Source organism: Micromonospora sp. TSRI0369 (assembly GCF_001905625.1).
GTDB classification, from domain to species: Bacteria; Actinomycetota; Actinomycetes; order Mycobacteriales; family Micromonosporaceae; genus Micromonospora; species Micromonospora echinospora_A.
In genome coordinates, this window is the sequence record NZ_LIVU01000006.1 from 457,614 (window position 1) to 514,467 (window position 56,854).

50 protein-coding genes, 3 tRNA genes and 2 pseudogenes (2 of these 55 only partly in view) are annotated in these 56,854 nt (G+C 72.6%); 19 read left to right on the plus strand and 36 right to left on the minus strand.

The features are described 5' to 3' along the window. Both AMK25_RS22850 and AMK25_RS22855 read left to right on the plus strand, forming a co-directional pair. Nucleotides 1-584, plus strand: the 3' end of a protein-coding gene (locus tag AMK25_RS22850; protein ID WP_443189922.1) for an RNA degradosome polyphosphate kinase. The gene continues 1,714 nt to the left of window position 1, outside the view; only the last 584 of its 2,298 coding nucleotides appear in the window; its start codon lies beyond the left edge, outside the window; it ends in the stop codon at nt 582-584. Between the two features lie 7 nt (nt 585-591). Then, a complete protein-coding gene (locus AMK25_RS22855; RefSeq protein WP_073830414.1) occupies nt 592-1,506 on the plus strand; it encodes an NUDIX hydrolase in 915 nt (304 codons plus the stop codon). Between the two features lie 21 nt (nt 1,507-1,527). Here AMK25_RS22855 and AMK25_RS22860 read toward each other — a convergent pair whose 3' ends face one another. The 4 genes from AMK25_RS22860 to leuC form a co-directional block, all read right to left on the minus strand. Then, nucleotides 1,528-3,462 carry an endonuclease/exonuclease/phosphatase family protein gene (locus AMK25_RS22860; RefSeq protein ID WP_073830415.1) on the minus strand — a complete coding sequence of 645 codons (1,935 nt, stop codon included), beginning with the start codon at nt 3,460-3,462 and terminating at the stop codon, nt 1,528-1,530. 134 nt (nt 3,463-3,596) lie between these two features. After that, complete coding sequence (locus tag AMK25_RS22865; RefSeq protein ID WP_073830416.1) at nt 3,597-4,202, minus strand: HU family DNA-binding protein; 606 nt, start codon at nt 4,200-4,202, stop codon at nt 3,597-3,599. Nucleotides 4,203-4,361: 159 nt separating this feature from the next. Continuing rightward, complete coding sequence (leuD, locus tag AMK25_RS22870; protein ID WP_073830417.1) at nt 4,362-4,949, minus strand: 3-isopropylmalate dehydratase small subunit; 588 nt, start codon at nt 4,947-4,949, stop codon at nt 4,362-4,364. Between the two features lie 15 nt (nt 4,950-4,964). Next, nucleotides 4,965-6,407 carry a 3-isopropylmalate dehydratase large subunit gene (leuC, locus tag AMK25_RS22875; RefSeq protein WP_073830418.1) on the minus strand — a complete coding sequence of 481 codons (1,443 nt, stop codon included), beginning with the start codon at nt 6,405-6,407 and terminating at the stop codon, nt 4,965-4,967. 49 nt (nt 6,408-6,456) lie between these two features. On the opposite strand from leuC, the gene AMK25_RS22880 reads away from it, so the two are divergent. After that, nucleotides 6,457-7,143, plus strand: a complete 687-nt coding sequence (locus tag AMK25_RS22880) for an IclR family transcriptional regulator (RefSeq protein WP_013284529.1) — start codon at nt 6,457-6,459, stop codon at nt 7,141-7,143. Between the two features lie 163 nt (nt 7,144-7,306). On the opposite strand, the gene AMK25_RS22885 is transcribed toward AMK25_RS22880, so the two are convergent. The 4 genes from AMK25_RS22885 to AMK25_RS22900 form a co-directional block, all read right to left on the minus strand. After that, a tRNA-Glu gene (locus tag AMK25_RS22885) sits at nt 7,307-7,379 on the minus strand. Between the two features lie 163 nt (nt 7,380-7,542). Then, nucleotides 7,543-7,615 (minus strand) — tRNA-Glu (locus AMK25_RS22890). A 76-nt stretch (nt 7,616-7,691) separates the two neighbouring features. Then, nucleotides 7,692-7,763 (minus strand) — tRNA-Gln (locus AMK25_RS22895). Between the two features lie 107 nt (nt 7,764-7,870). Beyond that, nucleotides 7,871-8,674 carry a fumarylacetoacetate hydrolase family protein gene (locus AMK25_RS22900; protein WP_013284528.1) on the minus strand — a complete coding sequence of 268 codons (804 nt, stop codon included), beginning with the start codon at nt 8,672-8,674 and terminating at the stop codon, nt 7,871-7,873. 211 nt (nt 8,675-8,885) lie between these two features. On the opposite strand from AMK25_RS22900, the gene AMK25_RS22905 reads away from it, so the two are divergent. From AMK25_RS22905 to AMK25_RS22915, 3 genes and pseudogenes are all read left to right on the plus strand, one after another. Continuing rightward, nucleotides 8,886-10,331, plus strand: a complete 1,446-nt coding sequence (locus tag AMK25_RS22905) for a hypothetical protein (protein WP_073830419.1) — start codon at nt 8,886-8,888, stop codon at nt 10,329-10,331. Between the two features lie 34 nt (nt 10,332-10,365). Next, nucleotides 10,366-10,872 (plus strand): annotated as a pseudogene (locus tag AMK25_RS22910) (3-methyladenine DNA glycosylase); the annotation flags it as partial. Nucleotides 10,873-10,880: 8 nt separating this feature from the next. Then, nucleotides 10,881-11,849 (plus strand): hypothetical protein, encoded by a 969-nt coding sequence (locus tag AMK25_RS22915; RefSeq protein WP_064447012.1) that lies wholly within the window; start codon nt 10,881-10,883, stop codon nt 11,847-11,849. 171 nt (nt 11,850-12,020) lie between these two features. On the opposite strand, the gene AMK25_RS22920 is transcribed toward AMK25_RS22915, so the two are convergent. Continuing rightward, nucleotides 12,021-13,415, minus strand: coding sequence for a recombinase family protein (locus AMK25_RS22920; RefSeq protein ID WP_073830420.1), 1,395 nt, complete (start codon nt 13,413-13,415; stop codon nt 12,021-12,023). A 40-nt stretch (nt 13,416-13,455) separates the two neighbouring features. On the opposite strand from AMK25_RS22920, the pseudogene AMK25_RS22925 reads away from it, so the two are divergent. Beyond that, nucleotides 13,456-13,734, plus strand: a pseudogene (locus AMK25_RS22925) (3-methyladenine DNA glycosylase); the annotation flags it as partial. Between the two features lie 43 nt (nt 13,735-13,777). Here AMK25_RS22925 and AMK25_RS22930 read toward each other — a convergent pair. The 9 genes from AMK25_RS22930 to AMK25_RS22970 form a co-directional block, all read right to left on the minus strand. Beyond that, entirely contained in the window at nt 13,778-14,899 is a 1,122-nt protein-coding gene (locus AMK25_RS22930; RefSeq protein ID WP_073830421.1) for a cellulose binding domain-containing protein, read from the minus strand. Between the two features lie 87 nt (nt 14,900-14,986). Further along, a complete protein-coding gene (locus AMK25_RS22935; RefSeq protein ID WP_073830422.1) occupies nt 14,987-15,559 on the minus strand; it encodes a GNAT family N-acetyltransferase in 573 nt (190 codons plus the stop codon). A 49-nt stretch (nt 15,560-15,608) separates the two neighbouring features. Beyond that, nucleotides 15,609-16,034, minus strand: a complete 426-nt coding sequence (gene arfB / locus AMK25_RS22940; protein WP_073830423.1) for an alternative ribosome rescue aminoacyl-tRNA hydrolase ArfB — start codon at nt 16,032-16,034, stop codon at nt 15,609-15,611. A gap of 9 nt (nt 16,035-16,043) precedes the next feature. Then, on the minus strand, nt 16,044-16,340 hold the full coding sequence (locus tag AMK25_RS22945; RefSeq protein WP_073830424.1) for a hypothetical protein: 297 nt from the start codon (nt 16,338-16,340) through the stop codon (nt 16,044-16,046). Between the two features lie 153 nt (nt 16,341-16,493). Next, nucleotides 16,494-17,354, minus strand: a complete 861-nt coding sequence (locus tag AMK25_RS22950) for a S1C family serine protease (RefSeq protein WP_073830425.1) — start codon at nt 17,352-17,354, stop codon at nt 16,494-16,496. A 45-nt stretch (nt 17,355-17,399) separates the two neighbouring features. Continuing rightward, nucleotides 17,400-18,359, minus strand: coding sequence for a VWA domain-containing protein (locus AMK25_RS22955; protein ID WP_073830426.1), 960 nt, complete (start codon nt 18,357-18,359; stop codon nt 17,400-17,402). Continuing rightward, nucleotides 18,356-19,372 carry a DUF58 domain-containing protein gene (locus tag AMK25_RS22960; RefSeq protein WP_073830427.1) on the minus strand — a complete coding sequence of 339 codons (1,017 nt, stop codon included), beginning with the start codon at nt 19,370-19,372 and terminating at the stop codon, nt 18,356-18,358. The genes AMK25_RS22955 and AMK25_RS22960 overlap by 4 nt, the downstream gene beginning before the upstream one ends. Further along, nucleotides 19,369-20,418: an AAA family ATPase gene (locus tag AMK25_RS22965; RefSeq protein WP_073830428.1), complete on the minus strand. Its 1,050-nt coding sequence runs from the start codon at nt 20,416-20,418 to the stop codon at nt 19,369-19,371. The genes AMK25_RS22960 and AMK25_RS22965 overlap by 4 nt, the downstream gene beginning before the upstream one ends. A gap of 192 nt (nt 20,419-20,610) precedes the next feature. Then, a complete protein-coding gene (locus AMK25_RS22970; RefSeq protein ID WP_073830429.1) occupies nt 20,611-21,132 on the minus strand; it encodes a hypothetical protein in 522 nt (173 codons plus the stop codon). 280 nt (nt 21,133-21,412) lie between these two features. On the opposite strand from AMK25_RS22970, the gene AMK25_RS22975 reads away from it, so the two are divergent. Next, nucleotides 21,413-22,405 carry an endonuclease/exonuclease/phosphatase family protein gene (locus AMK25_RS22975; RefSeq protein ID WP_073830430.1) on the plus strand — a complete coding sequence of 331 codons (993 nt, stop codon included), beginning with the start codon at nt 21,413-21,415 and terminating at the stop codon, nt 22,403-22,405. 1 nt (nt 22,406) lies between these two features. On the opposite strand, the gene cimA is transcribed toward AMK25_RS22975, so the two are convergent. Continuing rightward, nucleotides 22,407-24,005, minus strand: a complete 1,599-nt coding sequence (gene cimA, locus AMK25_RS22980) for a citramalate synthase (RefSeq protein WP_073830431.1) — start codon at nt 24,003-24,005, stop codon at nt 22,407-22,409. A 319-nt stretch (nt 24,006-24,324) separates the two neighbouring features. Between cimA and AMK25_RS22985 the strand changes: the two genes are divergently transcribed. From AMK25_RS22985 to AMK25_RS23000, 4 genes are all read left to right on the plus strand, one after another. Beyond that, the gene (locus AMK25_RS22985; protein WP_069087635.1) at nt 24,325-24,885 is read left to right on the plus strand and encodes a peroxiredoxin; all 561 of its coding nucleotides are present in this window, start codon (nt 24,325-24,327) and stop codon (nt 24,883-24,885) included. A gap of 1 nt (nt 24,886) precedes the next feature. Continuing rightward, nucleotides 24,887-25,417 carry a carboxymuconolactone decarboxylase family protein gene (locus AMK25_RS22990; RefSeq protein WP_073830432.1) on the plus strand — a complete coding sequence of 177 codons (531 nt, stop codon included), beginning with the start codon at nt 24,887-24,889 and terminating at the stop codon, nt 25,415-25,417. Between the two features lie 193 nt (nt 25,418-25,610). Continuing rightward, nucleotides 25,611-26,075, plus strand: a complete 465-nt coding sequence (locus AMK25_RS22995; RefSeq protein WP_030500871.1) for a hypothetical protein — start codon at nt 25,611-25,613, stop codon at nt 26,073-26,075. Nucleotides 26,076-26,125: 50 nt separating this feature from the next. Further along, nucleotides 26,126-26,866, plus strand: a complete 741-nt coding sequence (locus AMK25_RS23000; protein WP_073830507.1) for a tyrosine-protein phosphatase — start codon at nt 26,126-26,128, stop codon at nt 26,864-26,866. A gap of 56 nt (nt 26,867-26,922) precedes the next feature. On the opposite strand, the gene AMK25_RS23005 is transcribed toward AMK25_RS23000, so the two are convergent. Together AMK25_RS23005 and AMK25_RS23010 are read right to left on the minus strand one after the other, a co-directional pair. Beyond that, a complete protein-coding gene (locus AMK25_RS23005) occupies nt 26,923-28,017 on the minus strand; it encodes a branched-chain amino acid aminotransferase (RefSeq protein WP_073830433.1) in 1,095 nt (364 codons plus the stop codon). Nucleotides 28,018-28,210: 193 nt separating this feature from the next. Next, complete coding sequence (locus AMK25_RS23010; protein ID WP_030500874.1) at nt 28,211-29,242, minus strand: 3-isopropylmalate dehydrogenase; 1,032 nt, start codon at nt 29,240-29,242, stop codon at nt 28,211-28,213. Between the two features lie 220 nt (nt 29,243-29,462). On the opposite strand from AMK25_RS23010, the gene AMK25_RS23015 reads away from it, so the two are divergent. Next, the gene (locus tag AMK25_RS23015) at nt 29,463-30,335 is read left to right on the plus strand and encodes an FAD:protein FMN transferase (protein ID WP_073830434.1); all 873 of its coding nucleotides are present in this window, start codon (nt 29,463-29,465) and stop codon (nt 30,333-30,335) included. Between the two features lie 295 nt (nt 30,336-30,630). Then, nucleotides 30,631-30,984 carry a hypothetical protein gene (locus AMK25_RS23020; RefSeq protein WP_192900199.1) on the plus strand — a complete coding sequence of 118 codons (354 nt, stop codon included), beginning with the start codon at nt 30,631-30,633 and terminating at the stop codon, nt 30,982-30,984. A 61-nt stretch (nt 30,985-31,045) separates the two neighbouring features. On the opposite strand, the gene serA is transcribed toward AMK25_RS23020, so the two are convergent. Then, on the minus strand, nt 31,046-32,644 hold the full coding sequence (gene serA / locus AMK25_RS23025; RefSeq protein ID WP_073830436.1) for a phosphoglycerate dehydrogenase: 1,599 nt from the start codon (nt 32,642-32,644) through the stop codon (nt 31,046-31,048). 262 nt (nt 32,645-32,906) lie between these two features. Here serA and AMK25_RS23030 point away from each other — a divergent pair, with 262 nt between their 5' ends. Further along, the gene (locus AMK25_RS23030) at nt 32,907-34,589 is read left to right on the plus strand and encodes a tetratricopeptide repeat protein (RefSeq protein ID WP_073830437.1); all 1,683 of its coding nucleotides are present in this window, start codon (nt 32,907-32,909) and stop codon (nt 34,587-34,589) included. Nucleotides 34,590-34,673: 84 nt separating this feature from the next. Here AMK25_RS23030 and ilvC read toward each other — a convergent pair whose 3' ends face one another. The 4 genes from ilvC to AMK25_RS23050 all read right to left on the minus strand — a co-directional run bounded on the left by ilvC (nt 34,674) and on the right by AMK25_RS23050 (nt 40,785). After that, nucleotides 34,674-35,687, minus strand: coding sequence for a ketol-acid reductoisomerase (gene ilvC, locus AMK25_RS23035; protein WP_073830438.1), 1,014 nt, complete (start codon nt 35,685-35,687; stop codon nt 34,674-34,676). A gap of 59 nt (nt 35,688-35,746) precedes the next feature. Beyond that, a complete protein-coding gene (gene ilvN / locus AMK25_RS23040; RefSeq protein WP_073830439.1) occupies nt 35,747-36,262 on the minus strand; it encodes an acetolactate synthase small subunit in 516 nt (171 codons plus the stop codon). Then, nucleotides 36,262-38,157 (minus strand): acetolactate synthase large subunit, encoded by a 1,896-nt coding sequence (locus AMK25_RS23045; protein ID WP_073830440.1) that lies wholly within the window; start codon nt 38,155-38,157, stop codon nt 36,262-36,264. Before AMK25_RS23045 ends, ilvN begins: the two co-directional genes overlap by 1 nt. Nucleotides 38,158-38,337: 180 nt before the next feature. Continuing rightward, a complete protein-coding gene (locus AMK25_RS23050; protein WP_073830441.1) occupies nt 38,338-40,785 on the minus strand; it encodes a putative bifunctional diguanylate cyclase/phosphodiesterase in 2,448 nt (815 codons plus the stop codon). Nucleotides 40,786-40,895: 110 nt separating this feature from the next. Between AMK25_RS23050 and ilvD the strand changes: the two genes are divergently transcribed. Then, nucleotides 40,896-42,743, plus strand: coding sequence for a dihydroxy-acid dehydratase (gene ilvD, locus AMK25_RS23055; RefSeq protein ID WP_073830442.1), 1,848 nt, complete (start codon nt 40,896-40,898; stop codon nt 42,741-42,743). Between the two features lie 82 nt (nt 42,744-42,825). Continuing rightward, a complete protein-coding gene (locus tag AMK25_RS23060; RefSeq protein ID WP_241826450.1) occupies nt 42,826-43,548 on the plus strand; it encodes a hypothetical protein in 723 nt (240 codons plus the stop codon). A 104-nt stretch (nt 43,549-43,652) separates the two neighbouring features. Here AMK25_RS23060 and AMK25_RS32470 read toward each other — a convergent pair whose 3' ends face one another. The 3 genes from AMK25_RS32470 to AMK25_RS23070 all read right to left on the minus strand — a co-directional run bounded on the left by AMK25_RS32470 (nt 43,653) and on the right by AMK25_RS23070 (nt 46,483). Further along, nucleotides 43,653-43,826 (minus strand): hypothetical protein, encoded by a 174-nt coding sequence (locus AMK25_RS32470; protein WP_198937632.1) that lies wholly within the window; start codon nt 43,824-43,826, stop codon nt 43,653-43,655. 244 nt (nt 43,827-44,070) lie between these two features. Then, nucleotides 44,071-45,465, minus strand: coding sequence for a stress response protein (locus tag AMK25_RS23065; protein ID WP_073830509.1), 1,395 nt, complete (start codon nt 45,463-45,465; stop codon nt 44,071-44,073). Between the two features lie 313 nt (nt 45,466-45,778). Beyond that, on the minus strand, nt 45,779-46,483 hold the full coding sequence (locus AMK25_RS23070) for a TetR/AcrR family transcriptional regulator C-terminal domain-containing protein (protein WP_083664799.1): 705 nt from the start codon (nt 46,481-46,483) through the stop codon (nt 45,779-45,781). A gap of 87 nt (nt 46,484-46,570) precedes the next feature. On the opposite strand from AMK25_RS23070, the gene AMK25_RS23075 reads away from it, so the two are divergent. Then, entirely contained in the window at nt 46,571-47,266 is a 696-nt protein-coding gene (locus AMK25_RS23075; RefSeq protein WP_073830444.1) for a DUF4386 domain-containing protein, read from the plus strand. On the opposite strand, the gene AMK25_RS23080 is transcribed toward AMK25_RS23075, so the two are convergent. The 6 genes from AMK25_RS23080 to AMK25_RS23105 form a co-directional block, all read right to left on the minus strand. After that, the gene (locus AMK25_RS23080; protein ID WP_073830445.1) at nt 47,263-48,954 is read right to left on the minus strand and encodes a SulP family inorganic anion transporter; all 1,692 of its coding nucleotides are present in this window, start codon (nt 48,952-48,954) and stop codon (nt 47,263-47,265) included. The genes AMK25_RS23075 and AMK25_RS23080 overlap by 4 nt on opposite strands. Then, entirely contained in the window at nt 48,951-49,289 is a 339-nt protein-coding gene (locus AMK25_RS23085) for an ArsR/SmtB family transcription factor (RefSeq protein ID WP_013284484.1), read from the minus strand. Before AMK25_RS23085 ends, AMK25_RS23080 begins: the two co-directional genes overlap by 4 nt. Nucleotides 49,290-49,364: 75 nt before the next feature. After that, nucleotides 49,365-51,812, minus strand: a complete 2,448-nt coding sequence (locus AMK25_RS23090) for a glycoside hydrolase family 2 protein (protein ID WP_073830446.1) — start codon at nt 51,810-51,812, stop codon at nt 49,365-49,367. Next, nucleotides 51,809-52,669 carry a carbohydrate ABC transporter permease gene (locus AMK25_RS23095; protein ID WP_073830447.1) on the minus strand — a complete coding sequence of 287 codons (861 nt, stop codon included), beginning with the start codon at nt 52,667-52,669 and terminating at the stop codon, nt 51,809-51,811. Before AMK25_RS23095 ends, AMK25_RS23090 begins: the two co-directional genes overlap by 4 nt. Next, on the minus strand, nt 52,666-53,667 hold the full coding sequence (locus AMK25_RS23100) for a carbohydrate ABC transporter permease (protein ID WP_073830448.1): 1,002 nt from the start codon (nt 53,665-53,667) through the stop codon (nt 52,666-52,668). The genes AMK25_RS23095 and AMK25_RS23100 overlap by 4 nt, the downstream gene beginning before the upstream one ends. 70 nt (nt 53,668-53,737) lie before the next feature. After that, a complete protein-coding gene (locus AMK25_RS23105; RefSeq protein ID WP_073830449.1) occupies nt 53,738-55,021 on the minus strand; it encodes an ABC transporter substrate-binding protein in 1,284 nt (427 codons plus the stop codon). 363 nt (nt 55,022-55,384) lie between these two features. On the opposite strand from AMK25_RS23105, the gene AMK25_RS23110 reads away from it, so the two are divergent. Beyond that, nucleotides 55,385-56,407 (plus strand): LacI family DNA-binding transcriptional regulator, encoded by a 1,023-nt coding sequence (locus AMK25_RS23110; protein WP_073830450.1) that lies wholly within the window; start codon nt 55,385-55,387, stop codon nt 56,405-56,407. Between the two features lie 11 nt (nt 56,408-56,418). Here AMK25_RS23110 and AMK25_RS23115 read toward each other — a convergent pair whose 3' ends face one another. Beyond that, a protein-coding gene (locus tag AMK25_RS23115; protein ID WP_073830451.1) for an EAL domain-containing protein crosses the window boundary here: on the minus strand, nt 56,419-56,854 show its 3' portion. Its footprint extends 2,000 nt past the window's final position; the window shows 436 of its 2,436 coding nt (coding positions 2,001-2,436); its start codon lies beyond the right edge, outside the window; its stop codon occupies nt 56,419-56,421.

The following is a 56,854-nucleotide window of genomic DNA, read 5'->3' on the forward strand; positions in this document are numbered from 1 at the left end:
ACAGCCGGCAGACCGCGTACCGGCGGCTGCTGGTGGCGCCGCAGGGCATCCGCAGTGGCCTGATCGAGCGGATCGACAGGGAGATCGAGCACGTCCGGCTGGGCATGCCGGGGCTGGTGCAGTTCAAGGTGAACTCGCTGGTCGACGAGGAGATCACCGACGCGCTCTACCGGGCGTCGCGGGCCGGCGTGCACGTGGACCTGCTGATCCGGGGCATGTGCACGCTGCGGCCGGGCGTGCCGGGGCTGTCGGAGAACATCCGGGTCCGCTCGATCCTCGGCCGGTTCCTGGAGCACTCCCGGATCTTCCGGTTCGGCAACGACGGCGACGCCGAGTTCTGGATGGGCTCGGCCGACCTGATGCACCGCAACCTGGACCGCCGGGTCGAGGCGCTGGTGCAGGTGAGCGACCCGGTGGCCCGCGCCGAGCTGGACCACGTCCTCACCGCCGCGTTCGATCCCGACGTGGACGCGTTCGAGCTGGCCGCCGACGGCACCTGGCACCGGCGTACCGGCGACGGCGACGCGCCGCTGACCCACCTGCAGGACCTGTTGCTGCGCCGGGTCGGCGGCCGGGCGGACTGAGCGGGCCGTGGGGCGTGCCGGGCGGGCATACGGTGAGCGGGTGAGCGACGACGAGCCGGTGCGGATCCGGGCCGCGGGTGGCGTGGTGTGGCGCCCGGGCCCGGCCGGCGTCGAGGTCTGCCTGGTGCACCGCCCCCGGTACGGCGACTGGTCGCTGCCGAAGGGCAAGCTGGATCGCGGCGAGCATCCGCTGGTCGCAGCCGTCCGTGAGGTGGCCGAGGAGAGCGACGTACGGGCGGTGCCGCAGGTGCGCCTGCCCACTGTCCGCTACCGCAGCGAGGGTCACGCCAAGGCGGTCGACTACTGGTCGATGCGGGCGGCCGGCGCCGGCGGCTTCCAGCCCGGCACCGAGGTCGACGACGTGGCCTGGTTCCCGGTCGACGAGGCGGTACGCCGGGTCAGCTACCCGCACGACGCCGAGGTGATCGCCGCGTTCGCGGCGCTGCCGCAGGTCACCGCGACCGTGCTGCTGGTGCGGCACGCCAGCGCCGGCAAGCGCGGCACCTGGACCGGCCCGGACCACGGGCGTCCGCTGGACGACGACGGGCAGGCCCGGGCGCGGGCGCTGGTCCCGCTCGTGGCCCTGGTCCGCCCGCACCGCCTGTTCTCCGCCTCGGCGCGCCGCTGCGTGCAGACGCTGGGCCCGGCCGCGGCCCGGCTGGACCTGCCGATCGAGGTGTGTGGCGACTTCGACGAGCCGGCGCCGGGCCAGCAGGTCGAGGAGTGCGCGCTGGCCGCCGCGGCCCGGCTGACCGCGCTGGCGCAGACCGCCGGGGCGGTGGCGGTGTGCAGCCAGGGCAAGGTGATCCCGGGCGCGCTGGAACGGCTCGCCGGCCGGGCGGACGACTTCGCCACCGCCAAGGGAAGCGGCTGGCTCCTGCCCTTCGCCGGCGACCGTCTGGTCCTCGCCGACCGGCTGTGAGGCAGACCGCGGGCCGGCCGGTCAGGGCAGCGTGACGGTGAGCGTCACCGGGAGGTGGTCGCTGGCCTCGGTACGCGGCGCGCGTACCTCGGTGGCGGTCAGGCCCGGCGAGACGAAGACGTGGTCGATCTGGGTGCGCGGGTCGTCGGCCGGGCTGGTCCGCAGTGGCCGGGCCGGGGCCAGCGCGTCCACCAGCCCGGCGCGTGTGAACTCGGCGAACGCCGGGTCGGCCGGCTCGGTGTTGAGGTCGCCACCGAGCACCAGTGGACGGCCGGCGGCGTACCGGCCGGCGAACGCGGCCACCTCGCGGGCCTGCTCGACCGGGTCCCGGCCGGGTGGCGGTTGCAGATGCGTGGCCACCACTGCCAGCTCGCGACCACCGAGGTCGAGCGTGACGCCGAGGGCCTGCGCACCGGTCGGCGCGCCGTGCGCGGTCAGCCGCCGGGTCTGCCCGGAACGCACCGGGAAGCGGCTCAGCACCGCGTCACCCCAGACCGGGTCGGCGGCGGGCGCGAAGACGTACGGCATCTCCAGCCGCCGGGCCAGCGACCCCAGCGTGTCGTGACCGCCGTTGAGCCACCAGCCCCGGTCGACCTCACTGAGCAGCACGATGTCCGCGCCGCGCAGTTCCCGGGCCAGCGCGTCGAGGTCCAGCCGGCCGTCCAGGCCGAACCCCATCCGGATGTTGTACGCGGCCACCCGTACCGCCGCCGGCGCGGTCGTCGGCCGGGCCTGCGCGGGCGGTACGTGCAGCGCGGCGCCCAGCCCGGCCAGCGCGGTCAGGCCGGCCAGGACGGTGACCCGGACCGGGGCGGGCAGCGCCGGGTCAGCCTGGCGGGGTGCGCCGGCCGCCACCACGGCGACCAGGACGGCCGTGGCGACCGGGGCCCACCAGTTGGGGTACCCCACGTCGTAGGCGGCGTAGTAGGCCACCGTGGCCACCGCGAAGACGAGCATCCCGAGCGCGGCCGCCCGCCCGCGCCGCGCACCCGCCCGCCCGCCGTCGTCGTCGGTTCCGGCGGCCCGGTCGTCGCCGGCTGCCGCGTCGGTCAACGCCAGGCAGCCGCCGAGACCGGCGGCGGTGAGCAGGTACGCCGGAACGAGAAGCCCGGTCACGAACAGCACCGATCCGGCGAACAGCATTGCCGGCCACAGCACCCGGGCCGGACGCGCCGGCACCCGGAACAGCGCCGACGCCAGGAACAGCAGGACCGCCAGCGCGCCCGGCACTGCTGCGCCGCCGGGGCGGGCGAGCCCGGGAAAGTCGGGCGATCCGGTGCCGGCGGCGGCGCTCCAGAGCGCCGGGGCGAGCGCCACCTGACCGGCCAGCACGAGTGCCGGCCCGCACAGCAGCCAGGCCCGGCGTCCCGGCGTACGGGTGCGCCCGCTGGTCGCGGCGGCCACGCCCTCGTCCGCGCCCGCCGGGGACAGCTCTCCGGCCCCCGTGGTCCGCTCCGCCGTGGACGCGGCCAGGAACGCCAGCACCAGCAGGGCGCTCAGGGTCCAGGCCGGGACGCCGCCGCGCCACACCAGGTCCTCGGTGCCGAGCAGGGCGTGCCCGACCGCGTTCCCGGCCAGGCCCAACGCCAGCCCGGTCACCGGCCGGGGCACGGAGGCGGCGGTGGCGGTGAGCCAGACCAGTCCGGCGAGCAGCCCGGCGCAGGCCAGCCAGAGCTGTGCCGGACCACCGGGTTGCGCGGTGAGCGCCAGCCGCGCCGCCGCCAGCACACCCGCCGCGACGAGGCCGACCGGGCGGGCGCCGATCCGGCGTACGAGCGCGGGCGCGGCGAGGGCGAGCAGGAACCAGCCGAGCGCGAACGCGCCGAGCAGCTCGGCTGGCGTCTCGGCGGCCCGCCCGAAGAGGGTGATGACCGACGGGAGCCAGACCCGCAGCACGTCCAGCAGGACCGCGATGCCCAGCGCGAGCGCCAGGGTGGAGAGGTGACGGTGCCGCACGGGGCGCCTCTTCTCGTGACCGACGGGGGTTTTCGGCACGGCGATTCTGCGGTGCGCGGCGGCGGGCGGTCAACGCGTACCCATGCGAAAGGGCGCCCACCGCGAACGGTGGGCGCCCTTCGTGGGCCGTCCGGTCAGCGCCGGCTGGCGGCCTTCTTGGCCGGTGCCTTCTTCGCGGGCGCCTTCTTGGCCGCGGTCGTCTTCTTGGCCGTGGCGGACTTCGCCGCGGTCGTCTTCTTGGCGGCGGTGGTCTTCTTCGCCGCGGTGGACTTCGCCGCGGTCGTCTTCTTCGCCGCCGTGGTCTTGGTCGCGGCCGCCTTCTTCGCCGGGGCGGCCTTCTTGGTAGCGGTGGTCTTGGTGGCCTTCGCCGCCGTGGTCTTCTTCGCGGCGGCAGTGGTCTTCGCCGCCGTGGTCTTCTTGGCGGCGCCGGTGGTCTTCTTCGCGGCGGCGGTGTCCTTCGGCACCTTGCCGCTGGCCACCATCTCCTTGAAGCCCGCGCCGGCGCGGAACGTCGGGACGGAGGTCTTCTTGACCTTCACCGCCTCTCCGGTCCGCGGGTTGCGCGCTGTTCGGGCTCCCCGGACACGCTTCTCGAACGCTCCGAAACCGGTGATCGCCACCTTCTCGCCCTTGGTGACCGCCGCCTGGACCTCAGCGAGAACCGCGTCGAGCGCGGCCGTCGCCGTCTTCCGGTCCCCCAGGCGAACGGCGAGCGCCTCGATGAGCTCGGCCTTGTTCACGACTTCCTCCCGATTGTGCAACTGACTCGACGCGAGCCATTCTGCGCGCACGTTATGCCCTGTGCTGCCTGGACACAAACATTCGGTGGAAAAAAGCCCTTGTGTCGTAACGGATTCGCCCCCACCGGGCACACCGGTGGGGGCGAATTCGGGCCGGAGTCAGGCTACCGAGGGCAGGAACGACGGCCGGGACGCCTCGTACGAGGAGATCTCCGCCTCGTGCCGGAGGGTGAGTCCAATGTCGTCCAAGCCCTCCATCAGCCGCCAACGGCTGTGGTCGTCCAGCGGGAACGCCCAGGTGGCGTCACCGGCGTGGACCTGGCGGGCGGCGAGGTCGACAGTGATCGGCGTGGTCGGCTCGGATTCCACGAGATCCCACAGTTCTTCCACGGCTTTCAATTCCAGCTCGACCGGAAGGAGACCTTCCTTGAGCGCGTTGCCGCGGAAGATGTCGCCGAAGCGGGGCGAGATGACGGCCCGGAAGCCCCAGTCCCGCAGCGCCCAGACGGCGTGCTCCCGGGATGATCCGGTGCCGAACTCGGGGCCGGCGATCAGAATCGACGCACCCGAATGGACGGGATCGTTGAGGACGAATGACGGGTCCTCCCGCCACGCGTTGAACAGACCGTCGGCGAATCCGGTCCGGGTCACCCGCTTGAGGTACACGGCGGGGATGATCTGGTCGGTGTCCACGTTGGACCGGCGCAGCGGCACGGCCGTGCCGGTGTGGGTGGTGAACTTGTCCATCTCTCGGCTGCCCTTCTACAGGTCGGCGGGGGCGGCCAGCCGGCCGACCACGGCGGTGGCGGCGGCGACCGGCGGGGACACCAGGTGGGTACGCCCGCCCCGGCCCTGGCGGCCCTCGAAGTTGCGGTTGGAGGTCGAGGCGGACCGCTCACCCGGCTTCAACGTGTCCGGGTTCATGCCCAGGCACATGGAGCAGCCGGCGAAACGCCACTCGGCGCCGGCGTCGGTGAACACCTTGTCCAGCCCCTCCGCCTCGGCCGCCTCGCGGACCGCGGCCGAGCCGGGCACCACCAGCATGCGTACGCCGTCGGCGACCTGGTGGCCGCGCAGCACGTCGGCGGCGGCCCGCAGGTCCTCCAGGCGGCCGTTGGTGCAGGAGCCGACGAAGACCACGTCCACGGCCAGGTCACGCATCGGCGCGCCGGGGGTGAGGTCCATGTACTCCAGCGCGCGCCGGGCGGCGACCCGCTCCGGCTCGGTGACGAACTCCTCCGGGTCCGGCACCGTCGCGCCCAGCGGCACGCCCTGCCCGGGGTTGGTGCCCCAGGTGACGAACGGCGTGATCCGGCTCGCGTCGAGCGTGACCTCTGTGTCGAACGTCGCGCCGTCGTCGGTGGGCAGCGTGCGCCAGTACTCCAGCGCCGCGTCCCAGTCGTCGCCCTGGGGCGCGTTCGGCCGCCCCTTCAGGTACGCGAACGTGGTCTCGTCCGGCGCGATCATGCCGGCCTTGGCACCCCACTCGATGGACATGTTGGCGATGGTCATCCGCCCCTCCATGGAGAGGTTGCGGATCGCCTCGCCCCGGTACTCGACGATGTGACCGCGACCGCCACCGGTGCCGACCTGCGCGATCAGCGCGAGCACCAGGTCCTTGGCGGTGACGCCGGGCGCCAGCTCGCCGACCACGTTCACCGCCATGGTCTTCGGCCGGGCCTGCGGCAGCGTCTGCGTGGCCAGCACGTGTTCGACCTCACTGGTGCCGATGCCGAACGCGAGCGCGCCGAACGCGCCGTGGGTGGCGGTGTGCGAGTCGCCACAGACGATCGTCATGCCGGGCTGGGTGAGGCCGAGCTGCGGGCCGATGACGTGCACGATGCCCTGGTTCTCGTCGCCCAGCGCGTGCAGGCGGACGCCGAACTCGGCACAGTTGCGACGCAGCGTCTCGATCTGGGTGCGGGAGGTGGGGTCCGCGATCGTGAGCAGGTCGCCGCGCCGGAGGCGGAACGCCGGGTCGTCGTACCCGGTCGGGGTGTTGTGGTCCTCCGTCGCGATCGTCAGGTCGGTACGGCGGACCCCGCGCCCGGCAAGACGCAGCCCGTCGAACGCCTGCGGGCTGGTCACCTCGTGCAGCAGGTGCAGGTCGATGAAGAGCAGGTCCGGCTCCCCGTCGGCGGAGCGGACCACGTGTGCGTCCCAGACCTTCTCGGCCAGGGTCCTCGGTTGAGTGACTCCCACCATCTGGACATCCTAAATTCTGGGAGGTAAATTTCGGCTTGTGGGACACAGTATGAGCGGTGTCGGCGTTCTCGACAAGGCGGTGGTCATCCTGGCCGCCTGTGTCGACGGCGCCAGCCTGGCCGAACTCGTTGAACGCACCAAGCTGCCCCGGGCCACCGCGCACCGGCTGGCACAGGCGCTGGAGATCCACCGGATGCTCGTCCGGGACACCCAGGGCCGGTGGCGCCCGGGGCCACGCCTGGGCGAGCTGGCGAACGCGGCCCCGGACGTGCTCCTGACCGCCGCCGAGCCGCTGCTCGCCGCGCTACGGGACGCCACCGGCGAAAGCGCCCAGCTCTACCTGCGGCGCGCCGACGAACGGATCTGCGTGGCCGCCGCCGAGCGCGCCAGCGGCCTGCGGGACACCGTCCCGGTCGGCTCGGTGCTGCCGATGACCGCCGGGTCGGCGGCGCAGATCCTGCTCGCCTGGGAGCCGCCGGAGGCGGTGATGCCGCTGCTCCCCCGCTCCAAGTTCACCGGCCGCACGCTGGCCGAGGTGCGGCGGCGCGGCTGGGCCCAGAGCGTCGCGGAGCGGGAGGCGGGTGTGGCGAGCGTCTCGGCGCCGATCCGGGACCGCACCGGTCGGGTGATCGCCGCGATCAGCATCTCCGGCCCGATCGAGCGCCTCGGCCGCCGTCCCGGCGAACGCCACGCCATGGCCGTCGTCCGAGCCGGCCAGCGCCTCTCCGGCCTCTGACCCACCCACCCCCACCCCACCCCTCGCGTTGATCATGAAGTTAGCGGCATTTTTGATCTCCCAGACTGCCGCTAACTTCATGATCAACGGGGCAGGGCAACCCGGGCGGGGTGGGGAACGCGAACGGCCCGCCTCGCGGAGCGAGACGGGCCGTCGGTGGACGTAGCCCCGACCGGATTCGAACCGGCGCTACCGCCTTGAGAGGGCGGCGTCCTGGGCCGCTAGACGACGGGGCCAGGCACTTTTCCTGCTTCGCCGCCCTGCCGGGTGGCGTGGCAGTAGTCTAGCGGCATCGCGTCCGGCACCGCGCCGCGGGGGTACACCCTCACCGCACGCGGAAAGCGCGTGGCCGGACAGCAGAAAGCCCGCCCCGGGAAACGGGACGGGCTGACAGTGCTGTAGCCCCGACCGGATTCGAACCGGCGCTACCGCCTTGAGAGGGCGGCGTCCTGGGCCGCTAGACGACGGGGCCAGAACCTTCATTGCACTCCGCCAGCGTGAACTGCCGGAATCCAGCGTCCGTGGGCTCTTGCGAACCCGCGGCTGCGCTGGGGTACCAGGACTCGAACCTAGACTAACTGAACCAGAATCAGTCGGGCTGCCAATTACCCCATACCCCATTGGCCCCTTGCGGCGCCGGGAATGAACTTTACCCTCCCGGTGCCGACAGGCCAAATCCAACCCCTCGAAACCCACCTGACCAGCGGAAACGAGGCATCGGAGCGAATCAGGCGACAGGGACCACCGGGTTGCTGAGCTCCCCGATCCCCTGGATCCGCACGGTGACCGTATCCCCCTCGGTGAGCGGACTAACCCCCGCCGGCGTGCCGGTCAGGACCACGTCGCCGGGCAGCAGCGTCATCACGTGCGAGATGTACGACACCAGGCCCGGTACGTCGAACACCATGTCCTTCGTCCGGCCGAGCTGGCGTACCTCCATCTCCTCCGGATTGCGGCCCACCTCGCAGCGGATCTCCAGGTCGCTGACGTCGAGACCGGTGGTGATCCACGGCCCGATCGGGCAGAACGAGTCGAAGCCCTTGGCGCGGGTCCACTGCCCGTCGGAACGCTGCAGGTCCCGCGCGGTGACGTCGTTGGCGCAGGTGTAGCCGAAGATGGCCCGCTCGGCGGCGGCCCGGTCGGCCCGGCGGGCGCCGGGAGCGCCGATCACCACGGCGAGTTCCGCCTCGTGCTCGACCTGCTTGGAGAAGATCGGCAGCCGGATCGCGTCGCGCGGGCCGATCACCGAGGTGGACGGTTTGAGGAAGAGCAGCGGCTCCTTCGGCACCTCGCTGCCGTGTTCGGCGGCGTGCTCGGCGTAGTTGCGGCCGACGCAGACCACCTTGCTCGGCAGGATCGGCGACAGCAGCCGGACGTCGGAGAGCGCCCAGCGGGCGCCGGAGAACTGGATCTGCCCGAACGGGTGGCCCTCGATCTCGGCGATGGTCAGGCCCTGCGGCCCGGCCTCCGGCTCGCCCTCGACGACCCCGAACGACATTCCCTTGGCATGAGCGAAACGAGCGATACGCACCCGGCCAATCTATCCCCGCCCGCACGCCACCCGGCGGACACCGGCAGGCGGCACGCCCGGCCGCCCGCGCCACACCCTCGCCGGGCGCCGGCGCCGGACCGCCAAGAGGGCGGCAGGGTACGCCGGATCGCGCCGGACGGGGCGGGAATGGCGGCTTCGTACCCGCCCGGCGGCTCCCGGCCCATAGCTTCGGTTCCGGAGGTTCGTTGGTATGCCTGCATCGAGACGACACCACAGGGCCCTGGCAGTGTTCGTGAACTGCCTCGGCGTCATCGCCGCCGTACCGGCGCTGTCCCCGGCGACGCCCCGCGCGGCCGCCACCCCCGCTCAACCGGCTCCACCGCCGGCCGCCGTCCCGGTCGCCCTGCCCGGGGCGGGAGCGACCCCGATCCCGACCGGCGTGCCGGCGGTCCCCCCGGCGGTGCCGACCACCGGCCCGGCCCCGGTCCGCCCGTCGATGCCGCCGGTGAGCGTGGCGGTCGGCGCGGCGGGCACTCCGGCGCCGGGTTACCGGATCGAGGTCCGCAACGCCGGCACGGCTCCGGTCGACACGATGGTGCGGCAGGAGCTGCCCAGCGGGTCACGGGCCACCACGGTGACCGGCGGTGGGCGGAGCACCCGGCCCGCCGGGTCCAGCGCCGGGGAGGTGACCTGGCGGCTGCGCCTGCCGGCGAAGAGCACCACCACGTTGCACACCGCGCTGTCGATCCCCGGCCCGGGCCGGTCGGTGACCGCGCCGACCTGCGTCTACGGCACCGACGGCACGCGCCCGTACGACTGCGCCACGGCGACCTGGGTGGGCGCCGCGACGGCCCCGGCGGCGCAGGTGACGGCAGCCCCGGCCTGGCGGCGGCCACCGGTGCTGCTCGCCGCGTTCACCGCGCTGCTGGTGGTCACCGCGGGCGTGCTGTGGTGGGCGGTGTGGCGCCGCCGCCGGCGCACGGCCGCGACGACGGGCACCGGCGCGACCGGAGGCGGCACCATGACCTCCGGAACGCCGAGAGGCGGCGCGATGTCCGCGCCGGGAAGCGGCGTACCGGGGCAGGGCGCGACCGGCGGCCCGGCCGAACGGGGCACCGTCTATCCGCGTACGGCGGCGCCGGCGCCCGCGAGCCGCCGTCGCCGGCCGCCGGTCTGGCTGGTGGTGGGCGTGGCGGCGGCGGTGCTGGCCGGCGTGGTCGGCGCGGCGGCGTGGTCGGCCACCCAGCGGGTGGCGGCGATGGACACCACCAAGCAGCCGACGAGCGGCGCGTGGGTGGGCAGCAGCGTCACCGGCGGGCTGGGCCAGCCGTTGCGGGAGACCGCGTTCGAGTTCACCGTCTACCGGGTGAGCTGCGGCGCGAACGTCCTGCCGGCGATGCCCGCCGGCGGGCGCCCCTGCCTGGCCACGGTCGGGGTGCGCAACGTCACGAACGAGGACCAGACCTGGCACGGGCAGTTGCAGCGCGCGTACCTGCCGAGCGGGAACTGGGTGGCCGCCGACGAGGACGCGACCCGGGTGGCGAACCTGGGCCGGGACGTCTTCTCCCAGCCGGTGGCCGCCGGGCGGCGGGTGCTGCTGCCGCTGGTGTTCACCATGCGCGGCGACGAGCCGCCGAAGCGGCTGGAGCTGCGCAGCGGCGTCTTCTCCGCGGGCGTGCGGGTGGACGTGCCCTGACCCGGCGACGGGCGGCGGTCGTACCCTGGGGTGCGTGACCGCCGCCCTCGCCCCCACGCTCGACGTCGCCGACTGGCAGGCGCGCCGGCACGCCCATGAGGAGCGGGTGGACGCCTGGCTGACGCCGCATCTGGGCCGCCGCCGGGCGGGCGTGAAGCACCCGGTCGAGGACTTCCTCTTCACGTACTACACGTACCGCCCGGCCCAGCTGCGCCGCTGGCACCCGGGCGCGGGCGTGGCGCTGCGCGACGCCGACCCGGCTGGTTTCGGCCCGGACTACACGGCGAGCGCCGCCGGGCTCACCCTCGACACCGATCGGGTACGCGCGCGGCGCGCCGAGTCGATCGCCTGGATCCGTACGCTGCTGGCGGCGACCGCCGGGCGTCCGGCGCAGTTCGGCTGCTTCGGCATGCACGAGTGGGCGATGGTCTACCGGCAGACCCAGGAGCAGGTACGGCACAACTCCTGGCCGCTACGGCTGAGCCCGGCGCGGACGGCGGCGGTGGTCGAGGAGCGCGGCGTGCGGTGCAGCCACTTCGAGTGGGGGGTATGCAAGCGGCACGAAGCGGACAACAAGGGTCCGAGCCGTTGACCAGCATCCCCGCCGCAAGCTGGCTTCCCCTCTTCGAAGCTCACGAGAAGCGTGCCGACTCACTTACCGCAGGCCACCGTGCCCGCAGGGCCACGAGGGAGCGCCACGCGATCGATGACTTCTTGTACGACTACTACGGCACCCGACCCTCTGTGCTCCGACGCTGGCACCCGGGCGTGGGCATCTCCTTGGAGCCCGGACCGAACGGCCCCGCCCCACACCGACAGTGGCGTTGGTACGGCACCGACGCAGACGGAGTCGTGAGCTTCGACGTCACAGCCTTCCTCGCCGACCGAGCTGAGTCGGTGCGCTTCATCCACCGGCTGTTGTCCGCGATCGCGTCGCGACCAGCCTTCACTGGCTGCTTCGGCCTGCATGAGTGGGCGATGGTGTACCGCCAACGTGAACATCGGCATCCACTCCCCCTGCGACTTGGGCAAGAGGGAACTGACGCGGTAGTCGAGTCTCACCAGATCCGCTGCACGCACTTCGATGCGTTCCGGTTCTTCACCCCTGACGCAGTCAGCCTCAACCGGCTCCAACCAACGAGGGAGAGCCAGGTAGAGCTTGACCAGCCAGGCTGCTTACATGCCTCGATGGACTGCCACAAGTGGGCAACCAAGCTGGGCCCTGCGGTCCCGGGGGATCTGGCGCTCGACTGCTTCGAGCTGGCGAGGGACATCCGGCTACTCGACATGCAGGCGTCCCCGTACGACTTCTCCTCCTACGGGGAACCGGCGGTGGCCATCGAGACACCCGAGGGCAAGGCCGAGTACGTCGCTCGTCAACGCGCGTTCTCGCAGCGGGCGGGCCGGCTACGTGCCCGGTTGATCGATGTGTGTGCGGCGCTGCTTGAGGGAGCGGAGCCACCGGCAAGGGTGGGGCATGACCCCCTGAGACACCCTCTCCGCACCGCTACGTCATAGCATCCGCCATCTTGCCCCGGTTCTTGGGATGCAGGGGCACTGACGCGAAGCGTCCGCGCCACAGGATCACTGCGCTCCCTGGTGTTCATGCGTCGGCGGAGAACCCGAAGATCAGGAACCCGAAGATGGGCCCCTTCGGGGCCCTCTTCCCGGTTCGGTTCCTCCCCTGGCTCAGATGCTCGCGACCTTCGCGGGGTCTCCCGCCCTGAACAACACATCGACATGCCGCTCATCGGTGCGGCGGACGCCACGCCCCTTCTGGCGGAGACGACAGCTCACGACAACCGCCAGGATCAGGGACCGCCTGCGGTCTACATCCAACCCATCCCAGTGACGGCGCACCTGCTCGTCCGTCATCCCGGTGACGCCCTTGACGGCGCTGTCACTCCCCAACTGGGATAGCTGATCCTCCAACTCATCCACCCGACTGCGCATGGTCTGGGATGCAGTCAGAAACTGCGATCGCGTAACGAGTCCGGCAGCGTAGTCGGTGGCCAGATCATCGAGCCGTGACCGCAGGCTCCCCAGTTCGTCCCTCATCTGCTGAGCAGGCAGATCGTCCTCGCTCTGCTCGAACGCTTCCGCGAACTGCGGCGCGGTCAGGAACCGGATCACCCGCTCGCTGACCATGGTGTCAGCCTCGTCCTGACGGTGGGACACGCAGTGCTTGAACTTGCACTCATAGACGGCGTAGCTACCCTGCTCGCCCTTCCGTCCACGCCATGCCGTGCGGATGGGGCCACCACAGTTGGCACAGGTAGCGACGCCCGTCAGCAAGCTCCGACGGGGACCGCCACCACCAGTCTTGCGGGTCGGAGAGTTGAGCACACGGACAGCGGACCGGTAGATCTCCTCGGGCACCAGGGCATCCCAGTTACCAGGGCCGACCTCATCCCCTGCGTACGTCCGGATAGCGCAGTTCCTGGCAGACATGAGGAGCTGACGAACAGTCGCTCCCGTCCAGTTCCTCCCCCTGGTGGTGGGCATACCCTGACGGTTCCACTCGTCGGCGATCGACAACAGAGAGCGCCCCGCCAACAGATCCTGGTACGCACGCTGAACGGCCTCGGCTTCGCCACTACGAGGCGATCCGTCACGCTCGTATCCGAAGGGTCGAGCAGACCACCAGGGACGGCCCTGGGAAGCGCGCTGCGTGGCTGCCAGACGCTGACGAGCAGCCTTCTGCTGACCCTCGAACTGAGAGAACGCCGTGACCACGTTCGCCATCAGGACGCCGGTCGGGTTGCTCAAGTCCAGCATCCCTGCGGTCACGGCGTGGACGGGTACGCCGTAGCTGATCACCCGGTCCAGCTCACGGGTGAGGCGGACAAGCCGGTCGAGATGCCAGACGATGATGGCCTCCGGCTTCGGGCTCAGGGTGAGCAGCTTCTCGAACGCCGGCCGGACCCGGCCGGTCGTGGCGCTGATGCTGTTGTCGATCAGCTCCCGCGTCACGGTCCAGCCCTGACGAGCTGCCAACTCCCGGCAGGCTTCGAGCTGCCGATCAACGCCCAGCTCGTTACCCAGCTTGTCCAGGCTGAGCCGTGCGTAGATGACGACGTCCATCCCTGCGTTCCCTCCCTCGAAGTTGCCTGGGATGAGGATACGCATGGATCTCTACAAGTGGGCGTACAAGCTGTCTCCGCTGGTCTGCTCGGAACTCGTGGCCGACTGCTTCGAGCTGGCCCGGGAGATCCGGACGCTGGACATGCGCGCCAGCCCGTACGACCTGGCCGGTCTGGGGTATCCGCCGGTGCCTGTGGAGACCCCGGAGGGCCGGGCCGAGTACGCCGCCGCACAGCGCGGGTTCGCCGAACGTGCCGCCGGGCTGCGGTCCCGGTTGCTGGCCGCGCTGGACCGGGCGGTGCCGGCCGGCGGCCGCTGAGCGGAGCCGGCCGGCACGCGACGCGGGGAGCGGGCGCGACGGCTCAGCTCGCCGCGCAGGTCAGCGCGGGCGCCGGACTCGGCACGGTTCCCTCGGCCAGGAAGCCGAACGTGGCCTGGGCGGCCGGTGCCAGTACGCCGTTCCAGCCCGCGTTCCGGGCGGTCGCCGTGGTTCCGCTCTGCGTCACGTCGGCGCTCCACGCCTGGCTGATCCGCTGGCCGCCGGCGAGCGGGAAGCGCACCGTCCAGCCGGCGATAGACGCGGCGCCGTCGTTGCGGACTGTCACCTCCCCCTGGAATCCGCCCGGCCACTGGCCCGCGACGCGCCAGGTGGCGGTGCAGCCGCCGGGCGCCGACGTCGGGCCGGTGGTGGGCGACGGGCTGAGGGTGAGGCTGGTGGTCGGCAACGGCGTGGGGCTCGTCGTCGGGGCGGGCGTGGTCCGGTCGAGCGCGGCGACCAGCGCCGGGTACCACCTGTCGGACATCTTCTGGTCCCCCGCCGCGTTGGGGTGCACCCCGTCGTACGTGTCGGTGGCGGTGCTGAAGCCGGTCCACTGATCGACGACCACGATCGGGGAGGCGGTGGTGGTCTTCCCGGCCGCCCAGCCGTCGATGAGCGCGTTGAGCGCCACGGTCCGCTGGCCGCACTCCGGGCAGCTCGCCGGGTTCATCGGAATGATCTTCGCGACCAGCACCGTCGTCGCCGGGTTGGCGGCGCGCATCTGGTCCACCAGCTTCGAGTACGCCGCGAGGATCGTGGCGGGCGCGATGTTGCTCCACACGTCGTTGGTGCCGAAGTGCATCAGCACGACGTCCGGGCGGGTGGCGGCGAGCCAGCCGGGCAGCAGGTTCTGGTTCGCCACGTTCGTCGCGAGATAGCCGCCGTGGCCCTCGTTGTCGCCGTCGTACGGCACGCCGCAGCCCTGCGGCCCGAGCGTGCCGACGAAGTCGACGTCGGTGTGGCCGGTGGACTGGAGGCGGTTCCAGAGCAGGGCGCGCCAGCAGCCGGGCGACCCGGTGATGGAGTCGCCGAGCGGCATGACGCGGATCGGCGTGGCGGCCGCCGCGGCCGGCGGCGTGGTGGCGGTGAGGGCGAGGCCGAGAGCGAGTACCGGTAGCAGCGCGGCGAGCGCGGTCAGCGCGGCGCGCACAGGGTTTCGGGACATGCGAGGGGGACTCCTGTCACTGTGACGTGGTGGTCGGTGACGGCCCTGATGCTCCCGTACGCATTGAAGCGCTTCGACGCCTGGTGTTCAACCCTCCGGGTGTCCCCGGTGCCGGTCCCACTCGGGCGCGAGGATCGACATGACGGTGGCGTCCACCCAGCCGTCGCCGTCGTGCAGCACCTGCCGCAGCGTCCCCTCGGCGACGAAGCCCACCTTCTCGTACGCCCGCCGGGCCCGCGGGTTGAACGCGAACACCTCCAGGCTGATGCGGTGCAGGCCGAGTTTTTCGAAGCCGTACCCGACGATCAGCCGGACCGCCTCGGTGCCGAGCCCGCGGTCGCGCCCGCCGGGGCCGATCAGGGTGCGGAAGTTGCAGCTCGCGTTCGCCCGGTCCCACTCGTTGAGGACGACCTCGCCGACGCAGACGCCGCTCGCCCGGTCCACCACCGCGAGGTCGAGCCGGTCGGCCTGGCTGTTGCGGGTTCCGTACCAGGCCCGTAGCCGGGCCGGTTCGAACGTCTCGCCGGCCGGGCTGCCGGTCAGCCGGGCCACCTCCGGGTCGGCCAGGATCCCGGCGAGCGCCGGCAGGTCGTCGTCGCGGAACGGGCGCAGCACCACGCGCTCGCCGGTGAGCGTGGGCTTGACGGAGAAGTCGATCACGTGGCGAAATTCTCCGCGCGGCGCGCGTGGCGGCTCAACATGTTTTCGGTCAGTCGCCGTCCACCCGGCGGTCGCGTTTGCGCTGGGACTGGCGCTTCTTCTCGGCCAGGCGGCGTTCCTTGGCGCCGCGTGACGGGCGGGTCGGGCGGCGCGCCTTCGGTGGCGGCGCGACCGCCTCACGCAGCAGCGCGGCCATCCGTTCCCGGGCGGCCTCCCGGTTGGCCAGTTGCGCGCGGTGCTCACTGGCGGTCACGGTGAGCACGCCGTCGACCAGCCGGCCGGCGAGCCGGGCCAGCGCCCGTTCCCGCAGCGCCTCCGGCATGCTCGGCGAGCGGCCCAGGTCGAAGCTCAGCTCCACCCGCGAGTCGGTGGTGTTCACCCCCTGCCCGCCGGGCCCGGACGACCGGGAGAACCGTTCCCGCAGCTCGGCGGCGGGCACCACGAGCCGGTCGGTCACCCGCAGTCCGTCGTCCACTCCCCGAGGCTAGCGCCCGGGACGGTGACTCGGGGTGGGGGTGGCGCTCGGCGTGGGACCGGCCCGTTCCTCGCCGCCGCCGGAGGCCGCGTACGCCGCCGCGCCGACCAGCAGCAGGGCGATCACGGCGAGCTTGACGACCACGCCGCGGATCGCGAGCCAGGCGTTGCGGCGGGCGCCCGGCACGCTGGTCCGGATCGTCTGGTAGTCCGTCCAGCCACGCTTCGCACGCGCGTAGGACGCGCCGACACCGGCGCCGATGATCAGGCCCACCAGGAGGAGGGCCGCAATGACAGCTTGCTCCACCTCCGCCAGTATCCATACTCAGCGTAATATTTCTATGCCCCAATGATCCCACGCCGGATATCCGACAGTTCGCACCGATCTTGCGACGCTTGTGCAGGTCAGCGCCGCGCGGGGCGTCAGGTCGGCCCCGCGCGGGGCGGCCCGCGCGACGGCTCAGCCGCCCCGCCCGATGATGGTGTCGGCGGTCTGCTGGACCTGGTCGATCGGGATGGCGAAGCCGATGCCGATCGACCCGTTGCCGTCGATGGTGGCGATGGCGGTGTTCACGCCGACCACCTCACCGCGCGCGTTCACCAGCGGCCCGCCGGAGTTGCCCGGGTTGATGGAGGCGTCGGTCTGCACCGCCGTGTGCCGGCCGTTGCCGATCCGGACCTGCCGGTTGAGCGCGCTGACGATGCCGGCGGTGACCGTGCCGGCCAGCCCGAGCGGCGACCCGACCGCGAGCACCGGCTCGCCCACCCGGGTCGAGTTCGCCTTGGCCAGCGGCAGCGGCGGCAGCCCGGCCGACGCGGGCACCTTGAGCACGGCGAGGTCGCTGCCCGGCTCCCGGCCCACCACCTCGGCGGGGAAGCGACGCCCGTCCGAGGTCTCCACTGTCACCGAGCCCGAGCCGCCCCGGGCCAGGATGTGGTCGTTGGTGACGATGTGCTGCTCGTTGTCGATGGCGAAGCCGGAGCCGGACGCGGACGCGCCGGAGCGGCCCCCGACCATCACCGAGACCACGCCGGGCACCGTCTTGCCGGCGGCGGTGACCAGTTCCGCCGGCACCGGAGCGGCGGACGCCGCTGTCGGTCCCGGGGAGCCGTGGTCGGCCGCCCAGGTGCCGGCCGCCGCGCCGGAGACGGTGGAGAGCGCCACCACCGCCGCCACGCTCAGCAGCCGGTGCCGCAGGCTCCGGCGTCCCCCGTCCGGCCCGCCTCCGGGTACGTCCCGGTAGCCGCGCCCGTCCGGGTCCAGCTCCGGCGAGACGAACCACGGACCGCGTGGCTCGCCGAGTCCGGTCTGCACTGCCATGCCTGGCTCCTCACGTGTCGTGCCGTCGTCCGGTGGTGGTGCGGGTCAGGGCAGGCGGGAGAACCACCGCAGCGAGCCGGCGGCGGCGCCCATCGCCAAAACCAGCCCGAGGCCGATGAAGCGGGCCGAGATGTCCTGCCGTTCGGTGCGGTAGCCGACGGAGGTGCCGATGTCCTCGTAGACGTCCTTCAGCTCGGCGGTCGTGGACGCCTCGTGGAAGCCGCCACCGGTCTGCTCGGCGACCGCCCGCAGCGTCTGCCCGTCCACCGGCACCTGGATCGCCCGGCCGCCCCGGTCGACCGAACCCCCGGGCGTGCCGAAGGAGATCGTGTGCACCGGCACCTTGGCGGCGACGGCCTGGTCGGCGGCCTCGATCGGGTCCATCCCGGAGGTGTTCGCGCCGTCGGAGAGGATGATGATCCGGGCCGGCGGCGGGTCCTTCGCGGCGGTTGCGTCCAGGCTCTTGACCGCGCCGAGCGAGGTGCTGATCGCCTCGCCGATCGCGGTGCCCTGCACGCCGGTGATGCCCTCGGCCAGCCGCTCGATGCCGTCGTGCAGCGCCTCCCGGTCGGTGCTCGGCGGCACCAGCACCGCGGCGCTGCCGGCGAACGCGACGAGGCCGACGTTGAACTCGTCGGGCAGCCCGTCGACGAACCGCCGGCCGGCGTCCTTGGCCGCTGTCAGCCGGTCCGGGTCCACGTCACCGGCGAGCATGGAGGTGGAGACGTCGACCGCCACCATCACAGTGGCCCGTTCCCGGGGCACCCGCACCTCCGCCTCGGGGCGGGCGAACCCGACCACGAGCAGCGCCAGCATGGCGAGGAACAGCCCCGCCGGCACGTGCCGGCGCCAGGCCGGGCGGCGCGGGGCGACCCGGTCCAGCAGGCGCAGGTTGGTGAAGCGCACCGCGTACCGGCTCTGCCGCCGTTGCAGCACCAGATAACCGGCGACCAGCGCGACGACGGCGAGCAGCAGCCAGAGGCGGGCGGGTGACTGCCAGGTCATGCGACACCTCCGCGGGCGGCGGCCGGCACGGTGGCCAGCCGGCGCTGCTCGTGCACGTGCCGGACCACGTCCGCGCACCAGTCCCGGTCGGTGCGCAGCGCCATGTGGGTGGCGCCGGCCCGGCGCAGCGTGTGGCGTACCTGCTCGCGCTGCTCGGCGGCGGCGCGCGCGTACCGCTCGCGCAGGTCGGGATCGCCGGTCCACACCTCGCGGTGCCGACCGCTCTCCGGGTCGACGAGCGTGATCAGCCCGACGTCGGGCAGTTCCAGCTCACGCGGGTCGGTCACCTCGACCGCGAGCACCTGGTGCCGTACCGCGAGGCGGCGCAGCGCGGCCGCCCAGGGCGGTGGCGCGGCGTCCGGGTCGTCGGGCAGCTCGTCGAGGAAGTCGGAGACGATCACCACGAGCCCGCGCCGGGTGGCGACGCGCTGGAGGCCGTCCAGCCCGTCGGCCAGGCCCGGCCCCGCGGCCGGCGGGCGTGCGCCGGCCGCGCCCGCGCCGCCCGGGTCCCGCCCGTCGTCGGTACGCGGGGCGCCGAGCAGCGCACGGAGCAGCCCGAGCAGATGGGTACGCCCGCTGCGGGCCGGAAAGCGGCGCAACCCGTCGGGCGTGAGCACCTGCGCGCCGAGCCGGTTGCCGACTCCGGCGGTGAGGAAGCCGATCGCGGCCACCGCGGCCACCGCCAGCTCCCGTTTGTCCAGTGTGGAGGTGCCGTACTCCATGCTGGGGCTGGCGTCGACGAGCAGCCAGGTGGTCAGCTCCCGGTCCGCGTCGACCTGGCGGACGTGCGGCACCGTGGTCCGGGCGGTGACCGCCCAGTCCATCCGGCGCACCTCGTCCTCACCGGGGCGGTACTCCCGGCTGCCGGCGGCCTCGCTGCCCGGTCCGGGCAGCAGGCCCCGGTACCGGCCGTGCAGCAGGCCGTCGAGCCGCCGGGTCACTGTCAGCTCCAGCCGGCGCAGCCGCTGGTCGGGCGCGAGGTCGGTCAGCCCGGGCTCGCCCGCGCCGGTCATGCCGCCGCCAGGTCCGGCGCCGCCTCGGTGGGCCCGTTCACCAGCCGGGGCGGCGGCACCGCCTCGATCACCCGGCGCACCACGTCCTCGCCGGAGATCCCGTCGGCGACCGCGTCGAAGGTGAGCACGAGCCGGTGCGCCAGCACGTCCACCGCCAGGTCCCGGATGTCCTCGGGGAGCACGTAGTCCCGGCCGTGGATGAGCGCGTGCGCGCGGGCGGCGGCCACCAGGCCGAGCGTGGCCCGGGGGCTGGCCCCGTACGCCAGCAGGGGCGCGATGTCGGGCAGGCCGAAGCGTTCCGGGTCGCGGGTGGCGAGGATGAGGCGCACCACGTACTCGGCGAGCGCGTGGTGGACGAAGACGTCGGTGGCGCGGCGCTGGAGGTCACGCAGCCGGGTCGGGTCGAGCACCGTGCTCGCGGTGGGGCGCTCGGTGCTCATCCGGTAGAGGATGGCCAGCTCGTCGGCGTCGCTCGGATAGTCGACCACGACCTTCATGAGGAAGCGGTCGCGCTGCGCCTCGGGGAGCTGGTAGACGCCCTCGGACTCGATCGGGTTCTGGGTGGCCAGGACCAGGAACGGCTCCGGGACCGGCCAGCTCCGCCCGCCGATCGAGACCTGCCGTTCGGCCATCGCCTCCAGCAGGGCCGACTGCACCTTGGCCGGAGCCCGGTTGATCTCGTCGGCGAGCACGAGGTTCGCCATGATCGGGCCCAGCTCCACGTCGAACTGCTCGGTCGAGGCGCGGTAGATGCGGGTGCCGACGATGTCGGAGGGCACCAGGTCGGGCGTGAACTGGATCCGGGAGAACGTGCCGCCGACCACTGTGGCGAGCGTCTGCGCCGCGAGCGTCTTGGCCACCCCCGGTACGCCCTCCAGCAGGCAGTGACCGTCGGCGATGAGGGCGGTGAGCAGGCGTTCGACGAGCCGATCCTGCCCGACGATCACGCGTTTGACCTCGGCGAGGGTCTGTTCCAGCTCGACGCCGCTCGCGTCGGCATCGACCGGGCTGGGCACGCTGGCCAGGGTGTCCGAGATGTCCGTCACGGTGCTTGCTTCCCGTGCCGGACCGGCGACAAACGTCGGATTATCGGACCCTGACCGGCAGTGGCCGAACCGGACGGGCAGCATCTCCCCGATCGGGCGGCAACGGCGCGAACCGGCGTGCCGCGTGCCGGACCGGGACGGAACACGACACCGGCCCCCGCCGGAGCGGGGGCCGGCGCGCGGCCGGACGGGTCAGTTGGCGACCAGGATGTGGAACGGCCGGTCGGCGAAGCCGCCGGCGGAGTTGCGGGTCTGCACGAAGACCGCGTTGGGGGTCAGCGTGCGCGGCGCGGCCGAGACCTCACCGCCCGGCGGGATGTCCGCCGAGGTGTTCGTGCCGATGGAGACGTGGTACGACTTCAGGCTCACGTCGTAGTCGAACAGCACCTGGTACTGCCCGGCGGACACGCCCGGCCCGGGCACGAACCGGAACGAGGACACCACGTTGCCGGAGTGCTGCAGCAGCGTCCCGTTGGCCGCCACGACCGCCCAGGCGACCTGGCCGGGTGCCGGCGGGGCCAGCGTGGCCCGCATCGCGGTACGGGCGGCCTGCCGCTCGGCGGCGGTCACCGGTGGCTGCGCCGTGGTCTGCCGGGCGCCGGGCTGGGGCCGCGCCTCCGACTGGGCGGCCGCGGCGATCCCGCCACCGGCCAGGGTGAGGGACAGCGCGGCGAGCGCCACCACCGTCGCCTTTCGCTTGAAGAATGTGGCCATGAGTTCTCCCTTGGTAAACCGTGGTGATACGGCGACTGCGCGCGTCAAATTGCGGATCATCGGGTATCCGCCCGGGGAGCGCACCGCTCGTGAGCTGGCCTTACTACAGAGAGTCGCGACGTCTCAACCAGGGGGAACGTAGCACCGGGAAATGCAGGCGGTCAATAGCTCATATTGCGTGTCCGGCCGATCGAAAAGCTGCTCAGAAATTGCGGGCGAGCATTCACGAAATTGTTTCGCCGGGCATCGCGGCGGCGCGGTGCCGGGTAGCCTGACGACCATGATCACGGCGCCGGACCTGTCCCGGGGCGGCACCCGGGGCGGCCGCTGGGCCACCGCCGCGTGCTGGCTGGCAGTCGCGCCGGTCGTCGCCTGGGCGCTCGTCCGCCTGGCCGGGCTGGAACGCGGTCCGCTGGTGCTGGTGATCGCCTTCACGCCGTACGTCGCCGCGGTGGCCCCGGTCGTGGCGGTGTCGGCGCTCGCCCTGCGGCGCCGGGCCCCGGCGGTGGTCGCGGCCCTCGCCGCGCTGTCGCTGATCGGCGCGGTGGCGCCCCGGGCGGTTCCCGACACCGGTCCCCCGGCCGACGGGCCGACGCTGCGGCTGCTCACCGCCAACCTGCGCCTCGGCTCGGCCGACGCGGCGGGACTGGTCGGCCTGGTCCGGACGCGCCGGGTGGACGTGCTCACGGTGCAGGAGCTCACCCCGGCGCTCGCGGCCGAGCTGGACCGGCTCGGCCTGGCCACACTGCTGCCGCACCGGTCGCTGAGCCCCGAGGTCGGCTCCACCGGCTCCGGCGTGTACGCCCGCCACCCGCTGCGCGACACCGGGCACCGCCGCAACAAGGGGTTCTTCTTCACCCAGGCGTACGCGACGGTGACGGTGCCGGGGGCGCCGCCGTTACGGGTGGAGTCGGCGCACCCGGCCGCGCCGTACGCGGTGGACGTGGTGCCGGACTGGTGGACCGACCAGCGCGCCCAGCCGCCGGCCACCCCGGACGGCGGGCTGAGCGTGCTGGCCGGTGACTTCAACGCCACGCTCGACCACGCGGCGCTGCGGGACCTGATCGCCACCGGCTACACCGACGCGGCGGACGCGGCCGGGGCCGGGTTCGGCGGCACCTGGGGCCCGTACGACGGCGACCCGATCCCACCGGTCACCATCGACCACGTCCTGGTGGACCGGCGCATCGCGGTGCGCGCCGCCGGCACCTTCCCGGTGCCGGGCAGCGATCACCGCGCGCTGCTGGCCGAGCTGCGCCTGCCGGCCGGCTGAGTCAGGCCGCGGTACCGCCCGGCACACGGGCCCGGTCCAGGCCGTAGGTGAGGGCGTCGACGAGCGCGACCCAGCTGGCCTCGACGACGTTCGGGTGCACGCCCACAGTGGTCCAGTCGCGGCCGGCCCCGGCGGTCTCCACGAGCACCCGCGTCACCGCGCCGGTGCCGTGGCTGCCCTCCAGGATGCGGACCTTGTAGTCGGCCAGCTCGAATTCGCGCAGCTCCGGGTAGTGCCGCGCCAGTCCCACCCGCAGCGCCTCGTCCAGCGCGTTGACCGGGCCGTTGCCCTCGGCGGTGGCGATCACCCGTTCGCCGCGTACCCGGATCTTCACGGTGGCCTCGGAGACCACGGCGCCGTCCTCGCGGTGCTCGACCAGCACCCGGTACGACTCCAGCGTGAACGGCCGGACCGGCGCCGCGCCCGGCAGCTCCGAGCGGACCAGCAGTTCGAACGAGGCGTCGGCGGCCTCGAACGACCAGCCGTCGGCCTCCAGTTCCTTGACCCGCCCGGTGACCCGGGACAGGGTGTCCGGATGGCCGGCCAGGTCCAGACCGAGCTCACGGCTCTTGAGCTCGATGCTGGCCCGGCCGGCCATCTCGGTCACCAGGATCCGCATGTCGTTGCCCACCACGGTGGGTTCCACGTGGTTGTAGAGCAACGGGTCGACCTTGATCGCGCTCGCGTGCAGCCCCGCCTTGTGAGCGAAGGCGGCGGCCCCGACGTATGCCTGGTGGGTGTCGGGGGCGATGTTGGCGATCTCGGCGATGGCGTGCGAGACCCGCACCATCTGTTCCAGGCAGCCCTCCGGTAGGACGGGCATGCCCAGCTTGAGCTGAAGATTGGCGACGATCGCGAAGATGTCGGCGTTGCCGGGGCGCTCGCCGTACCCGTTGGCGGTGCCCTGCACGTGGCGGACGCCGGCCTCGACGGCGGCGATGGTGTTGGCGACCGCGCAGGCGGTGTCGTTCTGCGCGTGCATGCCGAGCCGTTCCGGCGCGATCCCGGTGCGCGCCACCAGCCCTTCGATCACGGCGGTGACCTGGGAGGGCAGCATGCCGCCGTTGGTGTCGCAGAGCACGAAGCGCTCGGCGCCGGCGGCCAGCGCGGTCTCCGCCACGGCGGCGGTGTAGCCCGGGTCGAAGCGGAATCCGTCGTAGCAGTGCTCCCCGTCGACGAAGACCCGCCGGCCCTGCGCCACCAGGTACGACACGGTGTCGCGGATCATCGCCAGGTTCTCCTCGGCGGTGGTGCGCAGCGCGCGTTCCACGTGCCGCAGGTCCGCCTTGGCGACCAGGGCGACGGCCGGGGTCTGCGCGTCGAGCAGCCCGCGCACCTGCGGGTCGTCCTCGACCGCGAGGCCGGCCTTGCGGGTGGCGCCGAAGGCGACCAGGATCGCGTGCCGCAGTTCCAGCTCGGTGCGGGCCCGGCGGAAGAACTCGGTGTCCTTCGGCACCGCGCCCGGCCAGCCCCCCTCGATGAAGCCGACCCCGAGGTCGTCGAGCAGGCGGGCGACCGCCAGCTTGTCGACCACCGAGTACGTGAGTCCTTCGCGCTGGGCGCCGTCGCGCAGCGTCGTGTCGTACACCTGGAAGGTCATCGGAGTCCTCTTCTCGTGTCCGTCCTGGGGGGGCAAACAAAAAGACCCCCCGCGGATGCGGGAGGTCTGCGCGCTCGGCGAGGGAAGGCCGGCGCGCTAGCTGCTAATGATCAGGACGAAGCTGGTCACGACCCGTACTCTGCCACCTCGCACTCGGTTTTGGGAGGCGAAACCCATATTCCGGGACGATCGCGGGGCCGGTGATCGCCTTCACACCTGGACACCGCCCCCTGGGAGCACAAACACGACTGCGAAAGAATCTTGAACTGATCCAGTTACTGGCCCGGCCAGCCTGCCCGGCCACGCTCAAGGAGGACCCGTGCTCACTGTCGGTGACCACTTCCCCGAGTACGAACTCACCGCCTGCGTGTCGCTCGACGCCGACAAGGCGTTCGAGACGATCAACCACAAGTCCCACGAGGGCCAGTGGCGCGTCGTGTTCTTCTGGCCGAAGGACTTCACCTTCGTCTGCCCCACCGAGATCGCCGAGTTCGGTCGCCTCAACGGCGAGTTCGCCGACCGCGACGCCCAGGTGCTCGGCGTCTCCGTCGACAACGAGTTCGTCCACTACGCCTGGCGCAAGGACCACCCGGACCTGCGCGAGCTGCCCTTCCCGATGCTCAGCGACATCAAGCGCGAGCTGACCTCCGCCTGCGGCGTGCTCGGCGCCGACGGTGTCGCGCAGCGGGCCACCTTCATCGTGGACCCGAACAACGAGATCCAGTTCGTCATGGTGACCGCCGGTTCGGTCGGCCGCAACGTCTCCGAGGTGCTGCGGGTGCTCGACGCGCTCCAGACCGACGAGCTGTGCCCGTGCAACTGGAACAAGGGTGCGGCGACGCTCGACGCCAACGCGCTCCTCGCCGGCGCCGGGGCCTGACATGGGCCTGGACGCGATCAAGGCGGGCCTGCCGGAGTACGCCAAGGACATCCGGCTCAACCTCGGCTCCACCATCACCACCTCGACGCTGAAGCCGGAGCAGGTCTGGGGCACCGCCCTGGCCTGCGCCGTGGCGGCCCGCAACCCGGTGGTGCTGCGGGAGATCGCCGCCGAGGCGGCCGGTCACCTCACGCCCGAGGCGGTCGAGGCGGCCAAGGGCGCGGCGGCAGTCATGGCGATGAACAACGTCTACTACCGGGCCAAGCACCTGATCGGCGACGAGCAGTACGCGTCGCTGCCGGCCCGGCTGCGGATGCAGATCATCGCCCGCCCCGGCGTGGAGAAGACCGACTTCGAGCTGTGGTGCCTCGCCGTCTCGGCGATCACCGGCTGCGGCGTCTGCCTGGAGTCGCACGAGAAGACGCTGCGCGCCGCCGGGTTCAGCCGTGAGCAGGTGCACGAGGGGCTGCGAATCGCGGCCGTCGTACACGCCGCCGCGGTGACCCTGGACGCGGAGGCCGCGCTGGCCTGATCCACCGGCCCGAACGCGCCCGACCGGCGCCACGCGGGCCGACGTCCCGAGGGGCCGGCGTCACCACCGTGGCGCCGGCCCCTCGGCGTCGGCGGGCCGGCTCTTCGGCGGTTGACCCCCGGACAGCGTGGGTAACCCTCCCGACTGATGACGGCGCCGCGACGGCCGCGGCCCTCGGAACGGGAGGCGGCACATGGACGGACTGGACCCGCGCGCCACGCACGGCGGCACCGAGCCGATCCTCGACGACGGCCGGGGCACCGTCGCCGGCGGCGCTCCGGCGGGCGCCTTCGACCCGTGGCGCTACCGCGACGAGGCGGGCGTGGCGAGCGCCGACCTGACCGGCTACAAGGTCGAGGCCACCGACGGCGCCATCGGCAAGATCGACCGGGCGAGCCACGAGGTGGACGACAGCTACCTGGTCGTGGACACCGGCCCGTGGATCTTCGGCAAGAAGGTGATGCTCCCGGCCGGCACCGTGAACCACGTCGACCACGACGCCCGCACCGTGCACGTCGACCGGGAGAAGGACCAGATCAAGGCCGCCCCGGAGTACGACGAGTCCAGCCACGCCGACCCGGGCTACCGGGACCGGCTCGGCGGCTACTACGGCGAGAGCCACTCGGCGCTGCCGCCGGACGTACCGCCGCGCATCTGACACCTCGGCGACGGCCGGCGGGACGTGTGAACGCCCCGCCGGCCGTTACCGTGTCGGATGTGGACGCCCCGCAGAGCCCCTTCCCCACCCTGTTCAACTTCCGTGAGGTCGGCGGGTACGCCGCCGGCGACGGACGCACCGTACGGCGCGGCCGGCTCTACCGTTCCGACTCGCTGCACCGCATCGACGAGACCGACCGGGCGGCGTTCACCGCGCTCGGCATCCGTACCGTGATCGACCTGCGCCGCCCCACCGAGGTGGAACGCGACGGGCGGGTGCCCGCCTACGACGGGCTCACCTACCGGCACATCCACCCCGAGCACGCCGACTGGGGCGCGAACCGGTTCGACCCCTCCGGCGTCAGCCTGGCCCGCTACCTGGCCGACCGGTACGCCGACCTGGCCCGTACCGGCACGGCGGGGCTCGCCGAGGCGGTCGGACTGATCGCCGACAGCGCCAACGCCCCGGTGGTGGTGCACTGCGTCGCCGGCAAGGACCGCACCGGCATCGTCTGCGCGCTCACGCTCGCAGTGCTCGGGGTGCCCGACGAGGACGTGGTCGCCGACTACGCGCTCAGCAGCGCCGCCTCGCAGCGCTTCGCCGAGTGGGTACGGGCCACGCTGCCGGACGCGGAGGAACCACCGCCGCCGTTCCTGGCCTCGCCCGCCGAGGCGATGGAGCTGTTCCTGGCCGAGCTGCGCGCCGGCTACGGCTCGGTCGAGGGCTATCTGACCCACGCCGGCGTCACCGAGGCGCAGTTGAAGTCCCTGCGCACCCACCTGCTGGACTGACCCCGCCGCGTGGTGGTCGGGGAGCGGACTCCTCGACCACCGCGCGGGCGGGACTGTCAGATGACCCGGGTGACCCAGCCGTGCGGGTCCTCGGCGCGACCGCGCTGGATGTCGACGAGCTTCTGGCGCAGCGCCATGGTGACCTGGCCGGGCTCGCCGCCGCCGATGAGGAACTCGCCGTCCGGGAAGCGCACGCCGCCGATCGGGGTGACGACAGCGGCCGTGCCGCAGGCGAACACCTCGCGCAGCCGCCCGCCGGCCGCGTCCGTCTGCCAGTCGGCGAAGCTGACCGGCGCCTCCCGCACCTCGTGCCCGGCCTCGGCGGCCAGCGTGAGGATCGCGTCGCGGGTGATGCCGGGCAGGATCGTGCCGCCCAGCGGCGGGGTGACGATGCTGCCGTCGTCGTAGACGAAGAAGACGTTCATGCCGCCCAACTCGTCGACGTACCGCCGCTCGACCGCGTCCAGGAAGACCACCTGGTCGCAGCCGGCCTCGATCGCCTCGGCCTGCGCCGCGAGCGAGGCCGCGTAGTTGCCGCCGCACTTCGCCGCGCCGGTGCCGCCGGGCGCCGCCCGGGTGTAGTCCGGCGAGACCCAGACCGTCACCGGCTTCACCCCGCCGGAGAAGTACGCCCCGGCCGGCGAGGCGATGACGCAGTAGAGGTATTCGTTGGCCGGGCGCACACCGAGGAAGACCTCGCTGGCGAACATGAACGGACGCAGGTAGAGGCTGGCGTCCTCGTGCTGCGGGATCCACGCCTGGTCGATCTCGACGAGCCGGCGCAGCGACTCCACGAACGTCTCGTCCGGCAGCTCCGGCATGGCGAGCCGGCGGGCGGACGCGTTGAACCGGGCCGCGTTCGCCTCCGGGCGGAACATCGTCACCGCGTCACCGGTGCGGTACGCCTTCAGCCCCTCGAAGATCTCCTGCGCGTAGTGCAGCACCGCCGCGGCCGGGTCCATCGGGATCGGCGCGCGCGCCTCCAGGCGGGCGTCGTACCAGCCCTTGCCCTCGGCGTAGCGAATGGTGACCATGTGGTCGGTGAAGACCCGGCCGAAACCGGGGTTCGCCAGCAGGGCGGCCCGGTCGGCGGCGGATACCGGCGCGGGATTCGGACGGATCTCGAAATCGAGCTTGTCACCACCGCTCATCGCGCTGACCTCCCTGCGGGGTTGACGGCATGCGGGATCGCACGCCGACGTCACTGGTGCCAGAAACTTACCCCGAACGGTCGTTCAGCGGATAGATCCGCCCGCGGGCGGTCACGCCGCACCGGACCGCCGGAGCGGGCCCGGAGACGGGTCTGGCGGCCCGTTACCGGGCCGCCAGGGAGGATCGGCCCGGTCAGGATACGGCGTACCCGGCGAGCCGGTCGCCGACCTCCTCGGTGCGCAGCGGCGCGCCGGGCGTACGCGCGGCCAGCTCGGCGCCGACCGCGGCGGTCACCCGGGCGGCGGCGTCGGCGTGGCCGAGCTGGTCCAGCAGCAGCGCGGCGGAGAGCACGGCGGCGACCGGGTCGGCGACGCCCTTGCCGGCGATGTCCGGCGCGGAGCCGTGCACCGGCTCGAACATCGACGGGTAGCGCCCCTCCGGGTTGATGCAGCCGCTGGCCGCCAGCCCGATGCCGCCGGTCACCGCGGCGGCGATGTCGGTGAGGATGTCGCCGAAGAGGTTGTCGGTGACCACCACGTCGTAGCGGGACGGGTTGGTCACCAGGAACATCGCGGCGGCGTCGATGTGCTGGTACTCGGTGGTGACGTCGGGGTGCTCGGCGGCCACCGCGGCGAAGGCGCGCGACCAGAGCGATCCGGCGTGGGTGAGCACGTTGGTCTTGTGCACGAGCGTGACCTTGCGCCGTTCGCGGCGGCGGGCGCGGGCGAAGGCGTCGCGGATGACCCGCTCGACGCCGTGCCGGGTGTTCAGGCTCTCCTCGGTGGCCACCTCGGCCGGGGTGTCCCGGTGCAGCGCGCCACCGGCGCCCGCGTACAGGCCCTCGGTGCCCTCGCGGACCACCACGAGGTCGACCTCGCCGGGCTTGACCGCGGCGAGCGGGCCGCCGACGCCGGGCCAGAGCCGGGACGGGCGCAGGTTGACGTACTGGTCGAAGGCGAACCGGAGCTTGAGCAGCAGGCCGCGCTCCAGCACGCCCGGCGGCACGGTCGGGTCGCCGACCGCGCCGAGCAGGATGGCGTCGTGACCGGCCAGCTCGTCGAGGACGGAGTCGGGCAGCGCCTCGCCGGTGCGGTGCCAGCGCGCCGCGCCCAGGTCGTACTCGGTGGCCTCGATGCCGGGCAGCACCGCGTCGAGGACCTTGCGGGCCTGCGCGACCACCTCGGGTCCGATGCCGTCGCCGGCCACCACCGCGATGCGTGCCACCTGATGCTCCTCGTCTCGACGTTCTCGGCAACGGTACGTCGGTGTCCCGGCCCCCGGTACGACTCTTCCACCATTCGGGAAAGGCGAGTCACAGGATGCTCCCAGCCGACACTCATGGTGCCGTCATCTCCACTGCTTAGGGTCGGGTTCGATCGGGTCGACGCAGGCCCGGAACCGGCCACCGCCGCGACACGGCGGCGACCACCGAGGGGCAGGTGTCATGCGGATCGAACACCGGCGAACCCACTGGGCGGACGAGCAACCACGTACCCGCTGGGTCGATCAGTCCGCGTTCCGCCCGGTCCGTCCGGACCTGCACCTGGGCGCCGCCAGCCACCGCGTCGAGCGGCCCGGCGCCGGCGCGTCCGGCCGGATCGCCGTCCGGCACACGGTGTCCACCTCGACCGCCGACTACACGCTGCTGCTCAACGCGCCCGAGTGGCTGGGCCACCGGGTGGTGGGCGAGGCGCTGCGGGACGCCGTTGCCGAACTGCGGGCCGTCGACCTCACCTACGGACCGAACCGGCCGGACAGCCTCGTGTCCCGGCTGCGCCGCGACGAGATCAGCCCCGACTCGTACCCCCCGCTGGCCGACCTGATCGACCTCTGCGCGTCGATGCGGGCGGCGACCGACGGGTGGTTCGACGCCTGGGCCGTGCCCGGCGGCTTCGACCCGGGCGGCCTGCTCGGCGGCTGGGCGGTGGAGCGGGCCGCGGCGCGGCTGCGCGCCGCCGGCGTCCACGACTACGCCGTGCTCAGCGGTGCCGACCTGACGGTACGCGGGCGCGCGGCGCACGGCGGGCCGTGGCGCGTCGCGGTGCACCACCCCACCGACACCCGGCGGACGCCTGTCGTGCTGGAGATGACGACCGGCGCGGTGGGCACCTCCGGCGTCACCGGGCGGCGGGGGCACGTGATCGACCCGCACACCGGCGAACCGACCGACCGTCTGGTGGCCGCCACCGTGATCGGCCCGGACCTGGCCGTCGCCGACGCCTACGCCACCGCCCTGTACGCCGCCGGACCGGCCGGGCTGGCCTGGTTCCGCCACGACTCGGACTACCGCCCGCTGTTCGCGCAGCACCGGCGCTGAGCCGCGATCGGCCCCCGCGGTCTCGGCAACGACCGTGGGGGCCGGTCAGCGACGAGTGCGCGTGGCTCGCGCAATCGAGGGGTGCGGGCCGACAGGGCGGACGCCCGACCGCGCCACCCGAAGACGGGCCGGGGATCGACTCAGCCAGAAACCGCAACGGTACGCTAGCGAATCGACGCAACTCGACGCAAGAGTCTCCACAGCGGACGCTTGGGAATCGGTGTCGGCAATCAGCCGGTGAACGCACGGTGGGGCAGAGGTGACGGGCCGGGCCCGGGATGGCACGCTGTCCGCCGTGAGTTTCGATCTGAGCGTGTGGGCCCTGCCGAACGGGGCGACACCGGACCAGGTGCGGGCGGCGGTGCAGCAGTGCCGCGAGGGCTGGCACGGCAGGCAGCAACCCGACCCGAGGCTGGTCGCCTTCTACCGGGCGATCACGGCGAGCTACCCCGACGGGCCGACCCGGCCGGGTACGCCCTGGGAGGCGCCGTTGCACACGGCCGCCGACCACATCGAGATGAACCTGAACCCGACCTGCCCGGACCAGGTCCTGCTGGACATCGAACGGCTGGCCGGCGAACACGACCTGATGCTCTTCGACGCGCAGGACGGCTCGGTCTACCCGCCACCGGCCCGCGTGCGTTCCTGACCGGCCGGAACGACGAAGGGCCCGGCCGCATCCGGCCGGGCCCCGATGTGTCCTGTCCGGACTACACGTCGCGCAGGTCGGCGGCGCTGGCCGCCACCGCGCCGATCGAGTCGGCGGCGGAGGTGAGCAGGTCGGCGCCGAGCGCCTGGTCGACGGTGAGCGTCATCAGCGTCTCGCCACCGGCCTCGCGGCGGGCCACCTGCATGGCGGCGATGTTGACACCGGCCTCGCCGAGCAGCGTGCCGACGGTGCCGACCACGCCGGGCCGGTCGGCGTAGCGCAGGAAGACCAGGATGCCCTCCGCGCCGATCTCCACGTCGAAGCCGTCCACCTCGGTCAGCTTGAACACGTCACGGGCGCCGGTGTGCACCACGGTGCCGGACACCCGGACGGTACGCCCGTCCGGCAGCGCGCCGCGCACGGTCACCAGGTTCGGGTGGTCGACCGTCTCGCCCGGCGTGGCCAGGGTGACCTCGACGCCCCGCTCGGCGGCCAGGTGCGGCGCGTTGACGTAGGTGACCTGCTCCTCCACCACGGAGCTGAACAGCCCCTTGGTGGCGGCGAGCTTGAGCACCGACACGTCGTGGCCGGCGATCTCACCGCGCACCTCGACGGTCACGCTGGCGGCCACCCCGCCGGCCAGGGCGGTGAACGCCCGGCCCAGCCGCTCGGCCAGCGGCAGCAGCGGGCGTACGTCCTCGGCGACCACGCCGCCAGCCTGCACGTTCACCGCGTCCGGGACGAACTCGCCCTGGAGCGCGAGCTTGACGCTCTTGGCCACGGCGAGACCGGCCTTGTCCTGCGCCTCGTTGGTGGAGGCGCCCAGGTGCGGGGTGGCCACCACGTTGTCGAAGGCGAACAGCGGCGAGGAGGTGCAGGGCTCCTTGGCGTACACGTCGACGCCGGCGCCGGCGACCCGGCCCTCCGCGATCGCGTCGGCGAGCGCCTGCTCGTCGACCAGCCCGCCGCGGGCCGCGTTGACGATCCGGACGCCCGGCTTGACGATCGCCAGCTCCTTCTCGCCGATCAGGCCCACCGTCTCCGGCGTCTTCGGCAGGTGGATGGAGATGAAGTCGCTCTCCCGCAGCAGCTCCTCCAGCCCGACCAGGCGGACGCCGAGCTGCGCGGCGCGGGCCGGCTGGATGTACGGGTCGTACGCGATCAGCCGGGTGCCGAACGCGGCGATGCGCTGGGCGAAGAGCACGCCGATGCGACCGAGGCCGACCACGCCCACGGTCTTGCCCTGGATCTCCACGCCGGTGTACTTGGACCGCTTCCACTCGCCGGCCTTGAGCGCGGCACTGGCGCTGGCGGTGTTGCGGGCCACCGCCAGCAGCAGCGCGACGGCCTGCTCGGCGGCGGAGACGATGTTCGAGGTGGGCGCGTTGACGACCATGACGCCCCGAGCGGTGGCGGCGGGCACCTCGACGTTGTCCAGACCGACGCCGGCGCGGGCGACCACCTTGAGCCGCGGCGCGGCCGCGATCGCCTCGGCGTCGATCTGGGTGGCGCTTCGTACGATCACCGCGTCGGCCTCGGAGAGCGCGGAGAGCAGGGCCGGGCGGTCGGTGCCGTCCACGTGGCGCACGTCGAAGTCGTGGGCGAGCACCTCGATGGCGGCGGGGGCGAGTTCTTCGGCGATCAGTACGACAGGATTCATCGGTCCTCGTAGACGTCGTATGCGGTCGGTTCGGGGCATCAGGACGCCGCGCTGCGCCCTCCGCTGATCCGCACCATGGCCGTCGGTGCGCTCGGGCACCACACCAAGGATGGTAGGTGGCCGTCCGCCCGGCGTGTCCCGGAGTGCGGGGTGAGGGCCCTCACACAGGCCCGTCGCACGCCTGTCATCCCCCGTTCACCGGGCACCGCGCTGGCATCGGGCCGCTACAACGGGAGCTGTCGTCACGAGGGAGGAAGCGCCGATGTCGGTGGTCGTCCGGATCGCGCTGCTGCGGCCGATGGCCCGGCTCGACCCGCTCGGCTGGGGGCCGAGGCTGGCCGAGGCGTTGATCACCCGGTCCCAGGTGGTGAGCGGACTGCGGGGCGGAACGGCCCGGCGGACGGCCGCCGCCGAGGAGGCGGTGGCGCTCTGCTGTCGGCTGGTCGCCGAACGCCCGGATCGGCACCGGACGGCTCTGGCCCGGGCGCTGGTGGCCCGCGCCGGCGTGCCGGACGTCCGTCCCACGACCGCGGTCATCGCCGAGCTCAACGAGGCGATCGGGTACGTCGAGGAGTCGTCCGACCGGCTCGGGCTCGTGGCGCTCGCCACCGCTCGGACGCTGCTCGCCCGGCACCGGTCCCATCTCGGCGAGGTACGGGAGGCGCTCGCGTCGACGCGGCTGGCGCTACGCGCCTGGGCCGGCGCGGAGCCGCTCACCGCCGACGACCGGGCCCGGCGGATCCTCACCCTGCTGGCCACCGGCGAGGCGGCGACGGCGCTGGGGCGGCACGACGAAGCTCTGGACGTTCGCCGGCAGGCGCGGAACGCGTACCTCGCGCTTCCCTGGCGGCATCGGTTCCGCTGGAAGGCCGCCGGCGCCGAGACGGCGGTACACCTCGCGTCCAGCATGGCGGTGAACGGTCGTCACCGGGAGGCACTGGAACTGCTGACGGCGTCCGCGGCGGACCTGGAGGTGCTCCGCTCCGTCACACCGGTGCCCGGGCACCGTGTCTCCGCCGACGCGCTGCTGACCGAGTCGCGCTGCCGGCAGGCACTCGGAGAGGTCGAGGCGGCCGAGCGGGCCGCCGCCGGGGCGGTCGACCTCCTACGGCCCTGGGTCGACCAGACTCCCGGGGTACGCGGGAGCGGCCTGGCCAAGGCGTTGCGCGCGCACGGCTCACTGCTGCTGGAGACGGGCCGACCGGACGAGGGCGTCGCCCGCCTCGCCGAAGCCGTCGAGGTGGCGCGCGCCGGCGGGGGCGTCCCACTGGCGCAGTCACTGATGGCGCTCGTCCCGGCACGGATGACGGTCGGCGCGTGGGACGACGTGGAGCCGCTCCTGGAGGAGCTGCTGCCGCTCTGTCGACGGCGGGCCCACGACCTGCCCGAGGTGTTCCGCCCGCTGCTCGTCCAGGGCCTGTGCGCGGTGACGGTCATGTCCGCCTTCAAGCGGGGCGACGAGGATCCGCCGCCGCCCGGCACGCGGATCGCCGGTATGACCGGGACAGCGGCCGGCCGGGAGGCGGTCGAGCTGGCCCGGTCACTGGTGGCCGGACAACCGACCTACCGTGGGCTGCTGAGCGAGGCCCTGTTCTGCCTGGAGCGGGCCCTGTACCGGTCCGGTGACGTGGCCGGGGCGGCCGAGGCGCTGCGGGAGTGCGTGGCCCTGCGCCGGGAGCTGGCCGACGAGGATCCGGCCCGCCGGGCCGGCCTCTCCCAGGCGCTGGGCAATCTCGGCAACCGGCTGGACGCGCTGGGCCGGCTCGACGAGGCGTACGACGCCCACCGCGAGTCGGTGGAGCAGGCGCGTGCGGTGGACGGCGGGCTGCCGCCCGCGGAGATGGCCGTCGCACTGCGCAACCTGGCCACGTCGCTGGCTGCGCTCGGCCGCCCGGACGAGGCCGGGCGGGCACTCGCCGAGGCGGACCGGCTGGTGGCCACCTGACCGGCGGTGGGTGGGTGGAGCGGACTGCGGCCCGCGCCCGGACGCCGGAGAGAGCGTCGGGTCGCGGGCCGCACGTGGGAGGGTTCAGGCGGTCTCGGTGATCGGCCGGTCGACCCAGCTCATCATGCCGCGCAGCTTCTGTCCGGTCTCCTCGATCGGGTGCGCCGCGCCCTCGGCCCGCCACTTGGCGAAGTTCGGCCGGCCCGCCTCGTCCTCGGCCACCCACTCGCGGGCGAACTCGCCGGACTGGATCTCGCCGAGGATCTTGCGCATCTCCTCCTTGACCCGGGAGTCGATCACGCGCGGGCCACGGGACAGGTCGCCGTACTCGGCGGTGTCGGAGATGCTGTAGCGCATCCGGGCGATGCCGCCCTCGTACATCAGGTCGACGATGAGCTTCAGCTCGTGCAGGCACTCGAAGTAGGCCACCTCGGGCGCGTAGCCGGCCTCGGTGAGCACCTCGAAACCGGTCTGCACCAGCGCCGCCGCGCCGCCGCAGAGCACCGCCTGCTCGCCGAACAGGTCGGTCTCGGTCTCCTCGGTGAACGTGGTCCGGATCACGCCGGCCCGGGTGCCGCCGATCGCCTTCGCGTAGGCCAGGGCCAGCCCGAGCGCGTTGCCGCTGGGGTCCTGCTCGACGGCGACCAGGCAGGGCACACCCTTGCCGTCGACGTACTGGCGGCGGACCAGGTGACCCGGGCCCTTCGGGGCGACCATCGCCACGTCCACGTCGGCCGGGGGCTTGATCAGGCCGTACCGGATGTTGAAGCCGTGCCCGAAGAACAGCGCCTTGCCGGCGGTCAGGTTCGGCGCGATGGCCTCGGCGTAGAGGCCCCGCTGGGCGGTGTCCGGCGCCAGGATCATGATCACGTCGGCCTCGGCGGCCGCCTCGGCGGGAGTGAGCACGCGCAGGCCCTGCTCCTCGGCCTTCGGCCGGCTCTTCGACCCGGCGGGCAGGCCGATCACCACGTCGACGCCGGAGTCGCGCAGCGACAGCGCGTGCGCGTGGCCCTGGCTGCCGTACCCGATCACGGCGACCTTGCGGCCCTGGATCAGGCCCAGGTCGGCGTCGTCGTCGTAGAACACCTCAACGCTCATTGACTTCCCTTTCGTACGGCGGAGCCCGTCGGCCCGTCGAAAAAACTTGTGGGTACGGATCAGGCGGCGCGCAGGGCCGGGCCGGCGGTGATGGCCCGCGAACCCCGCCCGATGGCCACCGTGCCGGACTGGACCATCTCCTTGATGCCGAACGGCTCCAGGTCACGCAGCAGCGCGTCGAGCTTGTCCGGCGTGCCGGTGGCCTCGACGGTGAGCGTGTCCGGCGCGACGTCGACCACCCGGGCACGGAACAGGCCGACCGTCTCCAGCACCTGGGCGCGGGCCGCGCGGTCCGCGCGGACCTTGACCAGGAGCAGTTCCCGCGCCACCGACACCTGCGGGTCCAGCTCCACGATCTTGAGTACGTTGACCAGCTTGTTGAGCTGCTTGGTCACCTGCTCCAGCGGCGAGGACTCGGCGTTGACCACGATGGTGATGCGGGAGACGTCCGGGTTCTCGGTCTCGCCGACGGCGAGGCTGTCGATGTTGAACCCGCGCCGGGAGAACAGCCCGGAGACCCGGGCGAGGACACCCGGCTTGTTCTCCACGAGCACGGACAGCGTGTGCATGGTCATCAGAGCTCGTCCTCGTCGAAGGCGGGGCGCACGCCCCGCGCGAACATGATCTCGTCGTTGCTGGTGCCGGCGGCGACCATCGGCCAGACCATCGCGTCCTTGCCGACCACGAAGTCGATGACCACCGGCGCGTCGTTGATCGCCATGGCCGCCTCGATGGTCTTGTCCACGTCGGCGGCGTTCTCGCAGCGCAGCCCGACGCAGCCGAGCGCCTCGGCGAGCTTGACGAAGTCCGGGATGCGGTGCTTGTGCGTGCCCAGCTCGGTGTTGGAGTAGCGCTCCCCGTAGAACAGGGTCTGCCACTGCCGCACCATGCCCAGGTTGCCGTTGTTGATCACAGCGACCTTGACCGGGATGCCCTCCAGCGCGCAGGTGGCCAGCTCCTGGTTGGTCATCTGGAAGCAGCCGTCGCCGTCGACCGCCCACACCGTGGTGTCCGGCTTGCCGACCTTGGCCCCCATCGCGGCCGGGACGGCGTAGCCCATGGTGCCCAGGCCGCCGGAGTTGAGCCAGGTGTGCGGCTTCTCGTACGAGATGAACTGGCTGGCCCACATCTGGTGCTGGCCGACGCCCGCCACGTAGATCGCGTCCGGGCCGGCGATCTCGCCCAGCCGCTTGATCACGTACTGCGGGGAGAGCGTGCCGTCGGCCGGCTCCTCGAAGCCGAGCGGGTACCGCTCGCGCAGGTCGTCGAGCTGCGCCCACCAGTCGGTCAGGTCGACCGACTGGTGGGCGGCCTGCTCGGCGGTGACAGCCGCGATCAGCTCGTCGATGACGTGCCGCGCGTCGCCCACGATCGGGACGTCGGCGTGCCGGTTCTTGCCGATCTCGGCCGGGTCGATGTCGGCGTGGACCACTGTCGCGTCCGGCGCGAACGAGTCCAGCCTGCCGGTCACCCGGTCGTCGAAGCGGGCGCCCAGCGCCACGATCAGGTCGGCCTTCTGCAGGCCGTAGACCGCGGACACGGTGCCGTGCATGCCCGGCATGCCCAGGTGCTGGCGGTGCGAGTCGGGGAACGCGCCCAGCGCCATCAGCGTGGTGACGACCGGGATGCCGGTCTGCTCGGCCAGCTTCCGCAGCCCCTCGGTGGCGCCGGCCTTGAGCACGCCGCCGCCGACGTAGAGGATCGGTCGGCGGGCGCCGGTCATCAGCCGGGCCGCCTCGCGGATCTGCTTGCCGTGCGGGTGCAGCGTGGGCCGGTAGCCGGGCAGGTCGAGCGCGGGCGGCCAGGAGAAGGTCGCGGGCGCCTGCAGGACGTCCTTCGGGATGTCGACCAGCACCGGGCCGGGCCGGCCGGTAGCGGCCAGGTGGAACGCCTCGGCCAGCACCCGCGGGATCTCGTCGGCCGTCTGCACCAGGAAGTTGTGCTTGGTGATCGGCAGCGTGATGCCCTGGATGTCCGCCTCCTGGAAGGCGTCGGTGCCGATCGACGGCCGGGCCACCTGGCCGGTGATCGCCACCATCGGCACCGAGTCCATGTAGGCGTCGGCGATCGGGGTCACCAGGTTCGTCGCGCCCGGGCCGGAGGTGGCGATGCAGACGCCCACCCGGCCGGTGGCCTGCGCGTAACCGGTGGCCGCGTGCCCCGCGCCCTGCTCGTGGCGGACCAGGATGTGCCGGACCGTCGAGTCGTAGAGCGGGTCGTACGCGGGCAGGATCGCACCACCCGGAATGCCGAAGACCACGTCGACGCCGAGCGCCTCCAGCGACCGCACGAGCGAACCGGCGCCCGAGACCTGCGCGGTGGCGGGCTCCCGTACGGGCGTCTCGGTGGTGGCGGCCGCCGGAGCGGCACGGCCGGGGCGGGCGGCGGAGTCGGAGTCACCGGCCGCGCCGGTGCCGGAACGGGCACGGCGGGCGGAGTGGGCGAGGGTCTCTGGCGTGGGTCTCGTCATGGCGGTTCAAGCCTTCGGAAGTGAGTGGGTGACGCGCTTCTCAGGATGGGACGCGGAGGTCCCGCGATGGGTCCGACGGCAACAAAAAAGCCCACGTGCAGGATGCACGGGGCCAGCGCACTCTCGGTGGGAGAGTGCGCTCAGGTAAGTACTCGCGGCGACCGGTTCGACGACATGCGGCTAAGCCTGACGCATCTCACGCGATGAGTCAACTGATCCCACATTTTGGTTCACGGACGTGGGCGTTTCGGTACCCGGCATGCCCTCCACCCCCGGCCCCACCTGCGAAGATCCCTCCATCGGAGGACGCTGGGCGGGGACCGCGGCGGGCGGGTTGTTACGCAACCGGGGCAGCAACGGGGACGGGCTGTGCGCCGGCGGGGCCGGTGGCGCCTGGGGCATCGCGGTGTGCCGGTTCCCGGGCGCGGTCGCCGCCTCCAGCATCGCCTCCAGGTGCTCGGCCGGTACGCCCCAGCCGAACAGCGCCCCCTGACCGAACCGGCAGCCGGCGGCCACCACGGCGGCGAGCTCGGTCGGGTTGGTCACACCCTCGGCGATCACCTCCAGGCCGAGCTGGTGCCCCAGGCGCATGACGATGTCGACCATCGGGGCGAACGCCGGGCCGTCCCGCCCGACCGGCCGGACCGGCTCGTGCTCGGCGACCAGACTGTGGTCGATCTTGAGAATGTCGATCGGCAGCCGCCGGAGCTGGCCGAGCGAGGAGTAGCCGGCGCCGAAGTCGTCCAGCGCGATCCGGACGCCGGTCAGCCGCAGCGCGGTGAGCCGCCGGATCAGCTCGTCCACGTCGGTGGCGACCGCGTGCTCGGTCACCTCCAGCACCAGCCGCTGCGGCGGCACGTGGTGCGCGCGCAGCGCCTCGGCGACCTGGACCACGTACTCGGGCGCGTGCAGCTCGCGCGGTGAGACGTTCACCGACACCCACACGTCGTGCCCGTCGGCGAGCCAGCGGGAGAGCTGGTAGCAGGCCTGGTGCAGCACCCACGCGCCGAGCTTGGCGATCATCCCGCACTCCTCGGCGAGCGGGATGAACTCGTCCGGCCGGACGTTGCCCAGCTCCGGGTGACGCCAGCGCAGCAGCGCCTCCGCGCCGACCGGCCGCACCGACGGCAGCGAGGCCACCGGCTGGAAGACCAGCCGCAGCTCGTCGCGCTCGATCGCGCCGCGCAGCTCGTGCTCCAGCCGGGTACGCCGGCTCAGCAACTGGTCGTACGTCGCGTCGTAGCGCTCGATCCGGTTCTTGCCCCGCTGCTTGGCGTAGCGCAGGGCCAGGTCGGCGTTGCGCAGCAGCAGCTCCACGTCCGCCTCGCCGTGCCCGGCCGCCACCCCGATGCTCACCGACAGGAAGACCGGCCCGTCCCCCTGCTCGTACGGGCGGCCGAGCACCCCGAGCAGCCGGTCGGCCACCGGGCCCGGATCGGCCGACCCGTGCATCAGCACCGCGAACTCGTCACCGCCGAGCCGGGCCGCCAGGTCACCGGGCCGCAGGTTGCCCCGCAGCCGCCGCCCCACCTCGATCAGCACCGCGTCGCCGACGTCGTGGCCCCGCATGTCGTTGACGTTCTTGAACCCGTCCAGGTCGAGCCCGAGCAGGACGCAGGGCACACCCGCCTCGGCGCCGCGGTGCAGCGCCCGCAGCAGCCCACGCCGGTTCGCCAGCCCGGTGAGCGGGTCGGTGTGCGCCAGCTCACGGAAGTGTGCCTCCCGCTCGGCCAGCCGGCCCGCGTAGCCGCGTACGTCGTTGAGCGCCAGGTACTGCCGGGTGACCAGGGCGAAGCCCTCGACGGTGCCGGCCACGATGGCGTACCCGTCGAACCCGCCGCCCTGCACCAGGTGATACATCGCGGAGGCGGCGATGGCGAACATCGGCACGAAGGCGTATTCGCCGTCGCGGCGGATGAGATCGACGTCGAGCTGCATCAGGTCGGCGCGGCGGCCGGCCACGGCGGTGGCGAGCAGGCCGGCGGCGGTCAGCGCGGCGCCGGTCAGCGCCAGGCCGGGGCCGGCCTGGCAGAGCCCGGCCGAGACGCCCAGCCCGCCCGCGGTGACCGCTGTCGCGCCGACGCCGAGCAGGGTCAGCCACCCGCGTGGCGGCGCGACCCGCAGCACCAGGATCACTGTGAGCCCGGTGGTCAGCGCCGCGATGATCGTGGCCAGCAGGATCGGCAGGCAGGCGGTCGGCGTGGCGTCGCCGAGGAGCCGGGTCGGCTCGCTGAACGCCACCCAGCCGGCGAACCAGAGCGCGCTGCCCATGATCAGGCCGTCGAGCAGCAGCCGGGCGGTGGTGGCGCGGGTCGCGGCGGCGCCGGGCAGCCGGAGCACTGCGGCGCCGAGACCGAGCCCGGCGAGCGTGGTGCCCACCGCGACCAGGATCGCCCAGCCGGTCCGCTGGCCCTGCCGGTGCGCCCAGTGGTCCCCGGCCGCGAACAGGCCGGCGAGACCGACCAGCAGGCTGAGCAGGGCCGCCCCGGCGGCAACGGCCAGCAGCAGGTGGGCCTGCCGGCGAGGGCCGGTGCGACGCCGCGCGGACGCGGCGAGCAGCGCCGTGGCGGCGGCCGCGGCGATCCCGCTCAGCGCCGCGACGGTGACCATCCCCGGGGACGACTGCACGCGTCAACTGTGCCGGATGAGCGCCCCCCGTGGGGCACCGGGTGTGCAACTGTTGGGACACAGGGTGCGCGGCGGGGGCGCGCCGCGGGGATGGTGTCAGACTGGGTGTCATGCCTGAGCTGCGGTCGAGGACCTCCACCCACGGTCGGACGATGGCCGGCGCCCGGGCCCTCTGGCGGGCCACCGGGATGACCGACGACGACTTCGGCAAGCCGATCGTCGCCATCGCCAACAGTTTCACCCAGTTCGTACCCGGTCACGTCCACCTCAAGGACCTCGGCGGCCTGGTCGCCGACGCGGTGGCCGAGGCCGGCGGCGTGGGGCGGGAGTTCAACACCATCGCCGTGGACGACGGCATCGCCATGGGCCACGGCGGCATGCTCTACTCCCTGCCCAGCCGGGAGCTGATCGCCGACGCGGTGGAGTACATGGTCAACGCGCACTGCGCGGACGCCCTGGTGTGCATCTCCAACTGCGACAAGATCACCCCGGGCATGCTGCTCGCCGCGCTGCGGCTCAACATCCCCACCGTCTTCGTCTCCGGCGGCCCGATGGAGGCCGGCAAGACGGTGGCGATCGAGGGCGTCGTCCACTCCAAGATCGACCTGATCGACGCCATGATCGCCTCCTCGAACGAGGCGGTCACCGACGACCAGCTCGGCGAGATCGAGCGCTCCGCCTGCCCGACCTGCGGGTCCTGCTCCGGCATGTTCACCGCCAACTCGATGAACTGCCTCACCGAGGCGATCGGCCTCGCGCTACCAGGCAACGGCTCGACGCTCGCCACCCACGCCGCGCGCCGGTCGCTGTTCGTCGAGGCCGGGCGCACAATCGTGGAGATCGCCAAGCAGTGGTACGAGAACGACGACGCCTCGGTGCTGCCGCGCTCGATCGCCGGCCGGGAGGCGTTCGAGAACGCGATCGCCCTCGACGTGGCCATGGGCGGCTCCACGAACACGGTGCTGCACCTGCTCGCCGCCGCCCGCGAGGCGGAGCTGGACTTCGGCGTCGCCGACATCGACGCGATCTCCCGCCGGGTGCCGTGCCTGGCCAAGGTCGCCCCGAACTCGCCGAACTACCACATGGAGGACGTGCACCGGGCCGGTGGCATCCCGGCCATCCTCGGCGAGCTGGACCGCGCCGGGCTGCTGCACCGTGACGTGCGGGCGGTGCACTCCCCCGGCCTCGACAAGTGGCTGGCCGACTGGGACGTGCGCGGCGGCTCGGCCACGCCGGAGGCGATCGAGCTGTTCCACGCCGCCCCGGGCGGGGTGCGCACCACCGAGCCGTTCTCCACCGCCAACCGCTGGTCGTCGCTGGACACCGACGCGGCCGGCGGCTGCATCCGCGACCGGGAGCACGCGTACAGCGCGGACGGCGGGCTGGCCATCCTGCACGGCAACCTCGCGCCGGCCGGCTGCGTGGTGAAGACCGCCGGTGTGCCCGAGGAGTGCCTGACGTTCCGCGGCCCGGCCAAGGTCTACGAGTCGCAGGACGACGCGGTGACCGCGATCCTCGCCAAGGAGATCGTCGCCGGAGACGTGGTGGTGATCCGGTACGAGGGCCCGAAGGGCGGCCCCGGCATGCAGGAGATGCTCTACCCGACCTCGTTCCTCAAGGGCCGCGGGCTGGGCCGCTCCTGTGCGCTGCTCACCGACGGCCGGTTCTCCGGCGGCACCTCCGGCCTGTCCATCGGGCACGTCTCCCCGGAGGCGGCCTCCGGCGGGCTGATCGCGCTGGTCCGCGACGGCGACGAGATCGTCATCGACATCCCGGGCCGGTCGATCGAGCTGAACGTCCCCGCCGACGAGCTGGAGGCGCGCCGGGTGGCCGAGGAGAAGCGGGACCGCCCGTACACCCCTGTCGACCGGCAGCGTCCGGTGTCGGCGGCGCTGCGCGCGTACGCCTCGATGGCGACCTCGGCCAGCGACGGCGCCTACCGCCGCGTCCCCGAGTGACGTAAGGAAGGGCCCCCTCTTAACGCCTGCGGTAGAGGAGGGGGCCCTTCTTAACGCCCGCGCGCCGGTAACGTCCGGCGGCGTGGAGACGACTGTGAGCTACGCGCGACTGGTCCGCCCGGCGATCGACCGGGTCTACGTGGGCGCCCGCTGGGCAGCACGCGCCCGGATGGAGGCGTTCTACGCCGAGCAGGGCTGCACACTCGGCGCGGAGAACAGCTTCTTCTCCGGCGTACTGGCCCGGCCGATGCCCGCCGAGGCGCTGGCCGACGGCCTGGTCTACACCTCCGGCAGCATGGACAAGGAACTGGAGCAGGGCGTCGTCGTCAGGGACGGCGAGGGCGCGTGGCACCTCACCGAGCTGGGCCGGGAACTGACGCTGTTCGCGCAGCGCGCCACCGGCGAGGCCGCCGAAGAGCTGTGGGCCATGCTGCCCGGGGTGCTGCCCGGCCTGGCCATCGTGCCCCGGCTCGCCGACCTGGTCGGCCGGGTGCTGGCGCACGCGCAGGCCACCGGCGGGCCGGTGTTCCGGGCGATGTCCCCGCCGTACGAGCCGGCGGGCGCCTCCCCGGCGCTGCTGCTCGTCACCCGGCTGGGCTCGTTGCGGCACCACCGCGCGGACGCCCACCGGGCCTCGTGGCGGGCCGCCGGGCTGAAGGCCGACGAGATCCGCGCGCTGCCGGACGGGCCGCAGCGCGCGGCGATCGAGGCGGACACCGACCGCCGCGACGAGCCCGCGTACGCGGTGCTCACCGAGGCTGAGCGGTGGGAGCTGCTGGCCGGCCTCGCCGCCCTGCCCAACTAGTGCTCGCCCGCAGAGCCGTTGGGTGGAACCCCATGGGTGTCTCCGGTCCCGTTTGACACCCGTGGCGTTCCACTCGCCGCGAGGGCGCGCCGCACGACGGCAGGTCAGGGCCGGGTGGGGTCCTCCTCGGCCGGGGCGGTGCCGTCTATCGGCAGGCCGAACTCGGCCGGTGAGTTCTCGTCGGTTCCGTCCAGGTCCGCGTGCGGCTCGTCCGGGGTGACGTCGTCGGGGTCTGCGCCTCCGGCGTGCAGTTCGGAAAGCTCAACCGGATCAGTCATACCGCCCTGGTACCCGCCCGGCGCCGCCCGAACCCGGCGGTGCCGGTAGGCGTCCGTTACAGGGCGAGCCGGAAGAGCACCTCCGCGTCGAGGGCGTCCTGGCGTTCAAGCGCGGCTACGCCGAGTGGTCCGAGGGCGAGAACGCCGAATACTCACTCCCGCCCTATGCCCTGGCCGCACTGGCCTGACGCGCCCGCCTGATACCACCAACTCGGGTCGGAAGCTCGGCGGCGAGACGGTGGGATCACTCGTCGGTGCGGTCCGAGGAGCCGGAGCCGCCGGGCGTTCCCTGGGTGTCGAACTCGGGGCTGTCCTGGGACGAGATGGCGGTGGAGACGAGGCTGGAGGCGACCGGCTGAACGGGGATCACGTCCTCCGACGTACGCAACCGGGGCGCCGCGGGCATCCACGGCTTGAGGTTCTGGATGATCTGCTCGTAGAAGTCGTCGATGGCGTGCAGCACGGAGTCGATGAAGGCGCCCCGACCACTGCCACGCTTGGTTCCCGCAGCTGTGCTCTGGGCGATACGGAAAGCCCGCAGTTCACGCGAGGGATCGCTGATGAGCGTCGTCGGCTCGGCGCGTACCTGACGGAGGAGATCGGTGGCGCCTCCGCCCCGGGCGTGCATGGCGAATGCCTCGATCCGGACCGTGTCCGGCGCGTCCCTCAGTTGACGGACCAGCCAGTTCACCCGGGTGGTCGGCCGGCCGGACCGCGGAGCGTCGACATCGACGTGGCAGACGATCTGCCCGGCCCGCAGATCGGCCGTCACGTGAAGGTGCCCGACCGCGCCCGGAATCCGGATGCTGCCGCTCAGGGTGCCGGCACTGGCGAGTTGATTGGCGAGCGACTGGGTGCGTGCGGCCGGATCGGCGAGGTCGCGGCGGCTCAGCGCGGGAGTAACGTCGGTGCCCAACTGTCGGCCGAGTCGGAGGCACGCGTAACGGATCAAGGCGTCGAAGCGCCCGGCGACCTGCGCTGCCGCGTCGTCGCCGGCCCGCAATGTCCCGGCCGACACCCCGTCCCGAACCTGCACCCAGGCCGGTCCCATGTCGCTGAACTCAAGAGCGCCCGAACGCGGGTGTTCGAGATATCGGATCAGCTCGCCCAGAACCCATGCCTGATCCGGGTCTGCGATGCCACGGTATTCCTTCTGAATCACGGCCTGGGTCAGGATCTCCGTCCAGGGCAGGTGATACAGGGCGACCTTGCGCAGTTTCCGGCGATCGACGGTCGTCGGATGCTGACCCGGGACGGGAGCGATCTCGTTGGAGATCGTGATGAGGGCGTCGAATCCCTGCTCGCGCGCGATGTCCAGGTAGGCCTCCAACTGCTCGGATCGCAGCGGGTTACTGCCGGTCTTCACCTCCACGAGTGCGGTCCACTGACGCTGTCCTCTGGTGACGCGGATGAGGCCATCCGGAAAGAGCTGCTGGTTTCCGAGCTTGAAGGGAACCTCGATGAAGGTCTGCACGACTCCGGCCGGCGCGCCGACGGACTGGGTCAGGACACGCCCGAACTCCCGGACCGCGCTCATCACCGCCAGCAGGGCGGAGGTCGCCCGGCGTTCCTGCTCCTCGGCGCCGTTGATGCCCGAGGTGGGAATCAGACGCGCCGCGAGCCAGGTTTCCTCAGACATAAGTGACTCCTCGTGAATGCGGTGGTACGAGAAGTTACTCGCGAGCACGGTCGAAAAGTGGTGCGACCATCGGCGCGTACGAACGGAAAGAGTTGACCAGTCGGATGTCGAGCGATCCGTCCCGGTCGAAACCGAATGCCGGACGGATAGGCCAGCTCATCAATTCGGCTTTGGTCGGCTTCTCAGTCCGATACCTGACTGCGAATGGCAGGGACCGAGTCGCGTGGGTGGAGCGCCGTGGGTGTCAAACGGGCGCGGCGACACCCATGACGTTCCACCCGGCAGCTCGCGTCCGCCCGCCCGCGCGGGCGGTTCAGGCGCGCGGCAGGTGTCGTTCGAGGCCGTCGAAGAGCAGGTCGAGCGTGAACTCGAACTCGGTCTGAGAGTCGCACCACCCGAGCGTCGGATCGGCCGCGTCGTGCATCTCGGCGGCCACCATCGCGGCCAGGTGCGGCAGCCGTTCCGCCAGCGCCATCATCTCCGCTTCCGCCGCAACCTCGTCGGCTGCCCCGGCCGCGTCCGGGCGGAACACCTCCTGGGCAAAGCCGAGCGCCATGCTGCCGAACGCGTGCAGCGCCCGGTGGGCGATCCGGTACGAGAAGCCGCCCTCGACGAGGGTGGCGAGGATGCCGTCGTAGTAGGCGTACACCCCGGCGGGGACGGTCGGGCGGGAGCTGAGCAGCGCGGGAGCCCACGGGTGCCGCAGCATGACCGCGCGCGCGGCGAGGAAGCGCAGCCGCAGCCGGGTACGCCAGTCACCGCCGGGCGCGTCCGCCTCGGCAAGCTCGGCGGCTGAGGTGATCTCCGTGGCGACCGCGTCGACGAGGCCGTCGAGCAGTCCGGCCTTGCCGGGTAGGTGGTGGTAGAGCGACATGGCCTCGACGCCGAGTTCGGCGGCGAGCCGGCGCATCGTGAGCGCCCCCATCCCTTCGGCGTCGACAAGGGCGATCGCGCTGGCCAGGGCCCGCTCGCGGCTCAGCGGCTCCCGAGGTTTCCTCGCTCCCATCCGGCTCCCCATCTCCTCTTGACCTTACAACGTATGGTTGGCCTTACGGCGTAAGGCAAGCTCAGCCACGGCACGTCGATCACCCCCGTAGGAGCCGCCATGCACCAGCTGATCCGTACCGCCCGCGTGACCGGGCTGTTCTACCTCGGGCTCGCCGTCACCGGCGCGCTGGGGTTCCTCACCGTCCGCCCGATGATCTTCGACGCGGACGACGCGGGCGCGACGCTCGCCAATCTGGTGGCCCACGAGTCGCTGGCGCGCGTCGGCATCGCCCTCGAACTGCTGGTCGTCCTGACCCAGGCGCTCACCGCCGTCTGGTTCCACCGCCTGTTCCGCAGTGTCGACAGCACCGCCGCGGGCAGCATCGCCGCCTTCGGGCTCGTCAACGCCGTCGCGATCCTCGGCAGCGCCGCCGTGCTCGCCACGGCCCTGGGGGTCGCGACCGGCGGGCCGGGCGACGCCGACACCGTCCAGCTGCTCTACCTGGTCAGCGGGAACCTGTGGGAGGTGGGCGGGCTCTTCTTCGGCCTGTGGCTGGTGCCGATGGGCTGGTGCGTGCTCCGGTCCGGCTGGCTGCCCCGCCCCCTCGGCTGGGTCCTCGTCGCCGGCGGCGTCGGCTACGTGCTCATGACGTTCGTCGCGTACCTCGCCCCCGGCGCCGGGGGCGCGGGCGACCTGCTGGTGGTGCCCGCAACGGTGGGCGAGGTGTGGATCCTCGGCTACCTGATCGTCTTCGGCGTGCGGAAGCAGGAGGAGGTGGAGGTGGAGGTGAACGCCGAGGTGACGAGAGCCTAGGCGGGGCTCGCGGCGAGGGCGACACCCCGGGCGTACCGGATCGCGGCCGGGGTGTCCGCGAACACCAGCCCCTCGCGGCGCAGCTCCTCGGCGACGCCGAGCGTGCTGAGCACCTGGTCGTGGCCCGGGGTGATGCCGGAGATCAGCACCGTGATTCCCCGGCCGCGCAGCCGGGCGATGGCGTCGCCGAGCACCTGGGCGCCGGTGGCGTCGATGGTGGAGACGCGGGACATCCGCAGGATCACCACCCGCACGTCGGCCACCTCGGCCAGCTCCAGCAGGAAGGTGTGCGCGGCGGCGAAGAACAGCGGCCCGTCGAGCCGGTACGCCACGATGTGCTCGGCGAGCAGCTCGTGCTCCTCGGCGCTGTGCTCGCCGGTGTCCAGCGGCACCTGTTCCAGCCTGGCGCTGCGGGCGACCGCACGCAGCGCCAGGACCACCGCGACGGCGAGCCCGACGACCACTGCTGTCACCAGGTCCCAGATCACAGTGACGGCGAACGTCAGCACCAGCACCACCGCGTCGGCCCGGGTGGCCCGCATCAGCGCCAGCAGGGAGGCCGCCTCCACCATCCGGATGGTGGTGGCGAGCAGCACACCGGCCAGGGCGGCCAGCGGGATGCGGCCCACGAGCGGGGCGGCGGCGAGCACGATCGCGGCGAGGGCGACCGCGTGGGTGAGCGCGGCGAGCTTCGAGGACGCCCCGGCGCGGACGTTGACCGCCGTACGGGCGATGGCGGCGGTCGCCGGGATGCCGCCGAACACCGGGGAGGCGAGGTTGGCCAGGCCCTGGCCGAACAGTTCCCGGTCCGGGTCGTGCCGCTCGCCGACTGTCATGCCGTCCGCCACGGTGGCGGAGAGCAGGCTCTCCAGCGCGGCGAGCGCGGCCACTGCGAGGGCGCTGGGCAGCAGCACGCCCACCGCGCCGAGGTCCAGGAAGCTCAGCGACGGCGCGGGCAGCCCTTGCGGCAGCTCGCCGATCCGGGCCAGGTCGATCGGGGCCAGCTCGGCGAGGAGCGTCGCGGCGGCCACCCCGACCAGGGAGAACGGCACGGCGGGCCGCCACCGGGCGCCGAGCAGCATCAGCGCCGCCACGCCGAGCGCCACAGCGATCGCGGCGGGCCGGGGCTGCGCGGCGAACCGGGCGACCGCGTCGGCGGCCACCGCCCACACCTTCTCGCCGTGCGCCCCGGCGACGCCGAGCGCGGCCGGCACCTGTTGCAGCGCGATGACGACGGCGATGCCGGCGGTGAAGCCCTCGATGACCGGAGTCGGCAGGTAGCGGACGTACCGGCCGAGGCGGGCCAGGGCGAGCGCGATCAGGATCAGCCCGGCCAGCACGCCGACCATCAGCACGCCACCGGCGCCGAACTGCTGCACCACCGGCACCAGCACGACGGTCATGGCCCCGGTGGGGCCGGAGACCTGGAGATTGGAGCCGCCGAAGATCGCCGCGACGGCCCCGGCGACCACGGCGGTGACCAGGCCGGCCTGCGCGCCGAGCCCGGAGGTGACGCCGAAGGCGAGCGCCAGGGGCAGCGCCACCACGGCGACGGTGAGGCCGGCGAGCAGGTCGCGCCGGGGCGAGCGGCGCACTGCCGCCCAGTCGGCCCGGCCGGGCAGCAGCCCGCCGAACAGCCGGCCTGCCTGCCGTACGAGATCACCACCACGAAGGGCCACCCCGCTCACCGGTCCGTCCCCGACGCCCGCAGCTCGTCCAGCAGGGCGTCCCGGTCGGTGAGGACCGCGCCGAGGATGCGCCGCCCGGCGGCGAGCAGGTCGGCCACGTCGGGGGTGCTGAGCGCGTACATGACCAGGGGGCCGTCGCGGTAGGAGGTGACCATGCCGGCCCGGCGCAGCACGGCGAGCTGCTGGGAGAGGTTGGACGCCTCCACGTCGATGGCGGCGAGCAGGTCGCGTACCGGCTTCGGCCCGTCCTGGAGCAGTTCGAGCACCCGGATGCGGACCGGGTGCCCGAGGGTGCGGAACAGCTCCGCCTTGGCCTGGTACAGCGGCACCGACATGACACACCCCTCCGACGACTCTGAAGACTTTAGCACTTGCAGAAGTCTTCAAATCGACGGAGATGGGCGTCCGCCTCAGGTGAGGTCGTTGACGCAGCGCAGCACCGGTCGGTAGGTGAGCGCGGCGGCGTCGAGCGGGCGGGTGGCGCGCACGGTGAACGTCACGCTCTCCCCCGGCAGCAGCGTCACCAGCGCCCGGTCCACCTGCGCGGCCGGGTCGAGGCGGTCCGCGAACAGCGTCAGGTCGCGCAGCACGGTCCGCGCGGTCACCCGGACCCGCCGGCCGCCGTCCGCCGGCTCGACCACCGCGTCCCACTCCGCCGCCGGCCAGCGCACGTCGCGGTCCTCGGCGAAGAACCACAGCGCGCGCTCCGCCGCGTCCCCGGCGTCCGCGACGAGCAGTTCGGCGCGGCCGTCGTCCGGCCGCGCCAGCTCCGCCGGCAGTTCCACCACGACCGAGGAGTACGCCGGGACGTCGAGGTCGACCGAGGTCTTCGCCCTCGGCTCCCCGGTGACTGTCAGCCGGGTGACGGTGGCCGGCCCGTTCCACGCCTCGGCGGTCTCGTTCACCGCGACCAGCGCCAGCCCACCGTCACGTGGCTGCACGGTGAGCAGCCGGTCGGCGTAGGCGCGGCGCAGCGCGTACCACAGGGGTTTGCGACGGCCGTCGCCGTCGATCGCCGACCAGGACGTGACCGGCCAGCAGTCGTTCAGCTGCCACACGACGGTGCCGGCGCAGACCGGCCGGTGCGAGCGGAAGTGCTCCACGCCGAGCTGGATGGCGCGGGCCTGGTTGAGCTGGGTGAGGTAGTGCCAGTCGTCGAAGTCGGCGGGTGGCGGCAGGTGGGCGTCGAGCCCGCGCCGGAGCTTTCCGTCCCCGTCGGCGGCCTTCTGGTGGTGGGTCATGCCCGGCGAGTCGTGCGCGAGCGGTTCGTCGGAGAGCGCCCGGCGCAGCGTCGCGTACGCGGGCGGCGCCTGGTAGCCGAACTCGGCCACGAAGCGCGGCACGTAGTCCCGGTAGCGCGTGTAGTCGTCGGTGTTCCACACGTCCCAGATGTGCGTGGTGCCGTGCGCCGGGTCGTTGGGGTGGAGCTCCTCGCTGCCGGACCAGGGACTTCCCGGCCAGTACGGGACCGTCGGGTCCAGCTCGCCGACGACGGCGGGCAGCAGCTCCAGGTAGTAGCCGCGTCCCCAGGTCCGGCCCGCGAGGGGCTCCTGCCAGTCCCAGTCGTGCCAGCCCCAGATGTTCTCGTTGTTGCCGGTCCAGAGCACCAGCGACGGGTGCCCGGCGAGCCGGGTGACCTGCTCCCGTGCCTCCGCCTCGACCTCGGTGCGGAACGGTTCCTCCTCCGGGTACGCCGCGCAGGCGAACAGGAAGTCCTGCTGCACCAGCAGGCCCATCTCGTCGGCCAGCTCGTAGAAGTCGTCCGACTCGTACCGGCCGCCGCCCCAGACGCGCAGCAGGTTGACGTGCGCGCCGGCCGCCTGGCCGAACCGCTGCGCGAGACGGTCCCGGGTGACCCGGTTCGGGAACGCGTCGTCGGGGATCCAGTTGACGCCCTTCACGAACACCGACACGTCGTTGACGTGCAGCGCGAACGGGGTGCCGTGGGCGTCGGGCGTGGTGTCCAGCCGGACCGAGCGGAAGCCGATCCGGCGGGACTCGGCGTCCAGCTCCCGGCCGTCGGCGGCGTGCAGGCTCACGTCGAGGTCGTAGCGCGGCTGGTCGCCGTACCCGATGGGCCACCACAGCGCGGGGTCCGCGACGGTGAGCGTCACGACGGCGGTCCGCTCCCCCGCCGGTACGGCGATCTCGGCGGTGGCCCCGGCGACGGCGGCGCGTACGGTCAGCGGCTCGTCGCCGGTCCGCTCGATCTCGGCGTGCAGCTCGACCCGGCCGACGCCGTCGGCCACCGTGACGAGCGGCCGGACCGACGCGAGCCGGGCCGTGGACCAGGCGTGCAGGCCGATGTCGCGCCAGATGCCGGCGGTGACGAGCGTCGGTCCCCAGTCCCAGCCGAAGTTGCAGGCGGTCTTGCGGATGAAGTGGAACGGCTCCGGATACGCGTTGGGCCGGTCGCCGAGCCGGTCCCGGTGCGCCTCGGCGTACCGGTACGGGGAGTCGAAGCGTACGGCCAGGATGTTGCCGTCCGGGCGCAGCAGCGCGCGGACGTCGAAGCGGTACGAGCGGTGCTGGTTCTCGGTGCGGCCGACCTCGACGCCGTTGAGCGTCACTGTGGCGACCGTGTCCAGGCCGGCGCAGACCAGGTCGACCCGCTCTTCGTCGCCGGGCTGCCATCCGAACGTCGTCTCGTAGACCCAGTCGGTGCGGCCGATCCAGGTGAGGCGGTTCTCGTTGTCGTCCCGGTACGGGTCGGGGATGAGGCCCGCCGCGAGCAGGTCGGTGTGCACGCAACCCGGGACCGTGGCCGGCACCGCCGTCCCGGCGATCTCCGGCGGCACCGCCGGGCCGGGCTCGGCCCGCAGCGTCCACCCCTCGTGCAGCGACGTTCGACGGCTCACGACTTCACCGCGCCTTCCATGATTCCGCGGACGATCTGACGTCCACCGATGAACAGCATGACCAGCAGGGGGACGGTGGCGATGAACGCGCCCGCGAGCACCCGCCGGTAGATCACGTAGTTGCCGCTTGCCAGGTCGGAGACCGCCACCATCGAGGTGGGGTAGTCGGTGCCGCTGAGCGTGATCAGCGGCCACTGGAAGTCGTTCCAGGTGGCCACGAACGTGAGCAGGCCGAGCACCGCCAGGGCCGGGCGGATCGAGGGGAGCACGATCGTCGCGTACACCCGCATGGTCGTGGCGCCGTCGACCCGGGCCGACTCGACCAGCTCGTCCGGGACGGTGTTCACGATGAACTGCCGCATGTAGAACACGCCGAACGCGGTGATGAGGCCGGGCGCGATGACGGCGAGCAGCGTGCCGTTCCAGCCGAGCTTGCCCATCACGATGTAGAGCGCGACTATGCCGAGCTGGTTGGGCACGGTGAGCGTCAGCACCACGAACAGCATCAACGCGCGGCTGCCCCGGAAACGCAGCTTGGCGAAGGCGAAGCCGGCCAGCGAGCAGAAGAACAGCACCGAGGCGGTCACCACCGCGGAGACGATGACGCTGTTGACGAGCGACGCGGCGAAGTAGACGTCCTGGAGGGAGAAGACCTCCTCGACGTTCGTCAGGAACCGGTCGCCGGGGATCACCACCGGCGGCAGCTTCGCCAGCGCCTCGTCGTTACTCGTGGCGATGACGAACATCCAGTAGAGCGGGAACGCGGCGAACAGCATGCTGACCGCGAGGAGCAGATAGGTCCAGAGCCCGGCCGGGGTGTCCTGCGGGGCCCGGGCCACCACACGTCGGGTCGTCACCGGCGGCCTCCGGAGAGTCGGTTGGTCAGCAGGTAGTTGAGGCCGGCCACGATCAGGATGATCAGGAACAGCGCCCAGGACATGGCGGCGGCGTAGCCGAGGTTGAGGTCCTTCCAGCCGACCTTGTAGATGAGCTGGGCGATGGTCTGCCACTCGCCGTCCGGCCCGCCGGTGGCCGCTTGCGCGTTCGGGTCGAACAGCATCGGCTCGGTGAACAGCTGCAACCCGCCGATGGTGGAGAGGATGACTGTGAACAGGACCACCGGCTGGATCATCGGGACGGTGATGCGCCACAGCTGCTTCCACTGCCCGGCGCCGTCGATCGCCGCGGCCTCGTAGACGTCACGCGGAATGGACTGCATGGCGGCCAGGTAGAGCAGCGCGTTGTAGCCGATCCACTTCCAGTTGACCATGGTGGCGATGGCGACCCAGGCCTGGAGCTTGCCGGCCCGCCAGTCGATCGGGTCGTCCGCGCCACCGATGCCGAGCAGGCCGAGCGCCCAGTTGGCCATGCCGAAGTCGCGGGAGAAGAAGACGCTGAACACCATCGTCGAGGCCACGATCGGTGTCACGTACGGCAGCAGCACGCCCACCCGCCACCAGGTCTGCGCTCGCAGCTTGCGGTTGAGCAGCGACGCGACGAGCAGCGCGAGCAGCAGTTGCGGCACCGTGGAGAGCAGGAAGATGCCGAACGTGTTGGCCAGGGCGTTCCAGAAGTCCTCGTCGGCGATCAGGCGGCTGAAGTTCTCCATGCCCGCCCAGTACGGCAACGTCGGGTCGTCCAGCCGGTAGTTCCGCAGCGACACGACCGCGTTGAACAGCAGCGGGAACAGCCCGAACACGATGAAGAGCAGGAAGAACGGCGCGATCATCAGGTACGGCATGTAGCGCATGTCGAAGCGGTACAGCCGGTCACGCCAGGTCATCCGCCGGTCGCCGGCACTGCCGCGCTGCGGCGCGGGTGGGCGGCGGGGCGGCGCGGCACGGGTGCTGGACATCTGTTCACTCCAGGGCCGGGAGATCGGACGGTGACGGGGCGGACCGGGCCGCCCCGTCACCGCTGACGTGTCAGGACTTCGCGGCCTTCTCGGCCTCCTTGACCGCCTCGGACCAGGCGGCGTCGGACTTGAGCGACTTGTTCTCCACCCGCCGGATCACGTTCTCCACCGCCACCCGGGTCGGGCCGTTCTTGCGGCCCAGGTACTGCGGAGTGAGGCCCTGCGCCATCTTCGGGAAGATCCGGCCGACCGGGGCGTCGTTGAAGAACGGGTTCTTGAAGTCGGCGATGGCCGGGTCGGTGTAGAGCGCCGGCTGCGACGGCAGGTTGCCGACCTTCTTGAAGATCTCGATCTGCTGCTCCGGCGCGACCAGCCAGGTCAGCAGCTTGTACGCCTCGTCGACGTTCTTGCCCTGCTTGGGCAGCGTCAGGAACGAGCCGCCCCAGTTGCCGCCGCCACCCGGTACCGCGGCGATGTCCCACTTGCCCTGGGTGCCGGGCGCGGTGTCCTTGATGTGGCCGAGCATCCAGGCCGGGCAGGCCAGCACCGCGAACGCGCCGCTGGTGAAGCCCTTGTCCCAGTCGGCCTGGAAGCTGACCAGGTTGGCCGACAGCCCGGCGCCGACGGCCTTGACCGTGTAGTCGAACGCGACCTTCGGGCCCTGCTCCATCCGGAGCTGGTCCTGCTCGTCGTAGAACCCGACCGGCTGCTGGCCGAGGATCGGGTTGAACAGGTTGGTGCCCGCGTCGATGAACTTCTTCTTCGTCGTGGCGGTGTACTGCTGGCCGACCTCGATGAACCTGTCCCAGGTGGGCCAGAGCGCGGACACCTGGTCGCGTTCGGTGGGCAGGCCGGCGGCCTTGAACAGGTCGGTGCGGTAGCACATGGCCAGACCGCCGACGTCGGTGCCGAGGCCGATCTGCGTCTTGCCGTCGGCCGACAGCGACTGCTTCCACTTCCAGGGCAGGTACTTGCTCTCGTAGGAGCCGGCGCCCTTGTCGAGCAGGTTGACGAACTTGTCGGACTGGCTGCGGAACTGGACCATGAAGCCCTCGTCGATCGCCGCGATGTCCGGCGCGCCGTTGCCCGCGACGAGCTTCTTCTGCAGGTCCTCGTGCTGGGCGTTGTACTCGCCCGAGTTGAGCTGGATCTTGACGTTCGGGTGCTCGGCCTCGTACCTGGCCTTGAGGTCCTGCAGGCCGAAGTCGCCCCAGAAGTTGATTTTCAGCGTCACCTGACCGCCGTCCGCGTCCGAGCCGCCGGTGGTGCTCCGGCCGCTGCACGCGGCGACCATGACCAGGGCGACGGCACCGGCGGCGGTCACGCGCGCCAGGTGCGTCCAGGACCGTCTCATCTCATCCTCCGCGCCGAATGGGAACGCTCCACATATCGAGGAACGTTGACTGAACCGGATAAGTGAGGCCACCGTACGGTTCACCCCCAGGGCTGTCAACGGGCGGTTACGAACGTGCCGGCCCGGTAACCTCACCGCCCTACCGGACCGCAGGTGGAGGCGCGTTCGCCCGGACACCGGGTGACCGGGGAGAGCGGCAGGCGCACTAAGCTGAACCGCACAAGCAGTGGCCGCCGGACACCCCGGCCGGCCGCCGCTCACGCCGACCGGGCCGCGGCGGCGGTGCAGTAGCGTCACCAGACGCCGGTGAGCCCGGCGACCGAGAACGCCCGCGAGGGCCGGACACAGTGGAGGAACGCTGCGGTGAAGCGGCCGACCATCGCCGACGTCGCCCGGCGTGCCGGGGTCTCCAAGGGCGCGGTGTCGTACGCGCTCAACGGCCAGCCCGGCGTCTCCGAGGCGACCCGCCAGCGCATCCTCGCGATCGCCGCCGAGATCGGGTTCCGGCCGAGCAGCGCCGCCCGCGCGCTGTCCGGCGCGACCGCGAAGGCGGTCGGGCTGGCGCTGTGCCGCCCCGCCCGGATACTCGGCATCGAGCCGTTCTTCATGGAGCTGATCAGCGGCGTCGAGGCCGAGCTGTCGGCCCGCTCGTACGCGCTCACCCTCCAGGTGGTCAGCGACCAGGAGGCCGAGATCGCCGTGTACCGGCGGTGGTGGGCCGAACGCCGGGTCGACGGCGTGCTCGTCTGCGACCTGCGCACCGACGACCGGCGGGTGCCGGCGCTGGAGGAGCTGCAACTGCCGGCGGTGGTGATCGGCGGCCCCGGCCACACCGGTGGCCTGGCGAGCGTCTGGTCCGACGACGCGGCGGCGCTGGTCGAGACGGTGGAGTACCTGGTCGCGCTCGGGCACCGGCGCATCGCCCGGGTCGGCGGGCTGCCGTCGCTGCTGCACACCGAGATCCGCACCGAGGCGTTCACCGGCGTGTGCCGGCGGCTCGGGCTGGACGAGGCGCACACGGTCTGGTCCGACTACACCGGCGAGGAGGGCGCGCGGGCCACCCGCCGGCTGCTCAGCTCCGCCGCCCGGCCGACGGCTGTCATCTATGACAACGACGTGATGGCGATCGCCGGGCTCTCGGTGGCCCAGGAGATGGGCCTGACCGTCCCCGGCGACCTGTCCATAGTGGCCTGGGACGACTCGCCGCTCTGCCGGCTGGTGCACCCGCCGCTGACCGCGCTGGGCCGGGACATCCCGGCGTACGGCGCGCACGCCGCCCGGCAGCTCCTGGCGGTGATCGCCGGCGAGCCGGCCGCCGTGGTCCAGGACGAGACCGCGCACCTCACGCCGCGCGGCAGCACGGCACCACCTCGTACGCAGCGCTGAACCGGTTCAGCTCATCGGGCGGCGGACGGGAACTCCTCGAACCACGCCTCGACCCGCTCGGCGGTCGCCGGCCGGGCCAGCGCGAAGCCCTGCCCGTACCGGCAGCCGGCCCGCCGCGCGCCGGCCACCTGCCCCTCCGACTCCAGCTCCTCGACCACCAGCTCCACACCGAGCCGGTCGGCCAGGTTCGCCACCACGTCGATCAGCGGGCGCTGCCCGTCCCCACCCGGCCCGACCAGGTGCGGGCCCACCTTGAGCAGGTCGATCGGCAGGCGGCGGAGCTGGGCGAGCGAGGCGTGCTCGGCGCGGAAGTCGTCGAGCGCGGTCCGCACGCCGATCGAGCGGAGGCCGGCGAGCCGGGCCACCACGGTGGACAACTCGGCGCCCACAGCCGGCTCGGCCACCTCCACCACCAGCCGCTCCGGCGACACGTCGTACGCGGCCAGC

Bases quoted from the DNA above. Each gene is read 5' to 3' on its own strand.
- AMK25_RS23015 (WP_073830434.1), top strand. From the start codon at position 29,463: ATGCGGATCGAACACCGGCGAACCCACTGGGCGGACGAGCAACCACGT.
- ilvC (WP_073830438.1), bottom strand. From the start codon at position 35,687: ATGAGCGTTGAGGTGTTCTACGACGACGACGCCGACCTGGGCCTGATC.
- AMK25_RS22975 (WP_073830430.1), top strand. From the start codon at position 21,413: ATGATCACGGCGCCGGACCTGTCCCGGGGCGGCACCCGGGGCGGCCGC.
- AMK25_RS22880 (WP_013284529.1), top strand. From the start codon at position 6,457: ATGAGCGGTGTCGGCGTTCTCGACAAGGCGGTGGTCATCCTGGCCGCC.
- AMK25_RS22950 (WP_073830425.1), bottom strand. From the start codon at position 17,354: ATGGCAGTGCAGACCGGACTCGGCGAGCCACGCGGTCCGTGGTTCGTC.
- AMK25_RS32470 (WP_198937632.1), bottom strand. From the start codon at position 43,826: ATGACTGATCCGGTTGAGCTTTCCGAACTGCACGCCGGAGGCGCAGAC.
- AMK25_RS22960 (WP_073830427.1), bottom strand. From the start codon at position 19,372: ATGACCGGCGCGGGCGAGCCCGGGCTGACCGACCTCGCGCCCGACCAG.
- AMK25_RS23005 (WP_073830433.1), bottom strand. From the start codon at position 28,017: ATGAGCGGTGGTGACAAGCTCGATTTCGAGATCCGTCCGAATCCCGCG.
- AMK25_RS22990 (WP_073830432.1), top strand. From the start codon at position 24,887: ATGGGCCTGGACGCGATCAAGGCGGGCCTGCCGGAGTACGCCAAGGAC.
- AMK25_RS22920 (WP_073830420.1), bottom strand. From the start codon at position 13,415: ATGGACGTCGTCATCTACGCACGGCTCAGCCTGGACAAGCTGGGTAAC.
- leuD (WP_073830417.1), bottom strand. From the start codon at position 4,949: ATGGACAAGTTCACCACCCACACCGGCACGGCCGTGCCGCTGCGCCGG.
- AMK25_RS23065 (WP_073830509.1), bottom strand. From the start codon at position 45,465: ATGTCTGAGGAAACCTGGCTCGCGGCGCGTCTGATTCCCACCTCGGGC.
- serA (WP_073830436.1), bottom strand. From the start codon at position 32,644: ATGAATCCTGTCGTACTGATCGCCGAAGAACTCGCCCCCGCCGCCATC.
- AMK25_RS23045 (WP_073830440.1), bottom strand. From the start codon at position 38,157: ATGACGAGACCCACGCCAGAGACCCTCGCCCACTCCGCCCGCCGTGCC.
- AMK25_RS22915 (WP_064447012.1), top strand. From the start codon at position 10,881: ATGCAAGCGGCACGAAGCGGACAACAAGGGTCCGAGCCGTTGACCAGC.
- AMK25_RS23105 (WP_073830449.1), bottom strand. From the start codon at position 55,021: ATGAGACGGTCCTGGACGCACCTGGCGCGCGTGACCGCCGCCGGTGCC.
- AMK25_RS22955 (WP_073830426.1), bottom strand. From the start codon at position 18,359: ATGACCTGGCAGTCACCCGCCCGCCTCTGGCTGCTGCTCGCCGTCGTC.
- AMK25_RS22930 (WP_073830421.1), bottom strand. From the start codon at position 14,899: ATGTCCCGAAACCCTGTGCGCGCCGCGCTGACCGCGCTCGCCGCGCTG.
- AMK25_RS23075 (WP_073830444.1), top strand. From the start codon at position 46,571: ATGCACCAGCTGATCCGTACCGCCCGCGTGACCGGGCTGTTCTACCTC.
- ilvD (WP_073830442.1), top strand. From the start codon at position 40,896: ATGCCTGAGCTGCGGTCGAGGACCTCCACCCACGGTCGGACGATGGCC.
- AMK25_RS23030 (WP_073830437.1), top strand. From the start codon at position 32,907: ATGTCGGTGGTCGTCCGGATCGCGCTGCTGCGGCCGATGGCCCGGCTC.
- AMK25_RS23070 (WP_083664799.1), bottom strand. From the start codon at position 46,483: ATGGGGAGCCGGATGGGAGCGAGGAAACCTCGGGAGCCGCTGAGCCGC.
- cimA (WP_073830431.1), bottom strand. From the start codon at position 24,005: ATGACCTTCCAGGTGTACGACACGACGCTGCGCGACGGCGCCCAGCGC.
- AMK25_RS22905 (WP_073830419.1), top strand. From the start codon at position 8,886: ATGCCTGCATCGAGACGACACCACAGGGCCCTGGCAGTGTTCGTGAAC.
- AMK25_RS22995 (WP_030500871.1), top strand. From the start codon at position 25,611: ATGGACGGACTGGACCCGCGCGCCACGCACGGCGGCACCGAGCCGATC.
- ilvN (WP_073830439.1), bottom strand. From the start codon at position 36,262: ATGACCATGCACACGCTGTCCGTGCTCGTGGAGAACAAGCCGGGTGTC.
- AMK25_RS22970 (WP_073830429.1), bottom strand. From the start codon at position 21,132: ATGGCCACATTCTTCAAGCGAAAGGCGACGGTGGTGGCGCTCGCCGCG.
- AMK25_RS23085 (WP_013284484.1), bottom strand. From the start codon at position 49,289: ATGTCGGTGCCGCTGTACCAGGCCAAGGCGGAGCTGTTCCGCACCCTC.
- AMK25_RS23100 (WP_073830448.1), bottom strand. From the start codon at position 53,667: ATGTCCAGCACCCGTGCCGCGCCGCCCCGCCGCCCACCCGCGCCGCAG.
- leuC (WP_073830418.1), bottom strand. From the start codon at position 6,407: ATGGTGGGAGTCACTCAACCGAGGACCCTGGCCGAGAAGGTCTGGGAC.